Here is a 54819-nt window from a genome sequence, read left to right as displayed (position 1 = left end):
GCTGCACGACCTCGTCCGGCGCCACGAGAGCCTGCGCACCGTCTTCCCGGAGGCCGACGGCGAGGCGTACCAGCTCGTCCTGGACGCCGCCGCGGTCGACCTGCCGCTCCCGCCGGTCGAGGTCGACGCGGCCGGGCTCGAAGCGGCACTGGCGCGCGAGGGCGCCCGGGGCTTCGACCTGACCACCGAGGTGCCGATCCGCCCGTACCTGTTCCGGCTCGGCGCCGAGGAGCACGTGCTGCTCGTGGTGCTGCACCACATCGCCGCCGACGGCTGGTCGGCGGCACCGCTGGCCGCCGGGCTGGAGACGGCCTACGCCGAGCGCGTCGCCGGCCGGAGCCCGGTGGTCGACCCCGCCGCGATCCAGTACGCCGACTACGCGCTCTGGCAGCGGGAGGTCCTCGGCGACGAAGCCGATCCGCAGAGCCCGGTCGCGCGCCAGATCGCCTACTGGCGCGAGGCGCTGGCAGGACTGCCGGAGCTCGCGACGGTGCCGCCGGACCTGCCGCGCGGCGCCTCCTCCGCGCACCGGGGCGGCACGGTGCCGCTGGCGGTCCCGGCCGAACTGCACCGGGAGATCGCCGCCTTGGCGGCCGAGAACCGGGTCAGCGTCTTCATGGTCGTGCAGGCGGCGCTCGCCGTCCTGCTCGGCCGGGCGGGCGCGGGCACCGACATCCCGATCGGCAGCCCGATCGCCGGGCGGGTCGACAGCGCCCTGGACGATCTGGTCGGCTTCTTCGTCAACACCCTGGTGCTGCGCACGGACCTGTCGGGCGATCCCGACTTCCGGACCCTGCTCGGCCGCGTCCGCGCCACCGACCTGGCCGCCTACGCGCACCAGGACCTGCCGTTCGAGCGCCTGGTCGAGATCCTGAACCCGGCGCGGTCGCTGTCCCGGCACCCGCTGTTCCAGGTCGCGCTCACCTTCCAGAGCGACCGGCGCGCGCAGCCGTCACCGACCGGTCTGGAGACGGCCGGCGAGCCGGTCCGCACCACGTCGGCGAAGTTCGACCTCTCGGTCAGCGTCCGGGAGGGCCGGGACGGGTCCGGCCTGGACGGGCAGATCGAGTACGACGCCGACCTGTACGACGCGGCGACGGTCGGGCTGCTCGCGGCCCGGCTGGTGCGGGTGCTGGAGGCGGTGTGCGCCGATCCCGGTCTGCCCGTCGGGGCACTGGACCTCTTCCTCCCCGGTGAGCGCGACACCGTGCTCGGCGAGTGGAGCCGGGCACCGGTGGTGCGGCCGGCCGAGGCGACCGTCCACGGGCTCTTCGAGGCGCAGCGCCGGCGCTCCCCGGACGCCCCGGCCGTGCGCTTCGACGGCGCCACGCTGACGTACGCCGAGCTCGACGACGCCGCCAACCGCCTGGCGCACCACCTCCTGGAGACCGGCGGGGTCCGGCGCGCGGAGATCGTCGGCGTGTACGTCGACCGCGGCGCCGAGCTGATCGTCGCCCTCCTCGCGGTGCTCAAGGCCGGCTGCGCCTACACCCTGCTCGACCCGACGCACCCGGCGGAGCGGACCAGGGACGTCCTGCGGCAGTCGGCCGCCCGGGTCCTCATCGGCCCGGGCGGGCCGGCGGAGGCCCTCGCGGCGCCGGGCGTGACGGTCGTCGCGCTCGACGCCGACGCGGAGGCGATCGCCGGCCGCCCCGCCACCGCTCCCGGGCGGCCGGTCGGCGCCGACGACCTGGCCTGCGTCATGTTCACCTCCGGATCCACCGGCCGCCCCAAGGGGGTCGTCACCCCGCACCGCGCGCTGGTCGGCACGTACGTCGGCCCGGACTACACCGCGTTCGGCCCGGAGATGGTCAGCCTGCAGTGCTCGCCGGTGCCCTGGGACGCCTTCGCGCTCGAAGTCTTCTCGGCGCTGCTGTTCGGCGGGGTGTGCGTCGTGCAGCCCGGGCAGACGCCCGAGCTGTCCCGCATCGAGGAGCTGTCCGCGGCGCACGGGGTCGTCACGCTCCAGCTGTCGCCCGGCCTGTTCAACGTCATGGTCGACGAGGGGTCCCGGGCCCTGAAGTCGGTCCGGCAGGCGATGGTCGGCGGCGAGGCGCTGTCCGTCCCGCACATCGCCCGGGCGATGGCCGCGTACCCGGAGCTGGCGCTGCTGAACGGCTACGGGCCGGTCGAGAGCATGGGCTACACCACGACCCGGCGGATCACCGCGTCGGACGTGGCCCGCGCCTCCGTCCCGATCGGCCGTCCGATCGCCAACAAGCGCGTCTACCTGCTCGACGGCGCGCTGCGGCCGGTGCCGCCGGGCGTCCCGGGCGAGCTCTACGTCGCCGGGGACGGCCTGGCCCACGGGTACGTCGGCCGCGCCGCGCACACCGCCGAGCGCTTCGTCGCCGACCCGTTCGGCGCGCCGGGGGCCGGGCCCCTCCGTCCCGACGGCGGGCCGGGCGGGCCCCTCCTGCCCGACGGCGGGCAGGCCGGGCGGATGTACCGCACCGGCGACCTGGCCCGGTGGAGCGCGGGCGGCTTCCTGGAGTTCCTCGGCCGCGGCGATCAGCAGGTGAAGATCCGGGGCTTCCGGGTCGAACCCGGCGAGGTCGAGGCGGTGCTGGCCCGGCATCCGGCGCTGATCCGGGTGGTGGTGCTGGCCCGGGAGGACGTGCCGGGGGACCGGCGCCTGGTCGCCTACGTCGTCCCGGCGCCGGGCGTCGCCGCGCCGACGGCGGCCGAGCTGGGCGCGCACGTCGCGGCGGTGCTGCCGGACCACATGGTCCCCTCCGCGTTCGTGGCCGTGGCGGCGTTGCCGCTGACGCCGAACGGGAAGCTGGACCGGGCCGCCCTGCCGGTGCCCGCGCGCACCGCGGCCGCCGCCGGCCGGGCACCGCGCACCCCGGTCGAGCAGGTCCTGTGCGGGCTGTTCGCCGAGGTGCTGGAGCTGCCGGAGGTCGGCATCGACGACGGGTTCTTCGAGCTCGGCGGGCACTCGCTGCTGGCGACCCGCCTGATCGCCCGGGTGCGCGACACCCTGGGCGCCGAGCTCGCGATCCGCACGCTGTTCGAGGCCCCGACCGTCGCCGGGCTCGCCGGGCGCCTCGGCGAGCGCGACGAGCGCGACGCGTTCGAGCCGCTGCTCCCGCTGCGCACCGGCGGCGACACCGGGCGGGACCTGCCGCCGCTGTTCTGCTTCCACCCGGCCGGCGGGTTCGGCTGGTCGTACGCCGGCCTTCTGCGCCACCTGCCCGACGGCCGCCCGGTGTACGCCCTGCAGGCCAGCGGCCTGACGGGCGGGGGCGCCCTGCCCGGCAGCGTCGCGGACGTCGCGGCGCAGTGCCTGGCGGTGATCCGCTCGGTCCGGCCGGCGGGGCCGTACCACCTGCTCGGCTGGTCGTTCGGCGGCCTGGTCGCGCACGAGGTCGCGGTCCGGCTCCAGGACGCCGGCGACGAGGTCGGCTCGCTGACCCTGCTCGACTCGTTCCCCCGGCCCGGTGCCGGTCGCGCGACCGGACGGCGGGCCGGGGAACAACGCGTGCTGGCACAGCGCGACTTCCTGGCCGGGATGCTCGACCTGGCCGGCTACGACCCGGTCGTGGTCGCGGACGCCGACGAGACCCCGGAGCGCGTTGCGGAGCTGCTGTCCCGTCAGGGCGGCGTCCTCGCGGGCCTGGACGCCGAGCGGGTCCGGGCCCTGCACCGGGTCTTCGAGAACAACGCGCGCATCGCCGCGGCCCACGTCCCCGGCGGGTTCCGCGGCGACGCGCTGCTGTTCGTCGCCACCGAGGGCAAGGCCGACGGAGCCCCCGACGCCCCGGCCTGGCGCCCGCACATCACCGGCGGGATCGCCCGCCACCCCGTCGCCGCCCGGCACGACGACCTGACCAGGACCGGACCGATCGCCGAGATCGGCCGCATCCTCGCGCAGCGGTTGCGCGAGAACCCGTAGAGGAGACGAGACATGACCAACCCGTTCGAGAACCCCGACGGCAGCTACCTCGTGCTCGTCAACGACGAGGGGCAGCACTCGCTGTGGCCCGAGTTCGCCGCCGTCCCGGCCGGCTGGACGGTCGCCCACGGACCTGGGTCCCGCGAGGGGGCCCTGGCCTACGTCGAGGAGAACTGGACCGACATGCGGCCGGCGAGCCTGGTCCGCGCCATGGCCGAGGCTGCGCGGGACTGATCCCCGCCCCACCCCAGAACGGAGGAACGACGTACATGTCCCCCATCACCGGCGCCCCCGGCACCACGGTGCGGCACTACTACGAGCTGGTCGACGCCAGCGACATCGAGGGCCTGCTCGACCTGTTCGCCCCGGACGCCGTCTACCACCGCCCCGGCTACCCCCCGCTGATCGGCCGCGCCGAACTCGAGTGCTTCTACGGCGCGGACCGCGTCATCGCCGAGGGCACGCACTCGCTGCGCACCGTCGTGGTCTCCGACGACCAGGTGGCGGTGCAGGGCGAGTTCTCCGGCACCCTGAAGGACGGCAGCCGGGTGACCCTGCGGTTCGCCGACTTCTTCGCCCTGCGCGAGGACGGCCGGTTCGCCCGGCGCGACACCTTCTTCTTCAGCCCGATGGTCTGAGCGCGATGAACCCGACGCCTCTGGTGCCCGCCGCCCCCGCGGTGGCGGCGCCCGGACCGCTGCGGTGGCACCGCACCCCGCTGCCGGAGCCGGTCAGGGCCACCGGTACCGAGATCGCCGAACGCTGCGCCGAGCCGGCCTTCGGGCAGGTCTTCACCGAGCACCTCGTCTCCCTGCGCTGGTCCGAGGAGGCCGGCTGGCACGACGCACAGGTGCGGCCGTGGGGCCCGCTGGTCCTGGACCCGGCCACCGTGGGCCTGCACTACGGCCAGGTGGTCTTCGAAGGCCTGAAGGCCTTCCGGCAGGCCGACGGCACGGTCGCCGTCTTCCGCCCGGCCGAGCACGCCCGCCGGATGGCCGGCTCGGCGCGCCGCTTCGCGATGCCCGAGCCGCCCGAGGGCCTCTTCGTGCGGGCGGTGCGGGAACTGCTGGCCGTGGACGAGCGCTGGGTGCCGTCGCACCCGACGCAGAGCCTCTACCTGCGGCCGCTGATGCTGGCCACCGACGTCTCGCTCGCGCTGCGGCCCTCGCGCAGCTACGAGTTCCTCCTGATGGCGTTCGTCACCGAGGCCTTCTTCGGCGCGGCCGCGCCCTCGGTGTCGGTCTGGGTCTGCGAGCGGTACACCCGTGCCGCGCCCGGCGGCACCGGTGAGGCCAAGTGCGCGGGCAACTACGCCCCGGGCTTCCTCGCGCAGGCCGAGGCGGCCGGGCACGACTGCCAGCAGGTGGTCTGGCTGGACGCCGTCGAGCACCGGTGGGTCGAGGAGATGGGCGGCATGAACCTGTTCTTCGTCTACGGCTCCGGCCCGGAGGCCGTCCTGGTGACGCCCCCGCTGACCGGCACCCTGCTGCCCGGGGTGACCCGCGACTCGCTGCTGACGCTCGCCCGGGACACGGGCCTGGCGGTCGAGGAGCGGCGCATCACGGTCGAGCAGTGGCGGGCCGACGCCGAGAGCGGTGCCATGACCGAGACGTTCGCGTGCGGCACCGCGGCCGTCGTCACCCCGGTCGCGCGCGCCGAGTCCTCGGGCGGGGCGTGGACGATCGGCGGCGGCCGGCCCGGACCGGTGGCGGCCCGGCTGCACGCCGCGCTCGCCGATGTGCAGCGCGGCCGTGTCCCGGACCGGCACGGCTGGCTGGACCGGCTCCCGGCCCCGGTGTCCGGGCCCGGGGCCCCGGCGACGGGGGCGTCGTGATGCTTCGTCTGCCGGTCCGGCTGCCGGACCAGGGCCCGGACGCCCCGGCGCGCGAGGGCCCGGCCTCCCCGGGCGCCGCGCCGGGCCCGGCCGGCCGCGGCACCGTGGTGCTCACCGGGGTCTCCTCCGACGCGCACACCTGGAACCTGGTGTACCTGCGCCTGCTGCTGGAGGAACTGGGCTGGGAGGTGGTCGGCCTCGGTGCCACCACGCCGGACCAGGAGGTCGTCGAGGCCTGCCTGCGGCACCGGCCGGACCTGCTGGTGGTCAGCTCGGTCAACGGGCACGGGCACATCGACGGCGCCCGGCTGATCACGGCGGTGCGCCGGGTCGAGGAGCTGTCCGGGATCCCGGCCGTCATCGGCGGCAAGCTCGGCGTGGCGGGCGAGGTCGGTGCGGCCCGGGTGGCGGCGTTGCTGGCGGCCGGCTTCGGCGCGGTGTTCCAGGACGGCGCCGGCATCGCCTCGTTCACGCGGTACCTGGCCGTGCTCGCCGGCGGACGCCCGGCGGTGACCACGTGAGCGCACCGGCGGCCGGCCACCGCGTCGCGGCGCAGCCGGCCCGGGCGCCGGGGACGTTCGCGGCCTTCGTCGCGGCGGCCCACCGCCGCGGCGAGCTGGTGGTGCAACCGCGGATGGGCTTCAGCGACCCGGCGGACATGCGGCGCGGCCTGCGCGCGACCCGGGCCGCGCGGGCCACCTCGGTGGGCACGATCACCCTGGACAGCTACACCCGGGTCCGCGACTACGCCAGCGCGCGGTCCGCCCTGGCCGCCGGCACGCCGCTCAACGGCTACCCGATCGTGAGCCACCCGGCCGAGGTGACCCGCGGCGTGCTCGGCGGGCTCGCGGGGCCGGACTTCCCGGTCCAGGTCCGGCACGGCTCGGCGCAGCCCTGCGACATCGTCGAGGCGCTCACCGCCCTGGGCCTGGACGCCACCGAGGGCGGGCCGATCTCCTACTGCCTGCCGTACGGCCGGGTCCCGGTGCGCGACTCGATCCGGGAGTGGGCGCGGGCGTGCCGGCTGTTCCTGCGGCTGCGCGACACCCGTGGCACCGAGCCGCACCTGGAGAGCTTCGGCGGGTGCATGCTCGGCCAGCTGTGTCCGCCGAGCCTGCTGATCGCGATCACCGTGCTCGAGTGCGTCTTCTTCCGCGCGCAGGGCATCCGCACCGTCTCGCTGAGCTACGCGCAGCAGACGAGCCGGAGCCAGGACCGCGAGGCGCTCGGCGCACTGCGCGCCCTCGCCACCGAGTACCTGGCCGGCATGGACTGGCACATCGTCCTGTACACCTACATGGGCGTGTACCCGGTCACCCGGGAGGGCGCGCTGCGGCTGCTGTGCGACTCGGCCGAACTCGCGGTGCGCGGCGGCGTGGCCCGGCTCATCGTCAAGACCTCCGCCGAGGCCTCCCGGGTGCCGACCGTCGCGGAGAACGTCGAGGCGCTGGAACTGGCCGGGGCGGTCGCGGCGGCCTCGAGGCGGCCGCCGCCCGGTCCGGCGGACCGGCCGGCGGACAGCGGCGTCCTGGACGAGGCCAGAGCCCTGATCGAGGCGGTGCTGAACCTGCACGGCGACGTGGGCCGGGCGCTGGGAGCCGGCGTGGAGCGCGGCTTCCTCGACGTGCCGTACTGCCTGCACCCCGACAACCCCGGCCGCACCCGCAGCCGGATCGAGCCGGACGGGCGGCTGGCCTGGTCCGACACCGGGCTGCTGCCGCTGGGGACGGCGGCCCGGCGCTCGCGCTCCGGCCACCTCGGCAGCACCGAACTGCTGACCGCGCTGTCCTTCATGAGGGACCGTTACGACGCGGACGCCGACGGGAGCACCCTCGCCGGCGGTGCGACAGCCCTGCCGGGCGGACGGAGGACCGATGACGGATGCTGACCGGCCGACCCACCTCGACCGGCTCATGCCGCGGTGGGACCGGCACGAGGTCCACCGCCGGCGGCTGCCGGCGGGCCCGCAGCAGGTGTGGGACGCCCTGTGGGACCTGAGGGTGCGCGACCTGGCGGTCACGACCGCGCTGATGCGCCTGCGCGGCGGCCCGGGCGCGTGGCGCGGCGGCATCGCGCCGGACCACGGTGACGCCCGGGTCGTGGACGCCATGCCGCCGAGGCCGCTGATCGCCGCCGAGCCGGACGAGCTGGTGCTGGTCCAGGTCGCGCGCTACGCCTCGACGCGCCCCGCGCAGGCGCGGGCGGGGGAGTGGACGGCCGAGGAGTTCGCCGCGTTCGCCGAGCCCGGCTGGTCGAAGGTGGCGATGAACTTCCGCTTCGTCGCCGGGGCGGGCGGCACCGACCTGATCACCGAGACGCGCGTGCTCAGCACCGACGCCGCGACCCGGCGGACCTTCGCGGCGTACTGGCTGGCCGTCCGGGCCGGCAGCGGGCTGATCCGGCGAGACATCCTACGAGCCGTCGGAAAAGCACTAGCGTGAGACCCGCTACGCACGGTGTCGACGGCGCCACGCAGGACCGGCCCGGTCGGGACCGCCCGATGGTCCGTTCGCAAGACGTTCAGCCCGTTCAGCCCCGACACCGAAGGTGCGTTCATGAACATCGAAGCGGCCCGCCCCCCGCAGCCCGCCGGATCCGCCGGGACACCGCCGCCCTCCTGGCCCGCCTACGCGGCGTGCGGCTGGGGGCTGCTCTTCGCCGGGATCAGCTTCTACTGGGGGGTCGGCGGCCGCGCCCTCCTCGACACCGTCGGCGGGGCGATCGAGCGGCGCGCCCTGGCCGGCGACACCGCCGTCTATGTGGCGGTCTGGGTCACCGGGGTGCTGAAGCTGTTCGGCGCCGCCCTGGCACTGGCCCTGGTGCGTCCCTGGGGCCCGCGGCTGCCGCGCCGCGCGCTGCTGCTGTTCGGGTGTGCCGCCGCGATCGGGCTGACGCTCTACGGCGGGGCGCTCGACGTGACGAACGCGCTCGCGGCCGCGCACGTGGTCGAGCCGTCGACGCCGATCGAGTGGAAGGCCCTGTGGTGGCACCTCTGGGTGTGGGACCTGTCGTTCCTCGTCTGGGGGATCCTGTTCGCCCTGGCGCTGCGCCGGTTCCGGTGGATCGCCCGGTCCGCGACCGCGCCGGCGCCGGGGCTGGTCGCGGCCCCGGCGCCGGAGGGTCGGTGGTCGTCACGAGGCCGGCAGCAACCGTAACTGTGCGGCCCGCACCCCGGCCTGGAAACGCGATGTCGCATTGATGTCGCGCATGAAGTCCGCGACGTATTTCCGATAGGTCCGCACCGAGATGCCGAGTTCGCGCGCCGCCACGTCGTCCGTCTGCCCCTCACTGAGCGAGGCGAGGATGAGTCTGGTCTTCTCGCACTGACGCGGATCGTCCAGCAGTGACAGCGGCAGCATCGGTGCGGCGGATTCCCAACTGTGCAGGAACAGCGCGTGCAGCGCCGTGAGAATCGCCTGGCTGCGGATGATCATTGTTTGCCATTGATCCGGCCCGAACTGGGAGATGAGCAGGCCGGTCCGGCGGTCGGCGAGCACCATCTCCTGGAGCCGCGCCTCGGTGACCCGGGACTGGTTGCGGCCGTCGCCGGGGAGCAGCGCGCGGACCCGGTGACGGTCGTCGCCGCCGCGGACCGGGAACAGGACCCGCATCGGCGCGGTGCTCCCGGACGATGCCCGCAGCGCCTCGGCGGCCGGTCGTAACGGGCCGTGGGTCATGCGCTCCGGCGTGCCCACGCAGACGAGCTCGCGGCGCGCCTCGGAGACCAGCCGTTTGACGGTCAGGGTGGCCGCCTCGTCGCTGTCGGACAGTTCCAGCACGCTCTGTTCGCCGCCGACGCTGCGGTGTTCGGCCAGGGCGTTGTCGATCAGGTGCATGGCCTCCGACAGGGCCCGCTCGATGCCGGCGCCGCCCGGTGGCTGGGGGCCGGCGGACAGCCTGGTGGCGGCCGGCGGGCGTGGCCCGTCCTCGTCGGCCCGGTCCCGGTCCCGGGCCCGGCGTGCGGCGCGGTCGGTGACGATGGCGTTCTCCAGCATCGTCAGCGCGCCGTCGTAATCGTCGAGCAGCGCTTCAGGCCGGGAGTCGATGAGGTCCGTAAGTCTTCGCGGTCCGCCGCCGGGCTGCGGATCGTCCGAATCCTTCGCTGGTCTGCCTGCGGACGGATTCCTCATGAGCACCCCTTACTGCGCAGACTCCGTAGTACCGGCTCTGAACGGACATCAGCCCTCCAAAACTCGGATGAGCACCACACCGGGGCGAGAGCATACGGGTGCGGTTTGAACATGGCGAGTCGGTCCCCTGTCAATGCCGTTAAGAATGAGCAAGTCCCATACGAGCACTGGGCCACCATTATGATTCGTGTACGGTTCTCAAAGGTTGGCGGGAATGCCGTCCGGGGTTTTCGGTGGGCGCCGTTGTCGGCCGCCGGGGCGCATGCGCATCGAGTCGGACCGCCGCGGCGTCGCCGCCACGCGCCGGGGGCCGGCGCGGCGGGCCGGGCGGTCGGCGCGGACCACCTCGGCGGCGGGCGGCCCGCCGTCCACCGTGAGGGTCGAGGTGGACCGTCCCCGGGCCGCCGGGGCCGGGTGCCCCGACGATCTCGTAGGGGCCGACGCGGCGCGATCGGGCATCCCCAGCTCCTCCATGACTGCTCCCCCGAGCGGATTCCCGCCCGTGAGGATAGCTTCCGTCAACGCCCTTGTACATGGCGGTAGCTGACGGCCCGACAGATCCACACGACACTGCTTCCGGGGCCGGTGCGGGGTGCCCCGACGCGGCCCGGTTCCGCACCGGCCGGCCGACTTTTTCGGCCCCGACCCCGGGACCGGGCCCCCGTTCCCACGCCGGCAGGCCGCCCCGACAGGAACCTGCGAAACACCGCCACCCGGCGCCCCTCCGGGGTCACAGGAACCTGCGAGGCCCCCGGTGCGCCCGAGGGCGCCCGGCTAGCGTCCACCACGTGGACATCGAGCCGAGCACCGACCTGTCGACGCAGTCTGGCCCTGCGTCCTACGCCCCGGAGTCAGCGGACCGGATGCCGCCGAGCCCGCGCGAGCACCTCGCCTCGCCCGTCACCCGGGCCGCCCTGCGGGTGCAGAACACCCTGCTCGCCGCGGCCCGCGAGTACCTGGCCGAGCAGGGTTTCGTCGAGATGCTGCCGCCGGTGATCGGCCCGGTCACCGACCCCGGCGCGCGCGGGGCCAAGCAGGTGGACGTGGACTACTACGGCCACCGCTACAAGCTGATGACGAGCAGCATCCTCTACAAGCAGGCGGCGCTCACCGCCTTCGGCAGGATCTTCTACGTCGCCCCGAACGTCCGTCTGGAGCCGCCGGAGACCGCCGGCACCGGACGCCACCTGGCCGAGTTCCACCAGCTCGACGTGGAGATCGCCGACGGCGACCGGGCCGACGCGATGCGCACGGCGGAGGGCGTGGTCACCTTCGCGGTGGCCCGGGTGGTCCGGGACCGGAGCGAGGAACTGGCGCTGCTGGGCCGCGACCCCGACGCCTTCGCGCCGCTGCTCGACGGCCCGTTCGGGCTGATCACCCACACCGAGGCGGTCGCCACGCTGGCCGGCCTCGACCACGGACAGAACCCCGACGCCGAAATCGACTGGCCGGGCGAGAAGTTGCTGTCGGAGAAGGCCGACCGCCCGTTCTTCGTCACCGACTACCCGAAGGGTTCGCGCGGGTTCTACGACAAGGAGGACCCGCGGCGCCCCGGCGTGCTGAACAACTTCGACCTGATCCTGCCCGAGGGGTTCGGCGAGGTCTCCAGCGGCAGCGAGCGGGAGGCGGAGTACCGGCGCATCGTCGCGCGCATCCGCGAGACCGGCGAGAACCCGGCGAAGTACGAGTGGTACCTGGAACTGCTGCGCGCGGGGATCCCGGGCAGCGCCGGATTCGGCATCGGCGTCGAGCGTCTGACCCGCTACGTGTCGGGGCTGGACCACGTGTGGCAGGCGGTGGCCTTCCCGAAACTGCCGGGGGTGGTCGCACCGTGACCGGGCTCAGCGCGCCGGGGTTCCCGGAGGCGCAGGTGCGGCACCGGGCCCGGGTGGGCGCGGAGGCGGTGTTCCCGGCCCGAGGGGACTACGGGGCGACGGTGTTCGGTCGCCCCGGTGTTCCGGAGGAGGGGGCCGGCCCCTACGACGGCGACCTCGTCGACGCCGCGCGGCTGGTGCCGCCGGTGTTCATGCCGCTGCGCCTGGAGAAGCTCATCGACCTCGGGCGCGAGCCGCTGCACTCGGACGTCGACCTGCGCACCACCGTCGGCGGGTTCGGATCCGCGCTGCCGCTGTACGTCTCGGCCTTCGGCTCGACCCGCGTCGCGAGCGGCGACCTGGGCCTGGCGGCGAGCCGGCAGGCGGGGCGGCTGGGGATCCCGATGGTCATCGGGGAGAACGTCGTCCCCACGGCCGGCTACCGGGGCGCCGCCGGCCCGGGGTTGCTCGACCGCCTGCTGGCCTACCAGGAGGCGGCCGCCTCCGACGCGGTCGGCGGCGTGGTCGTGCAGCAGAGCACCGACGACGCGGACCTCGAAGTCTGGAACCTCGTCTACAGCGATCCCGGGGTCCAGCCGCTGCTCCGGACCGGGCGTCTGGGCTTCGAACTGAAGACGGGCCAGGGCGCCAAGCCGGGGCTGGGCGGCATGACGCTGCTGGGCGCCGAGGGGGCGGCCCGGGCGTCGTCGCAGTACCTGGTCGAATCCGTCTTCGGCGAGTCGGCGGGCCAGTTCCTGCGCAGCGGCAGTCCCGGCACCTTCACCGCGGAGATCCTCACCCGGCAGATCCAGCTGATGCGCAACAACTTCCCGCGGGCGAGGGTCTGGGTGAAGCTGCACCCGGGCCGGGACGTCGGCTTCGCCGCCGAGACGGCGTGGCGGGCCGGAGCGGACGCGGTGACGGTCGACGGCGCCGAGGGCGGTACCGGGTGGGCGCCGACGGCGTTCCTGCGGCAGGTCGGGCTGTCGCTGGGGGAGTGTCTCCTGGAAGCCCGGGCCGAGGGGCGGCCACTGCTGGCCTCGGGGCGGATGTGGGAGGGCGCCCGGGTCGTGAAGTCGCTGGCGCTGGGCGCCTCGGCCGCCGGGCTGGGGCGGGCCGCGTTGCTCGCGGTGGACGAGGACGCGGCGGCGGGGTTGGAACGCCTGGTCGACAGCATCGCGCTGGAGCTGCGGCTCCTGATCAGCGCGCTGGGCAAGTACCGGGTGGCGGACGTCCGCGCCGAGGACGTCCGGCTGCCGGGGGGCGTGGCGACCGCCGGCCGGCAGGGCGCGTCCGCTCCTCGCTGAGACGGGCGGACCCCCGCGGCGCGACGCCGGAGCGCCGTGCCGCGGGGGCCGTCAGGAGCCGGTCAGCAGCTGACGCTGCGCTCGCAGTCGAGGTAGCGACGGATCTGCGCCTCGATGGCGGCCGCGCGGGCGTCCGTCACGTTGGCCTCCTGGAAGTGGCCCTGGCTGCGCAGGCGCTGGGCCTGCTGGCGCAGCTTGGCGGCCTGGACCTGCAGCTCGCCGATGTTGACCGAGACGGCGCCCCGGGCGGTGGCGGCCGGGGCGGGCGCGGCCTGGGCGGGCGCGGCGGCGAGGAGCAGGCCACCTGCGAGGACGGCCGAGACGGTCAGTGCGGACATGCGACGCATGATTCCCCCATGTTCTTCGATGGTTCACCTGGCTGTCGGTCATCCGTCGAACTGATGACCGATCAGTAGCGTAGGAGATCCCTGCGAATGATCTTGCATCGCGCTCCGCATTCCGGACACTCGGCGGGTCGGTGCCCCTGCCGATCGGCGGGGGTGTCCGATGCGTGCGGGTTACGCGCGAGGTGTCGGGGATGTGCAGGGAGGTGGCGATGTGGGCCGGTGTGCGGCTCGCGGCGGGCGGGGCGGCCGGGGCGTCGGCGTGACGGCCGGGTGGGGTTGTGCGGCCGTTTGCTACTGGCCGGTAATTTGGCTGATCATCACCTCCTCTGAGGCCCCGTCAGCTCGTAGGCTCTCGGCGGCCGAACGGTTCGAGCACAGATGGAGCACGTGATGGAACGATCCCACCCCCGCCGTGGACGCCGGGCGGCGAGCGCCGTCCTCGTGGTGGCGCTCGCGCTCGGTGGGGCCGCCGTCGCGCGACCCGCCCCGGCGGCCGCTGCGTCCGCCGCGGGCTCGTCCGCCGCGGGCTCGTCCGCCTCCGCCGCGTTCGCCGCCGGCTCGTTCCGGCTGGCCGACGTCCCGGCGCAGGACGGCGTCGTCCTCAAGGCCGATGTGTTCACCCCGGCCCCCGGCACCCCGGGCGCCGACCCGCAGGGGCGCTACCCGCTAGTGGTGCAGCCGGCCAGCTGGGGGCAGAACGACCTGGAGTACGTCGCCCAGGGCCGCGCGTTCGCCGCCGCGGGGTACGTCATCGTCACCTACACCGTGCGGGGCTTCTGGGGCTCCGGCGGAGAGGTCGACGTGGCCGGACCGAAGGACGTGGCCGACATCTCCACCGTGATCGACTGGGCGCTCGCGCAGACCCCGGCCGACCCGGAGCGGATCGGCATGGTGGGGCTCTCGCTGGGCGGCGGACTCACCCTGCTCGGCGCGGCCTTCGACCCGCGGATCAAGGCCGTCGCCTCGCTGAGCGGCTGGGCCGATCTGACCGACTCGCTGTACAGCGGCCGGACCCGGCACGTCCAGGCGGCCGCGGTGCTCGCCGGGATCCAGGCCCCGACCGGTCGCCGCAGCCCCGAGTTCGCGCGGGTGCTGGACGACCTCTTCGCCGACCGCGACCTGCCCGAGGTCGTCCGCTGGGCGGACGCCCGGTCCCCGGCGCGCTACCTGGACCGGATCAACGCCAACGGCACCGCCGTCCTGCTGGCCAACGCCTGGGGCGACAGCTTCTTCAACCCCGGTCAGGTCACCGCCTTCTACCAGCGGCTGACCGGGCCCAAGCGCCTCGAACTGCGCCCGGGCGACCACGCGAGCCAGGAGTTCACCGGCCTGCTCGGCCTGTCGAACGCGGCCTGGGGCAGCGCCCGTTCGTGGCTCGACCAGTACCTCAAGGGGGCCCCGGGCGACCGGCGGCCGCCGGTCGACCTGGAGGTCCGCCCCGCCGGTACGCACGAGAGCCGCCCCGACTGGCAGTCCGTCAGTTCCCGCACCGACCGCCTGGCGCTGGGCGCCGAGACCCTCGGTGGGCCGGCCGGGACCGACTGGCGGGCGACCGTGCTGGGCAACACCGCCTCCGGCGCGAGCGGCGGCGTCGCCCTGCTGTCCGGGCTGGCCGACCAGGTGGTGCACCTGCCGCCGACCGCCGTCGTCCCGCTGCTCGACCGCTCCGCCGTCGTCGTCCGCCGGTCGGCGCCCTACCCGCAGGGCCTGTCGGTGCGCGGCGCCGCCCGGGTGCACACCACGGTGACCGCGTCCGCCGCACAGGGCACGGTCGTCGCCTACCTCTACGACGTGAACGCGCTCGGCGTCGGCCGGCTGATCTCGCACGCCCCGCAGAGCTGGTCCGGCCGGCCGCCGGGGCAGCCGTTCGCGCTGGACGTCACGCTCTTCGACACCGCCTACGACCTGCCCGCCGGCCACGGGCTCGCGCTGGTGCTCGGCACCCGGGACGCCCTGTACGGCGGTCTCACGCCGTCGGGCAGCACCGTGACCTTCGGCTCCTCGGCCGCCGACCCGTCCGAACTGGTCCTGCCGGTGCGCTGACCGGTGCGCCGACCGGCACGTTCCGGGGCCGGGCTACGGCTTGAGGTCCGCCAGCACGGCCTGCGCCGCGTTGTGGCCCGGGATGCCGCTGACGCCGCCGCCGCGGATCGCTCCCGCGCCGCACAGCAGCACGTCCGGGTGCGCCGTCGCCACGCCCCAGCGGGCGGCGGCGCCGTCCGGCTCCTCGTCGGCGAAGGGGAACGCGAGGTCCCGGTGGAAGATGTGACCGCCCGGCAGGCCGACCTCCCGTTCCAGGTCCGGCGGAGTCCTGGCCTCCACGCAGGGCCGCCCGGCGGCATCCGTCGCCAGGCAGTCGGCGATCGGCTCGGCCAGGACCTCGTCGAGCCGCGCCAGGCTCGCCGCCAGCGCGCGCTCCTTGGCGGCCGGGTCGGTGAACAGCCGGGCGGGCATGTGCAGGCCGAACAGGGTCAGGGTCTGGAGCCCCTGCCGGAGTGCCTCGGGCCCCAGGATCGACGGGTCGGTGAGGGTGTGGCAGTAGATCTCCGAGGGTGGCGCCGAGGGCATCCGGCCCGCCCGCGCCTCGGCGTAGGCCGTCTCCAACTGCCGGTAGCCCTCGGCGATGTGGAAGGTCCCGGCGAAGGCGTCCCGGGGATCCGCGGCGGCGTCCCGCAGGCGCGGCAGCCGGCGCAGCACCATGTTGACCTTCAGCTGGGCGCCCTCCGGCGCCGGCCCGGGCTCCTCGCCCAGCAGCCGGGCCAGCACCGCCGGGGCGGCGTTCACCAGGACCTTGCGGGCCACCGCGGTCGCCTCGCCGCCCTGATGACGGTAGGACACCTCGGCGTCACCGGTGCCGTCGGTGGCGACGGCGGTGACCTCGCAGCCGGTCCGGATCAGCGCACCGGCCCGCAGCGCCGCCTCGGCCAGCGCGTCCGTCACCGCGCCCATCCCGCCGACCGGGACGTCCCAGTCGCCCGTCCCGTTGCCGATCACGTGGTACAGGAAGCAGCGGTTCTGCCGGAGCGAGGGGTCGTGGGCGTGGGTGAAGGTGCCGATCAGCGCGTCCGTCAGCACCACGCCGCGGACCAGGTCGTCGGCGAAGGTCCGCTCGATCGTCTCGCCCAGGGGCCGTTCGAAGAACGACTCCCAGGCGGCGTCGTCCGCGATCCGCCGGCGCAGCTCGGCCCGTGCGGGCAGGGGCTCGGTGAGGGTGGGGAACACCCGCTCGGCGAGCCGCCCGGTCGTGGCGTAGAAGCCCTGCCAGGCCTCCCACTCCCGGTCGGCCCCGGTCAGCGCCCGGAACGACGCCCGCGTCCGGTCGGGATCGGCCGCGTCCACCAGCAGTCCGGTGGGGCGCCCGTCCCGGACGGTGGGCGTGTACGAGGCGATCCGGCGCCGCCGCAGGTCCAGCCGCAGTCCCAGGTCCCGCACGACCTTGCGCGGCAGCAGGCTCACCAGGTACGAGTAGCGCGACAGCCGGGCGTCCACGCCCGGGAACGCCCGGGCCGACACCGCCGCCCCGCCCACCTGCGGCAGCCGTTCGAGTACCAGTACCCGGAGTCCGGCCCGCGCGAGGTACGCCGCCGCCACCAGGCCGTTGTGCCCGCCACCGACGATCACGACGTCGTGCCGGGAGGACGACTCTGCGTTCACGCGGCCACGCTACGCCACGGCGCAGGGCCGGGGAACAGGTCGCGCGTCGTCCGCTTTCCGCCCGCGACCGCCGTCGCCGGCCGGACCGCCGTCGGGGCCCGCGACCGGGTGCGGTGGCGTCGCTGCGGCGGCGTCGCTACGGCGCGGGGGATCTCGGCGTGTGGTGGACGGCGTTGTTCACCGCCGGCACCGGTGGTGTCGGGTGGGCGCGCTGCCCGCGCAGCCAGACGAACAGCAGCACGCACGGCAGCAGCAGGCCGCCGAGGCCGAACACCACGAACGCCGTGAGGCTGTCGACGTGCCGGACCAGCCACGCGAAGTTCTGCCCGAAGAAGCCGACCACGAAGGAGAGCGGCAGGAACACGGTCGCGATGATCGTGAGCCGCTCCATGGTGGCGGTCTGGCGCAGGTTGATCCTGTTCTGCTCGACCGAGATCACCGCGATGTTGGCCTCCAGGACGGTGGCCAGCAGGTCGCGTTGGGCGGCGACCTCCTCGTTGACCAGCAGCAGGTGGTCGTGCACGTCGCGGAAGTACGGCAGCAGCTCGGTCGCCGACCTGCTGGGCCGCAGCCGCCGGGCGAGCACGGCGAGCAGGGGGTGGACGGCGCGGTAGAAGTCGGTGGCCTCGCGGCGCAGGAAGTAGATCCGCTCGGTCGGGGCGACGGTGCCGGAGAACACGGTGGACTCGATCTGCTCGATGTCGCGTTCGAGTTCGTTGACGACGGGTGCGTAGCTGTCGACCACCTGGTCGAAGATCGCCCACAGGGTCGAGGCGCTGCCGGTCCGCAGCAGTTCCGGGCGGCGTTCGAGCCGGCTGCGGGCACCGGCCAGCTCGCTGGCGATGCCCTGGCGGACGGTGATCACGAAGTGCTCGGCGAGGAAGACGCTGATCTCGCCGGTGTCGACCTCCTCGCGTTCGTCGTCGTAGCGAGCGGTGCGCAGGATGATCAGCTCGGTGCCGTCCTCGTACTGCTCCGCCTTCGGTCGCAGGTGGAAGGCCTGGGCGTCCTCGACGGCGAGTTCGTGCAGTCCGAAGCTCTCGCGCACCCTGGCCAGCTCCTCGGGGCCCGGTTCGAACAGCCCCAGCCAGACGAAGCCGCCCTGCGCGCAGCGCGCGGCCGCCTCCTCCAGCGGCATCGGCCCCTCGTGCTGGCGACGTCCGTCGCGGTAGTGCGCGCAGTCGACGATCATGGCCTTCCTCCTCGCGCCCGGCCGACCGCGCCGTGTGTCGCCCCACCGGCGGCGCAGCACGCCGCGATCGCCTCACACCACCAGACTGCTCCTCCGATCCGGCCGGGGCCGCCCCACGGGCCCGGGAGCGCGCCGGCCCGGGCGGTTCAGACGGTCGGGGGGAGCGGGTCTCCGAGGTAGCGGCGCCCGGCTATCTGCTCGAAGATCAGGTTGGTCCGGGTCTGGGCCACCGCCGGGTGGGTGGTGAGGTGGTCCACGACGAAGTCGCGCAGGCCCTCGGGGCCGGCGACGCCGACGTGGAGCAGGTAGTCGTCGGATCCCGCCATGTGGAACACCGCCAGGACGCCGGGCAGATCGGGGGCGGTGCCGCGGAAGCTCTCGTTCTGCTCCCGGGTGTGGGCCCGGAGCCGGACGGAGATCATCGCCTGCAGCGGCAGGCCGATCGCGGCGGGGTCGACATCGGCCCGGAACCCGCGGATGATTCCGCGCTCCTGCAGCGCGCGCACCCGGGCCAGGCAGGTGGAGGGGGCGATGCCCACCGTCTCGGCGAGCGCGTTGTTCGGCATCCGGGCGTTGTCGGCGAGGGTGCGCATGATCGCCCGGTCCACGTCGTCGACGGGCGCCCTCCGGACGTGCGGATTATTCGGCATGCCGGGCAGGATTCCAGCTGATTCCGTCGATTCGCAAGAGTTTGCGAGGTCGTGCCGAATCTTGTTCGGGAGATCTTCCGCCGGGCTCCGCGAAGTTCCATCCTGGCCGCGAGCGGCGCACGCCTCTCCGCCGTCCCCGCCCGGGACCGGCCCGCACCGACCCCGGAGTGCCGTTCCCATGAGCCCGACCGCCGCCTTCGCCGCCGCGACCGCCGAGACCGCCGGCATCACCCGCATCGCCGACATCGCCGCCGGGCTGGCCGAGCCGGCCGGGACCGCCGTCGACCCGGGGGCGGAGCTGGACGGCCGAGACTTCGAGCTCCCCGCGGGCGGCCTGGACGACGACCGCCGCCTGCGCGCCCTGGACACCGTGGACGAGTACCTGTCCAGGAAGCGCCGGCACCTGGTCGGTTACCAGGCCACCCAGGACATGCAGGGCTGCGCGCTGGACCTGGCCCGGTTCATGCCCAACAACATCAACAACCTCGGCGACCCGTTCCAGAGCGGCGGCTACAAGCCGAACACCAAGGTCGTCGAGCGCGCGGTGCTCGACTACTACGCGACCCTGTGGAACGCCGAGCGGCCGCACGACCCCGCCGACCCCGAGTCGTACTGGGGCTACATGCTGTCCATGGGCTCGACCGAGGGCAACATGTACGCGCTCTGGAACGCCCGGGACTACCTGGGCGGCAAGGCGCTGATCCAGCCGCCGACGGCCCCGTTCGACGCCCTGCGGTACGTCCGGGCCGCGCCCGACCGGCACAACCCCAACGCCCACCGCCCGGTGGCGTTCTACTCCGAGGACACCCACTACTCCTTCGCCAAGGCCGTCCGGGTGCTGGGCGTCGAGACCTTCCACACGGTCGGGCTGGAGAAGTACCGGGACGAGTGCCCGCTGGTCGACCCCGCCACGGGGCGCCGCGAGTGGCCCACCGAGGTGCCGTCCCGCCCCGGCCCCTCGGGCCGCTCCTGGGACGGCCCGGGCGAGATCGACATCGACGCCCTCGCGGTGCTGGTCGAGTTCTTCGCCGCGAACGGTCACCCGATCTTCGTCAACCTCAATCTCGGCAGCACCTTCAAGGGCGCCCACGACGACGTCCGGAAGGTCTGCGAGCGCCTGCTGCCGATCTTCGAGCGGTACGGCCTGATCCGGCGTGAGGTGGCCTACGGCACGGACCCGAGGACCGGTGAGCCGCTGGTCGACCTGCGCAGGGGTTTCTGGATCCACGTGGACGGCGCGCTCGGCGCCGGCTACGCGCCGTTCCTGCGGATGGCCTCCCAGGACCCGGCGGCCTACGGCTGGACCCCCGAAGTCGACCTGCCCGCCTTCGACTTCGGCCTCACGCTGCCCACCGCGGAGTTCGGCGACCTCGACATGGTCTCCTCGATCGCCATGAGCGGCCACAAGTGGCCCGGCGCGCCGTGGCCCTGCGGCATCTACATGACGAAGGTCAAGTACCAGATATCGCCGCCGTCCCAGCCGGAGTACATCGGTGCGCCGGACACCACCTTCGCGGGCTCCCGGAACGGCTTCTCCCCGCTGGTCCTCTGGGACCACCTGTCCCGGCACTCCTACCAGGACCAGGTGGACCGGATCCGCACCGCCCAGGAGCTGGCCGGCTACCTGGAAGGGCGGCTGCGGGACATGGAGCGCGAGACGGGCGTCGAGCTCTGGCCGGCCCGCACCCCGGGCGCCGTCACCGTGCGCTTCCGCAAGCCCGGACCCGACCTGGTGGCGAAGTGGTCGCTGTCCTCCCAGGACGTGCTGATGGTCCCGGGCGACGAGTCCACCCGCCGCAGCTACGCGCACGTCTTCGTGATGCCCTCGGTCGACCGGACGAAGCTGGACGCCCTGCTGGCCGACCTCGCCCGGGATCCCGCCCTCCGCGCCCCGGCCGGCTGACCGGCCCCGGCCGGCCCGGTGCGGCGGTGGTCCCGGGGAGTGCCGTCGGCTCAGCGGGGGAGTGCCGTGGGCTCAGCGGGTGCGGGCCCGGTCCCGGCGCGGGGCGGCCGCCGCCGGTCGGGTGCCGGGGGCCGGCGGGAACCACTCGCACGGCGCGGCCGCCGGGGAGACGGCGGCCGGGGCGAGCGGGCGCGCGGCCGGTGCGACCAGCTGGGGGTCGACGGTGAGCGCCGTGACGCCCAGCGGCTCGGCGAGGGCGCGCAGCGCGGGCTCGGCGAGGGCGATCCAGGGCTGCGCGGGGCCGAACGCGGCCGCCAGGCGCTGCTCGGTGGTGAAGGCGACGGCCGTCCGCCCGCCGAGCGGGGTGCGGAAGAAGCGGGCGGTGTGTCCCAGCGGGCCCGGCCGGACGGGGACGAGCAGTCGTCCGGCCGGGACGCGTTCAGAGGGCTCGGAGTCGTCCGAGCTGTGGCGCCGGTCCATGGTGGTCCTCCGTAGGGGCGAGATCCTCGGGCGCGCCGGACCGGCCTGGACGGCTCGGACCGGTGCCCGCACCTGACACTGTTCCCGGCGCGGAGGCGCCTCGGCCCGGCCCTGACGCTTCCTTGATCCGCACGCCCGGACTCCTGACACGGCATTGACACCTGCCACCGCCCGGGCCCGCGGTCCGGGGCCCGCCGCCCGGGGCCACCGTCAGGGCCCGCCGCCCGGGGCCCGGCCGGTGCGGCGGGACGGCCCCCCGGAGGTCAGGCGGAGCGGCGGTAGTAGGTGATGGAGACCTTGACCGCGCCGTCGTCCGGGGCGGTGGCGAGTACGCGGACGAGGGCGATGTCCCGGCCGCCCTGGGCGCGGACGCAGAAGCTGCGGTCGGTGCGCAGCAGGGTGAACGGCAGGGTGGCGGCCGGCTGGGTCTCGATGCCCTTGACGCAGTCGGGGAGGGTGAGCCGGTCGGCCGGGGCGACGTAGGCGTCGCTGTCCTCCGGGATGTAGAACTCGCCGGCGTGGCGGCCCAGGTACCAGGTGGAGGTGTCCTGGGCGGCGACCTTCCCGGTCTTGAGGTCGAACTCGTAGGAGTGGTCCGGGGAGGTGAGGGCGAGGTCGGTGTAGACGGCGGTGAACCCGGGGATCGTGGTCGGCTCCGGCGAAGCGGAGGGGGTGGAGGGGGTCGAAGGCGCAGGAGAGGTCGGGGCCACGCTGCCAGTGGCGGCGACGTTCTGGTCGTCGAGGTCGTCGAAGGCCTCGGGGTCGAGCAGCAGAAACGCGCCGGCGGCGCCGACGACCAGGGCGGCGGTGGTCAGGAGCGCGGTGCGGGCGCCGCGGCGTGCGGTGGTCGCGGCCCTGCGCCCGCGGGGGGCGGGCTGCAGCCGGGTGGGCTCCGGGGCGGGGCGGACCAGGGCGGTCGGGGCGTCGGCGGCGGCGCGGGCCGGGTCGAGGGCCGGGTCGAGGGCGGTGGCGGGCGGGGGAGGCGTGGTCGGCAGCTCGGTGTGGCGGCGGAGCTCGGCTCTGACCCGCCGGGGCAGCCAGTCGTCGGCGAGGCGGAGCTCGTCGCCGGTGGCGGGGTGGTTGCGGGCGGTCTCGATCAACCGGGCGGTGCTCGGCCGGTGTGCCGGCTCCTTGGCGAGGCAGAGCCGGACGACGTCGTGCAGTCCGGACGGCAGCCGGGAGAGGTCGGGCTCCTCGTGCACCGCCCGGTAGAGCGAGGCCGGCTCGGGGCCGTCGCCGAAGGGCGGGGTGCCGGAGCCGACGTAGGCGATCAGGGCGCCCAGGGCGAAGACGTCGGTGGCCGGGGTGGCGGGCAGCCCGAGGATCTGCTCGGGGGCCATGAAGCCCGGTGAGCCGATGCGCAGGCCGGTGCCGGTGAGCGGGCTGGCGTCGGCGGCGCGGGCGATGCCGAAGTCGATGACCCGGGGGCCGTCGGCGGCGATCAGGACGTTGCCGGGCTTGAGGTCGCGGTGGACGACACCCGCGGCGTGGATCACCTGGAGGGCCTCGGCGATGCCGGCCAGGAGCAGCAGGACGGTCCGCTCGGGCAGCGGGCCGTGCTGGTGGACGACCTGCTGGAGGGAGGGGCCGGGCACGAAGGTGGTGGCCAGCCAGGGGGCGGCGGCGTCGGTACCGGCATCGACCACCTGGGCGGTGTACAGGCCGTGGATGCGCCGGGCGCTGGCCACCTCCTGGGCGAAGCGGTGCCGGAACTCGGGATCCTCGGCGAGCTCGGGCCGGACGACCTTGAGCGCGACCGGTCGCCCGCCCGGGGTGTAGGCGAGGTAGACGCGGCCCATGCCGCCCGCGCCCAGCCGCGCGCAGAGGCGGTAGCCGCCGACCTCGCGGGGGTCGTCCGGGGACAGCGCCTGGAACGCCGTGGGCGACTGGGCGCCGAAGGGCTCTGCGGTCATGGCTGGCTCCCAGCGGATCGAGTGAGGGTGGCGGCGCGAGCCCGGTGGGAGGTCCCACGGAAGGCTCTCGGGTGCGCCGGCGTCCGGAATCGCACCGGATCATAACCCCGACTGTAGTTTCAGTCAGGACCGGGTCGGGTGGGGTCGACGGGGCGGACATCCCGGTAGGATGATCCCTCGTGGCTGACCGTCGAACCTTGATCATGGAAGCGGCCGCGCGGGTCATCGCCCGGCGCGGTGTCCGCGGGCTGCGGGTGGAGGAGCTGGCGACCGAGGCCGGCGTGTCCACCGCGCTGATCTACTACCACTTCAAGGACCGCGCGGGGATCCTCCGGGCGACGTTGGAGTTCATCAACGACCGGGCCGGGCGCTACACCACGGAGCGCGCGGCGGATGCGCCACCGCTGGACGCCCGGGGCGAGCTGGAGCAGACGCTGCTGCTGGAACTCCAGGACACCCCCGAGGTGCGGGAGAACAGCACGGCCTGGGGGGAGCTGCGGGCGAGCGCGGTGTTCGACCCGGACCTGCGGGAGGACCTGGCCCGGGCGACGCTCGTCTGGGTGCAGGAGGTCGCCGAACTGCTCGGCACGGTGCGGCCGATGAACGGGGCCGCCGCGCTGGCGAGCTCCGCCGAGCGGCTGACCGCGCTCCTGGAGGGGCTGAGCGTCCGGTGGCTCAGCGGCAGCCTGCCGGCGGAGCACGCGCGCGAGCTGCTGACCGGCGCGATCGACATCGAGCTGGAGCGGCTGCGCCGCTAGTGCATCGCGGTGCGGGTCGGCCCCGGGTCACGGCCCGGGGCCCTTTCGCGTCCCGGCCCGCGCCGTCTGCCCCACCTGCGCCCACCTGTCTCCCGATTCTTGACTGAAATTTCAGTCAATGCGACAGTGGGGCCAGGGCACCCGGTCGTGACGGTTCGGGGCGTCCGCCGCAAGGCCACCGGTCGCCCGGTGGGCAATACTTGATTCCGGAGATCCGTATGAGCGACAACCAGGGTGACGGTCGTTCCCTGTTCGGCCGACTTTTCGGAGCCCAGCCCCCGCGCGGGCCGGTCCCGGACGCCGGGCCGGCCGAGGACGCCGAGGCGGGACTCCCGCAGTGGTGGGTGGACCGCGACGACGTGCCGCACGCCCGGACCTGGATGTCCTGGCCCTCCCGCAAGTCCGTCTGGGGCCGGCAGCTGGGCGGCGTCCAGCAGGACATCGCGCTGATCGCGCGGACGATCGCCCGCTTCGAGCCGGTGCTGATGTGCGCCCCGGACGACTACAGCGTCCGGGAGGCCCGGTCCCTGTGCGGCCCCGCCGTCACCGTGACCGACGCCGTGCCCACCGACGACCTCTGGATGCGGGACACCGCCCCGGTGTTCCGGCGCGACGGCTACGGGCGGCTCGACGCCGTCGGCCTCAACTTCAACGGCTGGGGCCACAAGCAGACCCACCGGGACGACGCCGAGGTCGCGCGCGGCATCGCCGGCATGCTCCGACTTCCCTTCTCCCGCGCGGAGTTCGTCGGCGAGGGCGGGTCGGTCGAGACGGACGGCGACGGCACCGTGATGGCGACCGAGAGCAGCCTGGTCAACAAGAACCGCAACCGCGGCCTGAGCCGGGACGAGATCGAGGACGCCGTCCTGGAGGTGTACGGCGCGGACCGGATGATCTGGGTCCCCGGGATCAAGGGCAAGGACATCACCGACGACCACATCGACGTCACCTCCCGGTTCGTCCGGCCCGGCGTCGTCATGGTGCAGCTGCCCCCGGCGGACCGCGACGACGTCTGGGCCCGGGACGCCCGCGAGCAGTTCGACATCCTCTCCCGGGCCACCGACGCCAGGGGCCGCCGGCTGCGGGTGATCCGGGTGGACGGCCCCGACACCGTCCGCTCGCGCGACGCGAAGTTCGTCGACTCCTACCTCAACTTCCACGTCGTCAACGGCGGTGTGATCGCCGCGCAGTTCGGCGACACGGCCAAGGACGAGGCCGCCCGGCGCACGCTCGCGGAGGCCTTTCCCGGGCGCGAGGTCGTCCAGCTCGACGTCGACCGCCTGATGGCCGGGGGCGGTGGCATCCACTGCTCCACCATGCAGGAACCGCTGCCCTAGGGCCTGTCTTCGAACTCCCGCCTGCGGTGCGACGCCGGGGCACGCACCTCGCCGCGTTGTCGTCAGTCGCCAATGCTACGCAGTGGCTCCATCCTCCGCCTTGCGATGCACGCACCCCAACGCCGCACCGCCCGCCCTCCGGGCGGACGACGGGAGTTCGAAGACAGGCCCTAGATCCTGCCTTCGAACTCCCGCCCGCGCGTCGACCCCGTCCGCGCGGTCCACCACCCTCATCCAGTCGGAGCGTCCCGTGTCCAACCCGCCCCCGTCGTCCGCCCTTTCCCGAATTGCCCCGTCCCGCCGGACGATGCTGCGCGCCGCGGCCGGCGCCGGCCTGCTGGCCCTCGGCGCCGCGGCCTGCGCCCCGTCGGACGACGCGGACCGGCCGGATCCGTCGGGCTCCGCCGAGCCGCCGGCCCCGGACACCTCCGCCCCGCCCGCCGCGGGCGGGCCGGCGGCGACGCCCGGGCGCCGCTTCGGCGCGGAGTGGGAGGGCCACGCCCGCACCTTCATGTCCTGGCCGGCGTCCACCGGTATCTGGGCCGACCAACTCCCCGACGTCCGTGCGGACATCGCGCGACTGGCCCGCGCCGTCGGCGGCTACGAGCCGGTGGTGATGTTCGCCCGCCCCGCGCAGGTCGACGCGGCGCAGAACGCCTGCGGCAAGGACGTCGAGGTCGTCCCGCTGCCCGTCGACGACCTGTGGGCCCGGGACACCGTGCCGGTGTTCGTCGAGGACGGCGGCACGGTGAAGGGCGTCGACTTCAACTTCAGCGGCTGGGGCAACAAGCAGAAGGAGCACGGGAACGACACGGCACTGGCCGCCGCCGTCCTCGGCAAGTACGGGATGGAACGGGTCCGCACGCCGGTGGTCGCGGAGGGCGGCTCCTTCGAGACCGACGGACAGGGCACGCTGCTGGTCACCGAGAGCTCGGTGGTCAACCAGCGTCGCAACCCGGGCAAGAGCCGGGACGAGATCGAGGCCGAGCTCAAGAAGGCCCTCGGCGTGACGAAGGTGATCTGGTTCGCCGGCGTGCGCGACCAGGACATCACCGACGCGCACGTGGACTGCCTGGTGCGGTTCGCGGCCCCGGGGGTCGTCCTGCTGGACCAGCCGTTCCCCGGTGCGCCCGCCGACGTCTGGTCCCGCTCCGCCGCCCAGGCGCGCGAGGTGCTCAAGGGCGCCACCGACGCCCACGGCAAGCCGCTGCGGGTGATCGACCTGCCGCAGCCCGACCCGGACCGGATCACCGGGCGGGGCGACGCGTTCGTCTCCTCGTACATCAACTTCTACGTCGCCAACGCGTCGCTGTTCCTGCCGCGCTTCGGCGACGCCAAGGCCGACGACCGGGCCCAGCAGATCCTGCGCGACCACTTCCCCGGCCGCGAGATCGTGCCGGTGAAGATCGACAACATCGCCTCCGGCGGCGGTGGGATCCACTGCTCCACCCACGACCAGCCCGGCAAGCCGGAGGCCGGCTGACAGCCGACCGGCCCGGTCGCACCGGACGGCTCACCGCCGCGCTCCGCGCCCGCCGCCGGGGCGGTGAGCTCCGGCCCCGAGCCCCGAGCCCCGAGCCCCGAGCCCCGAAGCCCCGAGTCGGCGGGCTCGGGGCTTCGGCGTGCCGGTGCGGCGGGGAGGGCGCGGCCGGAGCCGCCGCGCCCCGCCGCGGCCACTGACCGGGCGGTCAAGCTCAGCGGTGCGCCGCGCGGCAGTCGGCCATCTCCGCGTCGACGGCCTCGCCGAGCAGCCTGCGGGCGTGGTCGAGCGGCAGCGATCCGCTCAGCCAGCGGATGCTGAGCCCCTCCAGCAGGGCCGTGAGGCGCTCGGCGGACGCGGCGTGGGCCGGTGCGGTGCCGGCGGGGTGGGCGCGGCCGAGCAGTTCGGCGATCTCGTGCACCCAGGTGTGGGTGGCCCTGGCGAGATCCTCGCGCAGGCCGGACTCGAACACCGCGCTCGCCCTCAACTCGCCCCAGGCGGTGCTGTTCTCGCGCACCTCGGCGGAGTTCTGGAGTTCCAGCAGCAGGGCCTGCTCCAGCTCCGCCCGAGGGTCCTTCGCGGCGTTCTCGTGGTCGGGCTCCGCGGTGTAGCGGTCGGCCCGCTCGCCGATGAACTCCAGGGTCTCGCGGAGGATCCCGGCGCGGTCGGTGAAGTGGTAGTAGATCAGCGCGGTCGAGACGCCGGCCTCGGCCGCCAGTTCCCCCACCCGCAGCCCGCGTACGCCGCGCCGCGCGATCACGCGGGTGGCGGCTCTGACGATCTCTGTTCGACGGTCTGACACGGGTGCCCACTCTACTCGTACGAACCCGTTTCCGGACCCGCATCCTGATCATTTCTTCAGGATGCGGCCTCGCAGGGCGTTTCCCGGCCCCGCCCGGGGCGTCGGCCGGGATACCGATTCGGTGCGTCCGCGCACGGAGCGGGCTTTTCGGGCCCACCGCGGGCCGGGCGCAGAAGCTTTGCTCCGAGATGTTGACTGAACTTTCAGTTCAGTCCAGGATGTGGTCACCCCTCACCCTCCCGATCCCTCCAGGGAGCCCCATGAACACCCCCACCCCCACCCGGCGCAGCCTGCTCAGGTTCGGCGCGGCGGCGCTCCCCCTGGCGGCCCTCGGCACGGCGCTCCCGGCGAGCGCCCGCGCCGCCACCGCGGCCCCGGCCGGACCGGTGCTGCGGATGCCGGCGGAGACCGACCGGCACACCCGGACCTTCATGGCCTGGCCCGCGCTGTTCTCGGTCTGGCAGAACCAGCTGTCCGCCGTCCGCCGGAACATCGCCGACCTCGCCCACGAGATCTCCCGCTTCGAGCCGGTGGCGGTGCTGGCCCGCCCAGGACAGGCCGCCGAGGCGCGGTACCAGTGCGGCTACGGCGCCTACCACCCGATCGAGATCCTGGAGATCGCCAACGACGACCTCTGGATCCGCGACTTCGGGCCGACCTTCGTCGTCGCCCCCGGGGCGATCGCCGGCGTCGACACCAACTTCAACGGCTGGGGCAAGGCCGGCACGGCCTACTACCAGCCGTTCGCCCAGGACGCCGCGGCCGCCGCGACGCTCCTCGCCGAGTACGGCATCGACCGGATCCGGGCCCCGTTCGTCGGCGAGGGCGGCTCGCTGGAGACCGACGGCGAGGGCACCCTGCTGGCCACCGTCAGCTCGCTGGTCAACCCCAACCGCAACCCGGGCATGGACCGGGCGCAGGTCGAGCGGGCGCTGAAGTCGACGCTGGGGATCGACAAGGTCGTCTGGGTCCCGGGCCTGGCCGGGCAGGACATCACCGACTGCCACATCGACTGCCTGGCCCGCTTCACCGCCCCCGGCCAGGTCCTCCTGGACCAGCCCGGCCCGGGCACCGACCCCCGATGGGTGGCCGTCTACGAGGAGGCCAAGCGGGTGCTGCGCAGCGCCACCGACGCCCGGGGCCGGCGTCTTCAGGTCACCGAACTCCCCGGGCCGGACCGCACCCTGATCCGCGGCCGCGGCAAGGACTTCCTGTCCAGCTACACCAACTACTACACCGTCAACGGTGCGGTGATCGCCCCGCAGTTCGGCGACGGCTACGCCGACGGCGTCGCCTACGCGATCCTCCAGGCCCGGTACCCCGACCGCAGGATCGTCCAGGTCGACATCGACGCCATCGCGAGCGGCGGTGGCGGCATCCACTGCTCCACGCAGTCCCAGCCGGCCGTGCCCGACACCCGCTGAGGCACCCGGGCCCGCTCCCGCCCGGGGCGCCACCCGTGCCCCGGGCGGGGGCCTCCACTCCACTGACCGAACGTTCGAGCAGAGAAGAGTTCCATCGTGAGTTTCCGCATGCCCGCCGAGTGGACCGAGCACGAGGGCTGCCTGATGGCCTGGCCCACCAGGGCCGAGCTCTGGGGCGAGACCCTGGACGAGGCCAGGCGGGAGTACGCCGAGGTCGCCCGGGCGATCTCCGAGTTCGAGCCGGTGACGATGGTCGCCTGTCCCGGGCAGGGCGAGGAGGCGCGGGCCCTGTGCGGGGAGGGCGTCGAGGTGGTGGAACTGCCCATCGACGACTCCTGGTTCCGCGACTCGGGGCCGATCTTCGTGCTGGGCCCCGAGGGCGAGCGCGCCGGCGTGGACTTCCGCTTCAACGCCTGGGGGCAGAAGCACCACCCGTTCGACACCGATGACCGGATCGCCGCCCTGCTGCTGGAGCGGCTGGGCGTCGAGCGGATCGACTCCCGGATGATCCTGGAGGGCGGGGCCGTCACCGTCGACGGCGAGGGCACCCTGATCACCACCGAGCAGTGCCTGCTCCACCCCAACCGCAACCCGGGCCTGAGCAAGGCGGAGATCGAGGCCGAGCTGGTGGCCAAGCTCGGTGTCAGCACGGTCATCTGGCTGCCCCACGGCGGTCTGCTGGACACCGAGACCGACGGCCACGTCGACGGCGTCTGCGCGTTCGTGGCCCCCGGCAAGGTGGTCGTCCAGCTCCCGAGCGACCCCGGCCACCCCGACTACCACCGGATGCGCGAGAACCGGGCCGTCCTGGAGGCCGCCGTCGACGCCCGGGGCCGCACGCTGGAGATCGTCGACCTGCCGCAGAGCGCCTTCGTCGACGTCGACGGCAAGGAGACCGAGGTCGGGTACCTCAACTTCTACATCGCCAACGGCGGCGTCGTCGTCCCGGTCGCGGGCGTGCCCCAGGACGAGGACGCCCTCGCCGTGATCGCCGCCGCCCTGCCCGGCCGCAAGGTCGTGGGGGTGCGCTCGCGGGTCATCGCCTACGGCGGCGGCGGTGTCCACTGCATCACCCAGCAGGTGCCGGCGGCCCGCCCGGCCGGGTGAGCCGGACCTCCACTCCCCGGTGACCGGACCGCGGGCCCGCACCCCACCCGCGCGCGGGCCCGCGGTCCGGCACCCTCGCCACCCCCGTCACGACCCCCCGTCACGACCCCCCCGTCACGCACGGAAGAGAGCCACCCTCATGCCAGACCCCCAGGACCGGCCCGGAACCCGCAGATCCGCGCGCCGCCGGCCCGCCCTCGCGGCCGCGGCCCTGGCCGCCGCCACGCTCGCCACCTTCTCGCTCACCACCGCCTGCTCCGGCCCGCCGAAGGACGGCGGAACCGCCGGCGCGACGGCCTACCGGCTGTCCGCCGGCACCCCGCCCGCCCAGGGCGACCTGGACTCCTTCACCTGGGCCGTCTACGCCGAACCGCCCACGCTGGACTACATCTCCGCCTTCGACTACCCGCAGAACACCGTGCTCTCCAACGTGTGCGAGAGCCTGATGCGGTGGACGCCGCAGCTGACCCTGGCCCCGGGGCTGGCGGAGAAGGCCACCAGTCCCGACCCGACCACCTGGGTCTACGACCTGCGCCCGAACGTGCACTTCCACGACGGCGGCGTGCTGACCGCCGACGACGTGGTGTACAGCCTCGGCCGGCAGATGAACCCCGACAACGCGGCCGCCTGGGCCCAGCAGTTCCAGAACGTCGGCAGCATCACCAAGACCGGACCGCTCCAGGTCACCGTCAAACTCACCCAGCCCGACTCGCAGTTCAACCAGTACATGGCCACCGCCGCGGGCGTGGTCGCCTCGAAGGCGGGGATCGAGGCGGCGGGCAAGGACTACGGCACCGCCGGCAGTCTCGCGTGCACCGGGCCGTTCCAGCTCGGCGCCTGGACCAAGGGCCAGTCGATCGAGCTCCGGCGCTTCGACGACTACTGGGGGACCAGGGCGAAGTCGGCCAAGGCCGTCTTCCGCTTCCTCACCGACCCCTCGGCCCGCGTCAACGCCCTGCTCAGCGGCGAGGCCGACGGCGGCTACCTGATCCCCACCGAGAGCTACGAGCGGCTGCGCACCGGCGGCACGGGCACGCTCTACTTCGGCGAGGGCCTCAGCACCGTCAACGTCAACGTCACCAACATGCAGGGCGTGCTCGGCGACGTCCGGGTCCGCAAGGCGCTCTCGCTCGCCCTCGACCGCTCGGGCTTCGTCCGCACCGGCCTCGGCGGGGCCGGCAGCGTCACCGGCTCGCTCACCACCCGCGCCGCCTGGGCGGCCGCCCCCGAGCACCTGCGCAGCGAGGCGTTCGAGGGGCTGACCCCGACCACGCCCGACCTCGACCAGGCCAAGGCGCTGATCAAGGAGGCCGGCGCCACCGGGAAGACCCTCACCGTCGCCACCAGCTCGATCGGCCAGGACGTCTCGCTGCTCGCGACCGCCGTCCAGGCCGCGGGCGCGAAGATCGGCCTCGACGTCCGGCTGAAGACCATCGCCCCCAACGCCTTCACCGCCCTGTTCACCGACCCGAAGGCGCGCGAGGGGATCGACCTGTTCCCGGAGACGTACTACGACTCCATCACCGACCCGCTCGACCTGCTGGCCAACTTCCGGACCGGCGCCTACCAGAACTTCGCCTCCTACAGCGACCCCGGTTACGACGACCTGGTCCAGAAGGCCGCGGCCGCCACCGACCCCACCGAGCGGTTCACCCTGGAGGCCCAGCTCCAGAAGACCGCCTCCGAGCAGCTGCTCTGGATCCCCGTCGCCGAGTGGCCCACCGCGGTGTTCCTCAACAAGAGGATCACGGGCGCGCCCACCACCATCTCCTACCTGTACTACCCGTGGGCGGCCGATGTGGGGGCGGCCCGGTGAGTTTCCTGAGATTCGCCGCCCGGCGGCTGGCCGAGATGGCCGCCACCCTGGCCGGCGCCTCGTTCGTGATCTTCGGGGCGATGTACCTCGCGCCGGGCAGCCCGGCGAGCTTCCTGCTCGCGGGCCGCTCGGCCTCCCCGGAGGCCCTGCAGGCGGTCAACGCCCAGTACCACCTGGACGACCCGTTCCTCCTGCAGTACCTGCGCTGGGCCGGCCAGATCCTGCACGGCGACTTCGGCCGCTCGATCACCTACCGCACCGACGTCTCCCGGCTGCTCGCCGACCGGCTGCCGGCCACCCTGCTGCTGGTCGTGATGGCCCTGGTCCTCGTCCTCGTGCTCGGCCTGCTGCTCGGCTGGATCGGCGCCGTCCGCGGCGGCGGCGCCGACTCGACCATCCTCGTCACCACCACCGTCGCCGTCGGCACCCCGTCCTTCGTCGCCGCCGTGCTGCTGCAGGGCCTGTTCGCGGTCAAGCTGGGCTGGTTCCCCACCGGCGGCACCGGCGACGGCTTCGGCCCGATGGTCTGGCACCTCACCCTGCCCGCCCTCGCCCTCGCGCTCTACCTGATCGGCATGCTCGCCCGGGTCACCCGCGCCGCGATGCTCGAAGTCCTCGACCAGGAGCACGTGACCGTCGCCCGCAGCCGGGGCGTCACCGAGCACCACGTGATCCGCCGGCACGTCTTCCGCAACGCCCTGGGCACCGTCCTGACCACCGGCGGGCTCATCGTCTCCACGCTGCTGGTCTGCACCGTCCTGGTGGAGACGGCGTTCAGCGTCGGCGGCATCGGCCAGCTCCTCGAACTGTCCACCACCACCAAGGACTTCCCCACCGTGCAGGCCATCTCGCTGATCATGGTCGGGCTGTTCATGGCGGTGAACCTGGTCGTCGACCTGCTGCACCCGCTGGTCGACCCCCGGGTCACCCTCGGAGCGAGAAAGGCCACCGGATGACCGCCACCCTGCTGCGCCGGCCCGGCCTCGGCCGGCTGCGCGCCGCCCGCGCACCGCTGTACCTGCTCTGTCTCGGCTTCGTCGCCCTGGTCGTGCTGGCCGCCGTCCTCGCACCGTGGCTCGCCCCCGACGACCCGAACGCCGTCGACCTCGGCAACGCCCTCGCCGGCCCCTCCGCCGACCACCTGCTCGGCGTCGACGCCTCCGGGCGGGACACCCTCTCCCGCCTGGTCACCGGCGCCCGGACCTCCCTGCTCGGGCCGCTCGGCGTGGTCGCCTTCTCCACCGTGGCCGGCGTGGCCGTCGGCACCGCCGCCGCCTGGCGGGGCGGCTGGCTGGACTCGGTGCTCTCCCGCAGCACCGAACTGGTCTTCGCCTTCCCCGGGATGCTGCTGGCGATCCTGATCGTCTCCGTCTACGGCGAAGGGCTGCTCGCCCCGGTCATCGCCCTCGCCATCGCCTACCTGCCCTACGTCAGCCGCCTCACCCGCTCCCTCGTCCTCGCCGAACGGGCCCGCCCCTACGTCGAGGCGTACCAGGTCCAGGGCCACTCCGGCCCGCAGATCTGCCTGCGCCACGTCATCCCCGGCATCGCCCCGGTCGTCCTGGCGCAGTCCACCATCAACTTCGGCTACGCCCTGATCGACCTGGCCGGCCTCTCCTTCCTCGGGCTCGGCGTCCCCGCGCTCACCCCCGACTGGGGCCGGATGGTCTTCGACGGCCAGTCCGCCGTCCAGCACGGCTACCCGCTGTCGGCGATCCTGCCCTGCGCCGCGATCGTGCTGACGGTCGTCGCCTTCAACGTCGTCGGCGAACGCCGGGCCGACCAGGTCGCCAGGAGGGACCGATGACCACCCTCGACATCCAGGCCTACCACCTGCGCCTGCCGAACACCGCGCGGCCCGTGCTCGCCGGCGTCGACCTCACCGTCGACGCGCGCGAGACGGTCGCCCTGGTCGGGGAGTCCGGCTCCGGGAAGAGCCTCACCTCCCGCAGCGTCCTCGGGCTGCTCCCGGCCGGAGCCGCCACCGAGGGCTCCGTGCGGGTGGGCGGCGAGGACGTCCTCACCATGACCCCCGAGCAGGTGCGCCGGCTGCGCACCGGCACCGCCGCGATGATCTTCCAGGACCCGCGGGCCGCCATCAACCCGTTGCGCCGCCTCGGCGACTTCCTCACCGAGAGCGTGCGGCTCAGCGGCCGGCTCACCGCCGAGGCCGCGACCGAACGGGCCACCGAGATGCTGGACGCGGTCGGCCTCCCCGCGTCGGTCCTGGACCGCTACCCGGGACAGGTGTCCGGCGGCATGCTCCAACGGGTCATGATCGCGGCCGCCCTGATGGGCGACCCCGCGCTGCTCCTGGCCGACGAGCCCACCACCGCCCTGGACGTCACCTCCCAGGCCGAGGTGGTCGCGCTCCTGGGCGACCTGCGGGAGCGCTTCGGCACCGGCCTGCTCTTCGTCACCCACGACCTCGGCCTGGCCGCCGCCATCAGCGACCGCGTCTACGTGATGTACGCCGGCCGGATCGTCGAGACCGGCCCGGCCGAGGCCCTGTTCGAGCGGCCGCGCCACCCCTACACGACCGCGCTGCTCGCCTCGACGCCGCGGCTGGACGGGCCCCGGGGCAGGCTCGCCGCCATCGAGGGCCGACCGCCGAGCCTGCGCGACGAGCTGACGGGGTGCCCCTTCGCACCGCGCTGCCCGCTCGCGACGCAGCTGTGCACCGAGCAGGTGCCCGCGCTGCTGCCGGTCGGGGCCGAGCCGGCCCGCCGCACCGCCTGCCACCACAGCGACCTGACGGGGGAGGGGAACGCCGATGCGTAGCCCGGACCTGGGGGCCGCGGCCCGCTCGGGAGGAGTGCCACCGATGCGCAGGACCGTTCTGGAGGCGGTCGGCCTGCACCGCGCCTACGGTGGCGTGCAGGCCGTCGACAACGTCTCCTTCACCCTGGCCGAGGGCGGCTCGCTGGGCATCGTCGGCGAGTCCGGCTCCGGCAAGACGACCACCGCCCGGATCGTCGTCGGGCTGGAACGGGCGGACTCCGGCCGGGTCCTGGTCCACCGCCGGGACCGCACCGAGCACCGCCGCGGCCGGGCCCACCGGCTCGCGCGGGCCCGCGAGGTCCAGATGGTCTTCCAGGACCCGTACCTGTCCCTGGACCCGCGCACCACCGTCGGCGCCGTGCTGCGGGAGACCCTGCGGCTGCACTTCCCCGAGGGGGACCACCCCGGCCGGATCGCCGAACTCCTGGAGCAGGTCGGCCTCGGCGAGCGGGAGGCCGGCGCCCTGCCCCGGCAGCTCTCCGGCGGCCAGCGCCAGCGCGTCGCGATCGCCCGGGCGCTGGCGGTCGAGCCGGCGGTCCTGGTCCTCGACGAGGCGGTGGCCGCGCTCGACGTCTCCGTCCAGGCCCAGATCCTCAACCTGCTCGCTGACATCCGCGAGGAGACCGGCATCGGCTACCTGTTCATCACCCACGACCTCGGCGTCGTCCGGTCGGTCACCGACGACGTCATCGTGATGCGGCACGGGAAGGTCGTCGAGTCCGGCCCGACCGCCGAGGTCCTGGCCCGGCCCCGGCACCCCTACACCCGGCTGCTGCTGGACTCCGTGCCCAGGCCGGGCTGGGACCCGCGGTCCATCGCCGCCGCCCGCCGCGCCCTGTAGCGGCGGGCCCCGTACCCGGGGCCGGACCGTCGACGCCCCCACGGCGGCGGTCCGGACCCGTTCCGGTTTCACCGGCTCCGCTTCACCGGCTCCTCTCCTCCCGCCCGTCTCCTCTCCTCCCGCCCGTCTCCGTCCGCCCGCCCGGATTCGCCCGATCGGCGGCGCGCGGGCTCACCGGTGCGCCCCTCGGCCGCTTCTACTGTCTGATATCACCCAGTTTGGGGCGTATCCGCAAGAACGAGGGGACCTGCCGTGAGAGAACCCTTCCCGTCCCGCCGGGCCGTGCTGCGCTCGGGGGCCGCTGCCGCCGCACTCGTGCTGCTGGAGGGCTGCAGCTCCGATGCGGCGCCCTCCGACGGGACCGAGCCGTCCTCGGCGAGCGCGAGCACGAGCGCGAGCGCGGCCGCGAGCCCGGCCGCCACCTCGTACGCCATGCCGGCCGAGTCGCACCCCCACACCAGGACGTTCATGGCCTGGCCCGCCCTCGAAGAGGTGTGGGGCGACCAACTGCCCGCCGTGCGCCAGGACATCGCGAACGTGGCGCAGGCCGTGGCCCGCTTCGAGCCGGTGGTGCTGATGGCCCGCCCGGACCAGAGCGCCCGGGCCCGCGAGCAGTGCGGCGACAGCGTGGAGGTGATCGACCTCCCGGTGGACGACCTGTGGGCCCGCGACACCGGTCCGACCTTCGTCACCGGCCCGGGCGGACTCGCCGGCGTCGACCTCAACTTCAACGGCTGGGGGAACAAGCAGGCCCACACCGAGGACAGCCAGGTCGCCCGCAACCTCCTCGACCGCTACGGCATCCGGCGCATCCAGGCGCCGATCACCGGCGAGGGCGGCGGGATCGAGGTCGACGGCGAGGGCACCCTGATGGCCACCGAGAGCTCCTGGGTCAACGAGAACCGCAACCCGGGGAAGAGCCGCGACCAGATCGAGGCCGCCTTCAAGGAGCTGTTCGGCGTCCGGAAGGTCATCTGGTTCGCCGGCGTGGCCGGGCAGGACATCACCGACTGCCACATCGACGCCCTGGCCCGGTTCGCCGAACCCGGCGTGGTGGTGATCCACCGCCCCGGACCGGACACCCCGCCGGACATCTGGTCCCAGGCCTCCGACCAGGCACTGGAGGTGCTCCGCGGGGCCACCGACGCCATGGGCCGCCCGCTGCGGATCGTGGACCTCACCGAGCCCGACCTCAGCGGCGTACCGGACCCCGGAAAGGACTTCCTGGCCACCTACCTCAACTACTACGTGGTCAACGGGGCGGTCATCATGCCCCGCTTCGGCGACAAGGCGTCCGACGACCGCGCGGCGGGCATCCTGGCCGACCTCCACCCCGGGCGCGAGATCGTACCGGTGAGCATCAACGCCATCGCCGCCGGCGGCGGCGGCATTCACTGCTCCACCCAGCAGCAGCCGGTCCCGTGACACCGAGGCGCGCCCGGAAGCCCCACCCGGTACGGCCGGGCGGGGCGGGTGGGTTTTCGGGGCCCAGGTAAACCGGGTGCGGACGTCCGGGGCGCAGTCGGGGCAGGCGCCGCGGATCCGTCCGGGGAGTGGGTCAGCTCAGCAGTGTCCGGAATCGCGCGTTCTCATCCTCGGCGTACGGGCCGAACCGGGCCGTGGCGTCATCGCAGACCACACGGACGAATGCGGCTTTGCCGGCCCGGGGGGCGTGCTCCCACTCGGGGAAGCCGCTTAGCCAGGCGTGGGCGTCCCGAGGCTCCCATCCGTACCCCATGAGCCGGACTGCCGTCTGTGCGGCGTCCACCCACGCGGGGCCGACAGCAGGCATGGCCCAATCGACCAGGTATCCGTGCTGAGACGTGATCAGGAGATTGTGCGGGTTGGTGTCGGTGTGCAACAGCGATGAGCCTTTGAGTGCTTCGGAGTCCCCAGGGCGAAGCACCTGGCGGTACCGTTCGGCCAGCGATGGGACGAGTCCGCCGACAGGTACGTGGCAGGAACGAGCGCGCTTGAGCGTGTCGGCAACGATCGCCGCGTCCCGTGACCGGGGTGTGAGGTCGGCATGTCGGCCGTGCACGTAGTCAAAGGCGATCAGGTGCCACTCATCGGCGACGGCCTCCCAGAGCATCGCCGGGCTCACCCTGCCAACCGAGGCGTTGATGTCAGCTTCCATGCGCTGCGCTTGCCGGCTGTCGGAGTCGGCGACGAGTGCGCCTTTCAAGAACAGCCTCGTGGTCGTCGTCGAGAGGATCAGTGCTGTTCGGCAGGTGATCCCCTCGGCTACCGTTTCGGCAGAGACCACCTTTCCACTGTGCCTCTCGACCACCGCCCTCACCGTTTCGGGGAGTTCGTCCCAGCTGACGTGAGGTTCCATACGTCGATCCCTTCGGCGAATGGGGAGGAGCCCGGACGGACCTCCTCCCCAGACTCGCATGATCAGCCCTGCGTGGCACCGCACTTGACGCAGCGCATCTTGGCACTCCACATCTGGTACTGGTGGTCTCCGCCGGCCGGGCAGCTGCCGTTCCCCAGGATGTGCGCCGTGATCTTCTGTCGCATGGCCGTACTTCCCTTCATCTGATTGATGAGCCCTTCAGGGGCCCCGCCGACCGTTCGAGCTGTCCAAGGTCTACCGGTCGAGGGGCGTCGTGGGGCGGCGGCCTCCGGTCGCCGCCGCCGGTGGTTGCGTCGCCACCAAGATCCAGCAGTCACCCGGGACGGTGGAACCTCACCTGAAGGACACTTCAGAACGTCCCTCACGCGGTACAACGTCCCTACAAGAGTCCGGGCCCTGCGGGGAGACAGGCGACATGTCGAACGAGAGACTGAAGGCCGTCATGGTGTCAGGGGGTTGGACGTACGCCGCCCTGGCCGAGCGAGTCGGAGTGGACACGAAGTCAGTCGAGCGATGGGCCAATCAGAGCCGAACGCCCCGGATCGGGACCGCCCGAGTGGCTGCCGACGCGCTTGGAGAGGATTTGTTCGCACTGTGGCCGAGCCTGCGGCAGCCACGTGCCGTGCGAGCCACAAGCCCCGAGCTGGTGGCCCTGTACGAACAGCGGGCCGACCTGCCGGTATCCGTGTTCGTGGACCTGATCGGGCAGGCCGCAGCACGCATCGATGTGCTCGTCTACGCCGCAGTGTTCCTTCATGAGGCCTACCCCCGGCTCAACGACCTGCTTCGAGGGCGTGCCGCCCAGGGCTGTGTGGTCCGGATCGCGCTCGGCGACCCGGACAGCGGGAACGTGAGACAGCGTGGGGACGAGGAGAGGTTCGGGCACGGCATCGAGTCCCGGTGCAGGCTTGCCCTCATGCACTACCGGCCATTGCTCGGCACGCCCGGGGTCGAAATCCGGACCCACGGGACCACGCTCTACAACAGCCTCTACCGGGCAGATGACCAGGTGCTGGTGAACGCGCATGTGTGGGGGGTCAACGCCTTTGGAGCCCCGGTCTGGCACCTGCGACGCACCGGCGCGGGCACGCTGTTCGACACCTGTGCTGCGAGCTTCGATGCAGTATGGAACGCCGCCCTGCCGGTCGAGGAGAGTTGACCACGTGGCACGAACCGAGTTCTACGACGATCCCGACGCGCCGGAGCCGAACCGGCTGGTCGTGGCGGCGTCGGCAGTGGTGACCGACGACGAAGGGCGCATTCTGGTTCAACGGCGCACCGACAACGGCTTGTACGCGTTGCCGGGCGGTGCGATGGATCTCGGTGAGTCGCTGCCCGGAACGGCCGTTCGGGAGGTCCGTGAGGAGACCGGGCTCGCCGTCGAGATCACCGGGCTGGTCGGCACCTACACCGACCCCCGCCATGTGATCGCCTACTCGGACGGCGAGGTGCGTCAACAGTTCAACGTCTGCTTCACCGCCCGGATCACGGGCGGCAGGCTCCGGATCTCCGACGAGTCGACCGATCTCCGGTTCGTGGCTCCGGACGACATCGGAGACCTGCCGATGCACCACACGCAGCAGCTCCGGATCCGGCACTTCCTCGAGCGCCGGGCGACTCCCCACCTGGGGTGACCGCCCGGACGAGGAAGGATTCCTGACCGTCCTTCAGGGGCGGGCGGGGGTAGGAGCGCGGCGAATCTCCGCGGACCCGCAGCTCGGGGGCCGGCGCCGCCGCCGCCGGGGCCGTCCTGATGCCGCCGGCGCTACGCGGCGCCGGCGGCGAGGCCGAGGACGAGCGCCCGCATCACCGGCGCGGAGTCGATCTGCGCGCCGAGGGTCTGGAACGCGGCGAGCCCGTCCGTCCCGGCCGCCGCCGCCTCGCCCAGCGGACGGGGGTCGAACCCGCCGCCGCGCTCGTCCGCCAGGACCTGGAACAGCGCGACGAAGCACTCCCGCCAGCGCCGGTACTCCGCCTCCAGGCTCTCCCGCACCCGCTCGTCGCCGGCGGCGAACCAGTGCAGGGCGGAGTGCAGCCGTGACAGGTCGCCGCCCTCCGGCTGCGACAGCATCGTGACGACCCGCTCGGCCCGTTCGGCGAACGTCCCCGGACCGGCGACCGCCTCCTCCAGGGGGGTGATCCACTCCGGCCTGATGCTCTCCACCACGGCGACGATCAGGTCGGTGCGGTTCTGGAAGTGGTAGTGGCACATGCCGTGGGTCACCCCGCCGAGGGCCGCCACGTTGCGGGTGGTGAAGGGCACCGAGCCGTCCCCGGCGAGCAGTTCGCGGGCGGCGGCGAGCAGCCGCGCCCGGGTCTGCTCGCCCTTCGCCGAGGCGCGCGGGCGCTTCGTACCGGTGCCGGTGCCGGTGCCGGTTCCGGTGCCTGCGCCACTGCCGCTCCCGGTGCCGGGATTCCCGGTCGGCGGGTCGACGGGGCGAGGGTCCTCAGCGCGCGTAGCCATCCGGAAACTCTAGCGAGACCGCGCCGGTGACGACGTGCCGGTGCGGACGAGGCGGACCGGATGAAGCGGACCGGACGAAGCGGACCGGACGAGCCTTGCGCAAAGTATTGACCGAGCGCTTGGTCAGTTTTACCGTCATGGCCATCACGTGGAAAGGCCACGGAGAGTCAGATGAGGAGGCCGAGAGATGCACGGTCACAGTGACCCGCACGTCTCGTCCGGCAGAGGGCCGGCTGCGCTGGGGCGAAGGAACTTCCTGGTCGCGGCCGGGCTCGTCACGGCGGGCACCGCCTGGGCGGCGAACGGCGGCGCCGCCGCGGCGGCCCCGGCCGGCCGCGCCGACAAGGCCACGGCCGCCGGCACCTTCGCCGTCCCGATCGACACCGTCGCCCACACCCGGACCTGGATGGCCTGGCCGGACGACCCCACCATCTGGACCGGCCGGCGCGGCGGCCGCCGGGGCGGCACCACGCCCTCGCTCGCCCAGATCCAGGCCAACATCGCGCTGGTCGTCAACACCATCGCCAAGTACGAGCCGGTCCACCTGTGCGCCAACCCCGCCGCCGCGGCGGCCGCCCGGCGGGCCTGCCCGGGGGCCAACGTCACGGTGATCACCACCATCCCGGTCAACGACTGCTGGATGCGCGACTCCGGCCCGGTCTTCCGCACCAACGGGCTGGGCGGCCTGGACGCCGTCGGCCTCAACTTCAACGGCTGGGGCGGCAACCAGACCTCCACCAACGACGGCAAGGTCGCCGCCCGGGTCGCCGCCTACGTCGGGGTGCCGTTCACCGCGGCGGGCCTGGTCGGCGAGGGCGGCGCCATCGAGACCGACGGCGCGGGCACCCTGATGGCCACCCGGAGCAGCATCCTCGTCTCCAACCGCAACCCGGGCATGTCGCAGACCCAGGCCGAGAACGCGATGAAGGCCGCGTACGGCGCCAGCCGGGTCATCTGGTTCGCCGGGGTCGCCGGCCAGGACATCACCGGGGACCACGTCGACGCGACCTCGCGCTTCCTGGCCCCGGGCCAGGGCCTGGTCCAGCAGCCGAACGCCACCGACGACCCGTCGGACGTCTGGACCAAGGACGAGATCAACCAGTACAACGTGCTGTCCTCGGCGACCGACGCCCGCGGTGTCCGCATCCAGGCCACCAAGCTCGGCGGCCCCGACTACTACACGATCCGGCAGAGCGACCCGGCGTTCGTCGGCTCCTACGCCAACTACTACGTCTGCAACGGCGCGGTGATCGCCGCCCAGTTCGGGGACTCCCGGGCCGACGCCGCCGCGAAGGCGAAGCTCAAGTCGCTCTTCCCCGGCCGCGTCGTCGAGCAGCTGAACATCGACTACATCGGGCTCGGCGGCGGCGGCATCCACTGCGTCACCCAGCCGCAGCCGGTTGCCTAGCGGCGCCTGCCCACCCGCCCCGGCTCGGCGCCCGTGCGCGCCGAGCCGGGGCGCGGTACCCGTCGTCACCGGCTGCCCCGGCCGGAGCTACCGGGTCGCCGGGTGCTCCGGCAGCGCCGCGCCGAGGGCCGGCGCAGGCGCGGAAGGGGCCCCCGGGGAGGCGCCGCCGGGACGGTCCTCCGGTCGGGGCCGGATCCGGCCGCCGAGCGCCCGTGCGGCGGCCGCCGCGACGAGCGCGGTGGCGCCGCCCAGCAGCATGACGGCGGTGGGCGAAGCGTGGTCCACCACCGCGCCGCCCGCCAGCGAGCCGATCGAGATGGTGGCCTGGAACGACGAGGTGAAGACCACCCCGGCCGCCTCCGGGGCGTGCGGCGCCGCGGCGAGGAACCAGGTCAGGGAGCAGACCGGGACGGCGCCGTACGCCACGCCCCAGAGCACCAGCACGGCTGCGGCGCCCGGACCGGAGGTGCCCAGGAGCGGCAGCAGCAGGGTCGCGGCGGCGAGCAGGGCGGCCGCCGCGGCGAGCGCCGGGCCGGGTGCCCGCGCCGCCCGGTCGCCGGCGAGGACGTTGCCGAGCAGGCCGGCGGCGCCGAAGGCGAGCAGGAGCGCGGTGACCTGACCCGGACCGACCCGTGTGACATCCGCCAGGAAGGGGGTGACGTAGGTGTAGCTGCCGAAGTGGGCCAGGACGACCAGGAAGGTCACCGCGAGGCCGGTGCGGGTGCCCCGGCCCCCGAGCAGCCCGCGCAGCGTGCCGGCACCGGTGCCGGCGCCGGCCTGCGGGGGGAGCGGCGGCAGCGAGACGAGGAGCGCCGCCAGCGCCAGCACGGTCAGCGCGGCCATCGCGACGAAGGCCGCGCGCCAGCCGGCGACGGAGCCGAGCAGGACGCCGGCCGGTACGCCGAGGACGGAGCCGAGCGGAACGGCGGAGAAGATCACGGTGTTCGCCCGGGCCCGGCGCGCCTGCGGGACGAGGCGCGGAGCGAGCCCCGAGCCGATCGACCAGAAGGCCCCGATGACCAGGCCGAGCGCGACCCGGGCCGTGAGCAGGGCCCAGTAGGCGGGGGCGAACGCGTTGAGCAGGTCGGCGAGCGCCAGGAGCACCAGCAGGGCGCAGAGCATGGTGCGCCGGTCGGCCCGCCTGGTCGCCACCGTGACCGCGGGCGCGGCCACCGCGGCCACGAGGCCGGGCAGCGTCATCATCAGCCCGGCCGTGCCGTCGGAGATCCGGAAGGAGGCGCCGATCGGGGTGAGCAGGCCGATCGGCAGGATCTCGGTGGTGACCAGGGAGAAGACGCCGGTGGTCACCGCGACCACGGCGGGCCAGCCGCCGGCCCGGGGCCGGGGCGGGGCGTCGCCGGGTGGGCGGGCGGCGGGGCGGGCGGTGTCGGGCATGCCGGTGGTCCTGTTCGTGGGCGCTGGGTTCAGGTCGAAGTCCACCAGCCCGGGCGGGTGTTGGTCCGGCGTGAATCGGACCTGGACGTTCGGGCCCGCCGATGTCCGTCGCTCCGCGCTCTGGACGAATACCTCTCACTGAGAGCTAAAATGAGGGTATGACTGCGGATGCCACGGACCCGTCGGACACCGCGCTGGGTGACGAGTTCTCCACCCTCCTCGTCGGGATCCAGCGCCTGGTACGGCGACGGCTGCGCGAGGGGCTGACCGAGCCGCGGCTGCGCGGCGCGCAGGTGGAACTGCTGCGCCTGGTCGCGGACTCCCCGGGGCTGCGGGTCTCGGACGCGGCCGAGGAGCTCTGCCTGGCCGGCAACTCGGTCTCCACCCTGGTCAACCAGCTGGTCGCACTGGGCCTGCTGCGCCGCGAGGTGGATCCGGCCGACCGCCGGGCCGCCCTGCTGTACACCACCGGGGAGGCCGTCGAGCGGCTCGCGGCCTGGCGGGCCCGGCGCACGGCCCTGGTCGGCGAGGTGGTGGCGGGGCTGTCCGCCGGGGACCGGGCGGCGCTGGCCGCCGCGCTGCCCGCGCTGCAGGGCGTCGCGGCGGGCCTGCGCGGCCGGCCGGGGGAGTCCGCCGGGCCCGCCGCGGAGCGGGCGGCGACGGGCCGGAGGGCGGAGCGATGACACCGGGGAAGGAGGACGCGGTGGTCTGCCGGGGCCTGGAGTACACCTTCCACCGCGGCCGGGGAAAGGGCGGTCCCAAGGCCGTCGACGGGGTCGACCTGACGGTGCGCTCCGGTGAGGTGTTCGGCCTGCTCGGCCCCAACGGGGCGGGCAGGACCACCACGATCCGGGCGATCACCACCCTGCTCCCGACGGTCTCCGGCATGGTCCGGGTCTTCGGCCACGACGCGGCCGGGCAGCGCACGGACGTCCGCCGGCTGCTGGGCTACGTGCCGCAGCAGCTCTCCGCCGACGCCGGGCTGACCGGGCGGGAGAACGTCGCCCTGTTCGCCCGGGTCTTCGACGTGCCGAGGTCCGAGCGGTCCGAGCGGGTCGCCCAGGCGCTGACCGCCGTCGACCTCACCGAGGCCGCCGACCGGATGGTCGGCACCTACTCCGGCGGCATGGTGCGCCGGCTGGAACTCGCCCAGGCCTTGGTCAGCGCCCCCCGGCTGCTCGTCCTGGACGAGCCCACCATCGGCCTGGACCCGATCGCCCGCGCCGGCGTCTGGGAGCGCGTCGACGCCATCCGCCGGGCCACCGGCATGACCGTGCTGGTGACCACCCACTACATGGACGAGGCCGACCGGCACTGCGACCGGATCGCCCCTCGGAAAGGCGACGCGCAGAAGCCGATCAGCCCTTGAGTCGACGGCGTCCCGCTGCCCGGGCGGGCGGCGGGACGCCGGCGCAGCACCTGTCGAGGCTTCCCCCTCCGGCGGTCAGGACCGGCTGATGTCGAACTCCAGTGGCCTGTCGGCGTCGGAGACCCGGAGCTGGCCGGTGATCCGGGTGACGCGGGTCCCGGTTGCGCAGGCGATGTCGGTGCTGTTGCCGGTGCCGCCGAACATCGCGAAGTAGACGATTCCTCGACCGAGGCTGTTGACGCCCAGCGAGAAGTTGGCGATCGCGTAGGTGTCATTGCTGCCGGTGACGAGTTCCGTCTTCACCAGTGCGCTGTCGTGGGTCTGGGGCGTGATGCTGAACTGCCGGCTCGTGGCGCCGTCCGTGGCGGTGCCGGTGAAGGCGGCATCTGTGCTGGCATGGCCCGTGTAGTCGCTGATGGCACCGCCGCAGGTGTCGGCGGTCGCCGCCACGGACGGGGTCGCGGTGGAGACCAGGGTGCCCGTACACGCAGCGGCACAGACCAGGGCGGTGACCGAGGCCTTGGTGAGACGGTTCATCGAAACTCCTTGAAGTGGCGGAGGATCCGATTACCCTCCGCATGCGAATCGTCGCGCTGCTCCTGGGGGCGATGCTCGTCGGTGGCGGCCGATCATACGAATCGAGTCATCACATGGGGTCGTTCTGGTGACCACCACGTTGGCCTCGACGAACTCGGCGCCGGCGGCGGCCCTGGACTCCGGTCGAGGGCAGCGGAGGATCACTGTCCGGGAGAGGGGCGGGGCTCCTGCGTCCGGAAGACGCAGACGAGTCCGGGCCCGATGGCCGTCGAAGGGTTTCTTCACTCACTCAAGGGCGGCGCACAGCGCCGACCTGCAAAAACAGCCACCGCGGAAACGGCGCCGCGGCGCCGCGGAAGGCCATCCCGCGTGCCCTCGCGAAGATCAACGCTGAGCTGTGCCGCGTTCAGGTCACTCGCCGCCGCCCTGGCCTCAAGCCGCGCGGCTTCGTAGTCCACGCCCGGGCTGCTGGGCCGGCTCGCGCGGTAGCGGGTCAGATCCGTTCGGCCGACCACTGGGGGTCACGGCCGGTGAGCGCCAGCAACCGGTCCTGGGTGTCGGCTCCCGGCGCCGCGGTGCGCGGCGGGTCGAACTGCCCGGTGCCGGCCAGGTCGCGGTACCCCTGGAACTCCGCGAACGCGTACCGTGCGGCGCCCTGCGGCAGCCGGCCGCTCTCACCGAGCGCCCGGGCCAGGTCCCAGCCGTGCACGACGGTCTCGGCGGTCAACTCACGGGCGAAACCGCCGAGATCGCGGACCCCGTACGGCAGGTGCACCAGGAGGTCGGGGGCGCCCGGCTGGTCCAGCGCGCGTACGGCGGTGTTCACGGCCATGGTCCAGACGCCGACGGGGTTGCGGCCCAGCACGTCGCCCGCGAAGCGGTGGCCGATCTGCTCCGGGGTGTAGCCGGCCACCGCCTGGCAGACCCAGAGGTGCTGCGCGGCAAGATGGTTGACCAGCGCGCGCACGTCCCACGCGCGGCAGGGCGTGGGTGCCGACCACTGGTCCTCGGAAGCGGCTCGTACCAGCCGGGACACCTCCGCCCCGGCGGCCGCGTAGCAGCGGCGTACCTCGGCGTGGAACCCGGAGGGGTGGGGACATTCCATCGCCGGGCCTCCCTTTCCTGCCCTGGTCCCTCCCAGTAAACCGCTACAGGGCGTGACAAGCCAGGGTTCAGTCGGGCCAGCACGGACGGTGAGGCCGCACGGACAGAGGGATGCCGCCGGGTGCTGTCTGCACAGCGGCGGCCACCTACTGCCTTGCAGTGGTGACACTCCGTGTGAGACGGCGATCGGTCGGCGGTGCACGACGTAGGCCCAGGAGGCATGGACAGTCACGCGGTACGACCCTCCACCGAACTTGTTTCAGCACTTGGGTCCGGGCAAACCGAGTGAAGGCCGAGGACGGCTTTATGTGGCCTCCTGCGTGTCCTCCGGCTGCATCGTCGTCAGGTTTCGTCGACTTACCGCAGTGTCGGGGTGGTCGGGTCCGAGGACGCGCTCGCGGTCGGCGAGGAGCTGTGTCTCCATGTCGATGGCTTCGTCGGTGTGGCCGGCATTCCGGTAGGAGATGGCGAGGCTGCCTCGGGTGGTGAGGGTATTGGGGTGGTCGGGACCCAGGACGCGTTCCTGGTCGGCGATGAGTTGTTGGAGGAGGGTGATGGCTTCGTCGGTTCGGTCGGCCTGGTCGTAGGAGAGGGCGAGGTTGTGTCGGGTGGTGAGGGTGTCGGGGTCGTCGGGTCCGAGGATGCGCTCGCGGTCGGCGAGGAGTTGTGTCTCCATGTCGATGGCTTCGTCGGTGCGGCCGGCCTGCCAGTGAGAGATGGCGAGGTTGCCCCGGGTGGTGAGGGTATTGGGGTGGTCGGGACCCAGGACGCGCTCGCGGTCGGCGAGGACGTGTTGGAAGAGGGTGATGGCTTCGTCGTGGCGGTTGGCCTGTCGGTAGGAGAGGGCGAGGTTGACGCGGGCGTTGAGGGTGTCTGGGTGGTTGGGTCCGAGGATGCGCTGTTGATCGGCGAGTAGTTGTGTCTCCATGTCGATGGCTTCGTCGGTGCGGCCTGCCTGTCGGTAGGAGATGGCGAGGTTGCCTCGGGTGGTGAGGGTGTCTGGGTGGTCGGGTCCGAGGATGCTTTCGCGGTCGGCAAGGAGCTGTTCGAACGCTGGGATGGCTTTGTCGTCGCGCCCTGCCTGTCGGTAGGAGATGGCGAGGCTGCCCAGGGTGGCGAGGGTGTCTGGGTGGTCGGGTCCGAGGATGCGCTGTTGATCGGCGAGTAGTTGTGTCTCCATGTCGATGGCTTCGTCGGTGCGGCCGGCCTGTCGGTAGGAGAGAGCGAGACTGCTGCGGGTATCGAGGGTGTTGGGGTGGTCGGGTCCGAGGATGTGCTCGCGGTCGGCGAGTAGTTGTGTCTCCATGTCGATGGCTTCGTCGGTGCGGCCGGCCTGTCGGTAGGAGATGGCGAGGTTGCCCCGGGTGGTGAGGGTGCTGGGGTGGTCGGGTCCGAGGATGCGTTCGCGGTCGGCGAGTAGTTGTGTCTCCATGTCGATGGCTTCGTCGGTGCGGCCGGCCTGCCAGTGAGCGATGGCGAGGTTGCCCCGGGTGGTGAGGGTGCTGGGGTGGTCGGGTCCGAGGATCCGTTCCTGAGCGGTGAGCATCCGTTCAAACATCGGGATGGCTTCGTCGGTGCGGTCGGCCTGTTCGTAGGAGAGGGCGAGGCCGCCTCGAGTATCGAGGGTGTTGGGGTGGTCGGGTCCGAGGACGCGTTCCTGGTCGGCGAGCAGTCGTTCGAGGAGGGTGATGGCTTCGTCGGTGCGGTCGGTGTGTCGGTAGGTGAGGGCGAGGTTGCCTCGGGTGGTGAGGGTGTTGGGGTGGTCGGGGCCGAGGACGCGTTCCTGGTCGGGGAGGAGCTGTTCGAGGAGGGTGATGGCTTCGTCGGTGCGGTCGGCCTGCTCGTAGGAGAGGGCGAGGTTGCCTCGGGTGGTGAGGGTGTTGGGGTGGTCGGGGCCGAGGACGCGCTCGCGGTCGGCGAGTAGTCGTTCGAACAAGGTGATGGCTTCGTCGGTGCGGTCGGCGTGTCGGTAGGTGAGGGCGAGGTTGCCTCGGGTGGTGAGGGTGTTGGGGTGGTCGGGTCCGAGGACGCGTTCCTGGTCGGCGAGCAGTCGTTCGAGCAAGGGGATGGCTTCGTCGGTGCGGCCGGCGTGCCAGTGAGCGATAGCGAGGTTGCCCCGGGTGGTGAGGGTGCTGGGGTGGTCGGGTCCGAGGACGCGCTCGCGGTCGGCGAGAACGTGTTGGAGGAGGGTGATGGCTTCGTCGGTGCGGTCGGCGTGTCGGTAGGAGAGGGCGAGGCTGCTGCGGGTGCTGAGGGTGTCGGGGTGGTCGGGTCCGAGGACGCGCTCGCGGTCGGCGAGCAGTCGTTCAAACAAGGTGATGGCTTCGTCGGTGCGGTCGGCCTGCTCGTAGTTGAAGGCGAGGCTGCTGAGGGTGTCGAGGGTGTCGGGGTGGTCGGGTCCGAGGACGCGTTCCTGGTCGGGGAGGAGCTGTTCGAGGAGGGTGATGGCTTCGTCGGTGCGGTCGGCCTGTCCGTAGTTGAAGGCGAGGCTGCTGAGGGTGTCGAGGGTGCTGGGGTGGTCGGGTCCGAGGACGCGTTCCTGGTCGGGGAGGAGCTGTTCGAGGAGGGTGATGGCTTCGTCGGTGCGGTCGGCCTGCTCGTAGGAGAGGGCGAGGTCGTGGCGGGTGTCGAGGGCGTCGGGATGGTCCGGGCCCAGGACGCGCTCCTGGTCGGCGAGGACCTGGTGGAGCTGAGCGATGGTCTCCTCGGTGCCATCGGGCTCCCGGTGGTCGGAGATCTCCCCGGTGAGCGTGGTGGCGGTGGTGACAGGATCCGCGAAGTCGCCGGCAGGTTGCACCTGCTCCACTCCGGGGCCCGACACCTCGGACGACCTCGTGTAGGCGAAGGGCTCCCGGACGGTTGCGACGGTCGTGTCGCTGTCGGGCGAGTGCAGCACGGCCGCGATGCCGTGCGGGGCCCAGGGATGGGTTTCGACGTGCCGGGAGAGCGCACGGAGGGTGTGCCACGCCGCCTCCTGGGTGAGGTCCTGATGCAGGCGGCGCAGCGCATCGGGGTGGAACGCGAAGAGCCGCTGACGGGCCTGCTGATCGGGTCGGGTGGTGAGCAGGCCGGAGGTGAGGAGCTCCGCGAGGTCGGGCAGTCCTGCCTCCGGCACGGCCTGCTCCCGGACGGCGTGCAGGACTGTCAGGGGGAAGGCCTCCAGCGCCGAGGCGTGTACGGCGAGGCGCACGGCCGCTGCCGGCGCCGTTCGGACGAAGACGTCGGCCCGCTTGGCGAGGTCGGCGGGGGTGCTCGGCCGCCGTCCGGGCTTGTCGGAGGTGGCGGGTGCACGGCCTGTTGCGGGTACCAGGACCGCTTCGCACCCGGCGGGGTCGGTGCGCATCAGGGCGTTGGCCCAGGTGCCGAGGGACTGGGGTTGGGCGGTCACCACCGGAACCGCCTGCCACGGGGCGGCGCCGTCGAAGGTCGTGAGCCCCTGCGGCCGGTGGACTCGCAGCTGGGCGCCGGGGGCGGCGGGCCGGGGCGCCGTCGTGCGGACGGGCTGGAGGTTGAGTGCGGAGCGCCGCCAGAGGCGGCGCGGCAGGGGGTTGAGGAGCGCGATCGGGGCCGTCCTCCCCCAGGTGTGGAGGAGTTTCCACGGGCCCGCGGTGTGCCAGGGGGGTGCCGCACAGTCCGAGACGACCAGCACGAGCCGCCGACCGGGTTGTCCGCTGTGCTGGGTGAGCCGGTCGGGACGAACGAGTCGGTGGTGGTGGTCGCGGACCTGGGCGGTGCCCTCGTGCCAGTCCAGTCTCCAGATGTGTACGGCCCGGAAGCCCCTGGAGGTGCGCATGAGCTTGGCCAGGGCCCGTACGGTCTCCTCCCAGATGGCCATGCTGGGAGAACCGTCGACGATGAGGACGGCCTCCAGCCACGCCTCGGGGGTGGGGACGAGTTTCGGCAGCATCAGCCCGGTCTGGGCGTAGCGGTCGACCGTTGCTTCGACGTCGAGGTGTCGGCGGGCTCCGTGGCGCCAGCGACGGCGGAAGGGGCGGAGGGCACCGCCCAGTTTCAGCGCTTGGGGGAGCGCGCTCGCATGACCCAGGGACAGCGGTGTGCCGCGGGTGAGGACCTCACCGATCGGGTCCTCGACCGAGACCGCCGCGAGGCCTCGTTCCTCCGGGGCGGTCGCCTTCGACGGGGCTTTTCGGTCGTTGGTCCCTTCGACGGTTCTCGGTGCGTCCGGTCGGGCCGCGGCCGTCGGGTCGGTGGCGCCGGCCCCGGCGGCGGCCAGGAGCAGCGCGTCGGCCAGGTCGCGGGCGGTCATGCCGTGTCTCGCCAGGATGGCCAGGGCGGAGGCGAGCCGGTCAGTCACGGCCCAGTTCCTGTAGGAGGAGCGCCTGCAGTTCGGTGCGCTGGCTGCCGGTGGGCACGCCGTCGTGGGCGAGGAGTGCCGCGGCGTTCAGTAGCTGGTCGACCGCCAGGTGCTCGCCGGCTTCGAGACGGTGGGCGAAGTCGGTGACGAGGGCGAGGGTCTCGGTCTCGTCGATCCGGGCGAGGTGGGCACGCACGATGCTGACCAGTGACTCCTGGGTGAGGCGCGGCATGTTGTAGCGGATGCAGCGTCGTAGGAACGCCGAGGGGAAGTCACGTTCGCCGTTGCTGGTCATGACGATGAACGGGAACTGGGAGCAGTGGACCCTGCCTCCGTCGATGAGGTGGGTCTCCTGGTCGGCCCAGAGTCGTACCTTGACCTTCTTGCGGTGGTAGCGGGTGAGTTCGGGGATCTCGAACTCACCGCGTTCGAGTACTTCCAGCAGGTCGCTCGGGAGGTCGAGGTCGCTCTTGTCGATCTCGTCGATGAGCAGGGCCCGCGGGCGGCCTGTGGGGGTGTCGACGAGGGCCGTGCCCAGTTGTCCGAGCTGGAGGAACTGGCCGATGTCGTCGCCGCGGTGGCGCTCCGCGCGGCGGGCGAGTGCTCCGGTCCGGGGTCCGGTGGCGGTCCGCAGGCTCTGCGCGTGGATGCGGCCCAGGGCGTCGTAGCGGTACAGGGCCTCGGCGAGGGTGCTGCGTGAGGTGATGTGCCAGCGCAGGACGCTGCCCAGTCCGGCTTCGTGGGCGACCTGTTCGATGACGGTCGACTTTCCCGATCCGGCGGGGCCCGTCACCAGGAGGGGCCTGCGCAGGTACAGGGCGGCGTTGACGGCGTCGACCATGCCCGGCGGGGGCTGGTACTGGGCGTGCTGGGAGGTGCGGGGGAACTCGCGCCAGGGGGGCGGCGTTCCGAGGGGCGGGCTGCCTGCCACGCCGTCGCCCCGGTAGTACGGCGTCCATGTCATGAGGTCTCCTCGGGCACGGTTACTTCTCGGTCTTCGAACTGTCGACAGAAGGCCAGCCACCCGTGGTCGTGCCAGACGGCCCGTACCTCGGCCAGTTCGTCGGCGGCCTCGCACGCGGCGGGGTCCAGCTGCCGCCGGTAGGCGTCGGTGAGCCCGCCGGGCAGGGCTTGCCAGTGCTTGGCCACCACGTGTTGCAGCCGGGCGTCGTCGAGGGTCGTGCCTTCGCGGGGCCACAGCAGGATCGGCGCGTAGGGCAGAAGCGCCTCCAGCGCGGGCGCGAAGTCGGGCGGCCTCCGGGAGACGCCGAGCGCGCCGTCCACCGTCCAGGTCGCCAGTTTGTGGTGCAGCGCTTCCACGTTCTCAAGATCGTCGTTGTCCACCCAACGCAGCGCGCTCGTGTCACCGCAGGCCTCCACCTGGTGGATCACCTTCTGGCTGGCGTCGTTGATCGCCCAGGGATCGTCCAGGTCGTCGGCGTTGGAGTAGAGGGCTCCGCTCCAACGCATGGTGACCCGCTGGCCGACGCCCAGCAGGCGCCTGCCGGCCAGCGTCTCCTCGGGGTGCCAACAGGCCAGCAACTGGCCCGAGGCGGCCACGTCCACGAACTCCAGAGGGCGCTCGTCGGCGGACAGCTGCGATCGCGCCCAGCTCAGCGCCCGCGCGATGGCCGCTCCGACGCCCCGCGCGTCCTGCGACGGACATTCGAAGACCTCGCTGCCCACCGTCTCGCCGCCCCGGACCAGCCAGCCCTGGATCTCCACCGGCCAATTGCCCCAGGGGTCGTCCAGGCCAAGCACCAGCCGGACGCCGGCCGCTTTGTCGGCCTTGGCCAGGGCGTCCAGCGAGGTCCTGACCTCGGCGACGGCGCCTCGCTCCTGCGCCCAGAGCAGGAGGGGGCCCGTCAGGTCCTGGTCGCCCAGGTGCGCCAGAGCGGCCATCAGACCCGCCAACGCCTGGAACGGCGGGGCGTGTTCGGGTTGCGCCCGCAGCACGGCATGTTCGAGCAGATCACGCAGCAGGGGCGCGGCCAGGAGGTCAGGGGGGTACCGAAGAAGGCGCCCCACCCCGCGGAGGCGTTCCTCGGACAGGAGGGAGTGCAGGTTGTCGTTGAGGAACGCGTGGGTCCGGGCGCACTCCAGGAGGCCCTCGGTGACCCGTAACAGGCGTGCCCGGGCCGCGCGCTCAAGCATTCCGGTGGCCTCGCACGCTGCCACCGACTCCTTGAACAGTGTCAGTTCGTGGCGGTTCCACAGCGAGGGCGGTGCGGGAGCGCCAGTCAGGGACTGGAGCCCTTCGGCCAGCTGGGACCGGCCGAGCGGTCCGACGGTTCCCGCCGCCGCGTCGAGGGCGTGTCTGGCGTTGCGGAAGAGCCACAGGCCGTCGGCGGCGTACGCATCGTGGTTGTGAACGCTGCTTCCGATGGTCTGGCCGTCGACGCGGGAGTTCAGGTGGCTCACGAGCGTCTCGTCGACGCCGATGACACTTCCCGTCGCGGTCAGTCCTTCCTTGGCCGTCCGGGCCAAGGCGGTGGAGAAGGTCAGGGACCAGGCGCGCTGGTGGGCGGTGGACGCCGAGAGGACGGCCACCCGGGTCACGCCGGCGCGAGGTCCGTCGATCAGCGAGTCGACGGCCGGGATGCCGCCCGCGGCGTCGCAGGTGTCGATGAGTGCGATGACCCCGTCCAGGCCCTGCATGTTGGCGACCGCGGTGAGGGTGGAGCGCACGTCGAGCGCGGACGTCGGATCCGTTCTGACCGAGCCGCCCACCATGTAGTGCAGGTGGGGGCTGGAGAACCCGTGGCCCAGGAGAGCCACGACGAGCACGCCACCGTCCCGCGCGGCATGGCGGCCCGCTGCCACGATGGCATCCTGGACCCGGGCCGGAGTGAGGTCGGCTCCCATGACCAGGGAGGCCGGTTCGCCGGCACGCTCGTGGCAGGCGCCCAGCAGGGGGTCGACGAGGACCCCGTGCAACTCACGCGCCGCGGGCTCCAGTTCGGGAAGCGGACCTTCCTGCGGGCAGTGCGCGGCGACGACCACGACGTGGCGGCGGCCGGGGACGTGATGATCCGTCACCGCTGCAGCGCCTCCATCACTGGGCCGGCCACCGCCTTCTGTCGCAGGTACTTCGTCGCCGTGTGGACCCACAGCCCGTTCGACTCCACACGAGACGTGTCCGGAGCGACTCCCTGCTGGTTCGGCGTCATCCACTTCTCGATCCGCGGGCGCGACACGATGATGTCATCGCGGTCCCAGAAGTTCAGCCATCGGGCAACGCCCAGGGGAGTGTGGGGAGGTCGGGGGACCAGTCGCTGCAGGACCACCGCACCCGTGGCGAGCGGCGACCCGATGGTCACCCAGAGGGCGACCGGGCCGGTGTACTGGTGCAGGGCCTCATAGGCGACAACGCTGCCCAGCGAGTGGGAGACCACGACGAGCGGGCGCGTCTCGTCCAGTCCGCCCAGCACCCTCTCCCGCACGAGGGCGTCCAGTGTTCGTCCGGAGGAGTCGGCCTCACCCCGCCCGAGGTACCGTCCCACCTGTGCCAGCGCCATGAGCAGAGCGCGACCACTGGCCCACTGGGCTCCCGCGCGGACGCCCGGGATCTGCATCAGCGTCGTCGCGACCTGTATCAGGAGCCGGAACGGCTCTCCCAGGCCCTGGGCATGAGCGACTCCGCTCGACGCCGCGCCGAGTTGGAAACGCGCGTCCTTGATGATCCGGACGGTGCGTTCCTCGCCGACCTGGCCGGCGGCCTGCCGGTCGAGCTCATCGATCAGTTCCCACAACAGCGCCGTCACGAAGTCGGCCTCGGCCTCCGAAGGCTGCTCGCCGTCAGCCCCTTGAGCGCCTGCCGCCACGAACAGGTCGCTGTAGTCGGCGAATCGGCTGTCCACCAGCGAGCCGTCCAGCAGGCCCGGCACGGCATCCGCGTGGCCGGCCTCCTTGGCTCCCTCGGCCAGGGCGGTTCGCCAGGCCAGATGCTCCTGCTGCTCGTCACGAGGCCCACCGATACCGTGCACGAACACCAGCTGCGGCCTAGCCGACTTCACCATGAGGGCCCCACGCTCCCGCTCCGGCTCACTCGCCGGACATCCGTCTGTGCCAGTACATACGGACCCTAGCCCGTCGTGCTGCCGCCGGTCCGCGGAAGCCCGGAACAACTGTCGGGATCCTGCCCGGAGGCGGCTTCGGGACCGGAACGGTCCTGGATGGGTCCGGGAATGCCGCGACGCCGCTGTACCGGACCGGATGGGTGATCGGGTCGGGTGCAGCGGCGTTGTCGTGGTGCGGCCCTGGGTGGTGCGGCCCTGGGTGGGGTGGGGTGTTGTGGGGCGGGGTGTTACTTGGTGAGGCCGGCCTTGACGGAGCAGACGGGCCAGGCGCCGGGGCCCTGGGCGGCGAGGACCTTTTCGCCGATGGTGATCTGCTGGGCC

The 54819-nt window shown here is 73.3% G+C and carries 45 protein-coding genes and 2 pseudogenes; 28 read left to right on the top strand and 19 right to left on the bottom strand.

Features of this window, described 5'->3' with window-relative positions; all coding sequences use genetic code 11:
• The 8 genes from ACWDRR_RS36660 to ACWDRR_RS36625 all read left to right on the top strand — a co-directional run.
• A partial coding sequence (locus ACWDRR_RS36660) for a non-ribosomal peptide synthetase (protein ID WP_449776600.1) occupies window positions 1-3898 on the top strand: 3898 nt, incomplete at its 5' end.
• A gap of 12 nt (window positions 3899-3910) precedes the next feature.
• Window positions 3911-4132 carry an MbtH family protein gene (locus ACWDRR_RS36655; RefSeq protein ID WP_449776599.1) on the top strand — a complete coding sequence of 74 codons (222 nt, stop codon included), beginning with the start codon at window positions 3911-3913 and terminating at the stop codon, window positions 4130-4132.
• A gap of 35 nt (window positions 4133-4167) precedes the next feature.
• On the top strand, window positions 4168-4536 hold the full coding sequence (locus ACWDRR_RS36650; protein ID WP_449776598.1) for a nuclear transport factor 2 family protein: 369 nt from the start codon (window positions 4168-4170) through the stop codon (window positions 4534-4536).
• Window positions 4537-4541: 5 nt separating this feature from the next.
• On the top strand, window positions 4542-5732 hold the full coding sequence (locus tag ACWDRR_RS36645; RefSeq protein ID WP_449776597.1) for a branched-chain amino acid aminotransferase: 1191 nt from the start codon (window positions 4542-4544) through the stop codon (window positions 5730-5732).
• Complete coding sequence (locus ACWDRR_RS36640; protein ID WP_449776603.1) at window positions 5732-6253, top strand: cobalamin B12-binding domain-containing protein; 522 nt, start codon at window positions 5732-5734, stop codon at window positions 6251-6253. The genes ACWDRR_RS36645 and ACWDRR_RS36640 overlap by 1 nt, the downstream gene beginning before the upstream one ends.
• Complete coding sequence (locus tag ACWDRR_RS36635) at window positions 6250-7620, top strand: methylaspartate mutase (protein ID WP_449776596.1); 1371 nt, start codon at window positions 6250-6252, stop codon at window positions 7618-7620. Before ACWDRR_RS36640 ends, ACWDRR_RS36635 begins: the two co-directional genes overlap by 4 nt.
• Window positions 7607-8173 carry a hypothetical protein gene (locus ACWDRR_RS36630; protein WP_449776595.1) on the top strand — a complete coding sequence of 189 codons (567 nt, stop codon included), beginning with the start codon at window positions 7607-7609 and terminating at the stop codon, window positions 8171-8173. Before ACWDRR_RS36635 ends, ACWDRR_RS36630 begins: the two co-directional genes overlap by 14 nt.
• 114 nt (window positions 8174-8287) lie before the next feature.
• Window positions 8288-8887 carry a DUF3995 domain-containing protein gene (locus tag ACWDRR_RS36625; protein ID WP_449776594.1) on the top strand — a complete coding sequence of 200 codons (600 nt, stop codon included), beginning with the start codon at window positions 8288-8290 and terminating at the stop codon, window positions 8885-8887.
• On the opposite strand, the gene ACWDRR_RS36620 is transcribed toward ACWDRR_RS36625, so the two are convergent.
• Window positions 8864-9862: a hypothetical protein gene (locus ACWDRR_RS36620; RefSeq protein WP_449776593.1), complete on the bottom strand. Its 999-nt coding sequence runs from the start codon at window positions 9860-9862 to the stop codon at window positions 8864-8866. The two genes, ACWDRR_RS36625 and ACWDRR_RS36620, sit on opposite strands and share 24 nt — an antisense overlap.
• 788 nt (window positions 9863-10650) lie before the next feature.
• Between ACWDRR_RS36620 and ACWDRR_RS36615 the strand changes: the two genes are divergently transcribed.
• Window positions 10651-11697 (top strand): asparagine synthetase A, encoded by a 1047-nt coding sequence (locus ACWDRR_RS36615; RefSeq protein ID WP_449776592.1) that lies wholly within the window; start codon window positions 10651-10653, stop codon window positions 11695-11697.
• On the top strand, window positions 11694-12983 hold the full coding sequence (locus tag ACWDRR_RS36610; protein ID WP_449776591.1) for a glutamate synthase-related protein: 1290 nt from the start codon (window positions 11694-11696) through the stop codon (window positions 12981-12983). The genes ACWDRR_RS36615 and ACWDRR_RS36610 overlap by 4 nt, the downstream gene beginning before the upstream one ends.
• A 62-nt stretch (window positions 12984-13045) precedes the next feature.
• Here ACWDRR_RS36610 and ACWDRR_RS36605 read toward each other — a convergent pair whose 3' ends face one another.
• Window positions 13046-13321, bottom strand: coding sequence for a hypothetical protein (locus ACWDRR_RS36605; RefSeq protein ID WP_449776590.1), 276 nt, complete (start codon window positions 13319-13321; stop codon window positions 13046-13048).
• Window positions 13322-13720: 399 nt separating this feature from the next.
• Here ACWDRR_RS36605 and ACWDRR_RS36600 point away from each other — a divergent pair, with 399 nt between their 5' ends.
• A complete protein-coding gene (locus ACWDRR_RS36600; RefSeq protein ID WP_449776589.1) occupies window positions 13721-15373 on the top strand; it encodes a CocE/NonD family hydrolase in 1653 nt (550 codons plus the stop codon).
• A 33-nt stretch (window positions 15374-15406) separates the two neighbouring features.
• On the opposite strand, the gene ACWDRR_RS36595 is transcribed toward ACWDRR_RS36600, so the two are convergent.
• The 3 genes from ACWDRR_RS36595 to ACWDRR_RS36585 form a co-directional block, all read right to left on the bottom strand.
• A complete protein-coding gene (locus ACWDRR_RS36595; protein WP_449776588.1) occupies window positions 15407-16984 on the bottom strand; it encodes a phytoene desaturase family protein in 1578 nt (525 codons plus the stop codon).
• 136 nt (window positions 16985-17120) lie between these two features.
• Entirely contained in the window at window positions 17121-18176 is a 1056-nt protein-coding gene (locus ACWDRR_RS36590; protein WP_449776587.1) for a magnesium and cobalt transport protein CorA, read from the bottom strand.
• Between the two features lie 146 nt (window positions 18177-18322).
• Window positions 18323-18826, bottom strand: a complete 504-nt coding sequence (locus ACWDRR_RS36585; protein WP_449776586.1) for an Lrp/AsnC family transcriptional regulator — start codon at window positions 18824-18826, stop codon at window positions 18323-18325.
• Between the two features lie 178 nt (window positions 18827-19004).
• On the opposite strand from ACWDRR_RS36585, the gene ACWDRR_RS36580 reads away from it, so the two are divergent.
• On the top strand, window positions 19005-20729 hold the full coding sequence (locus ACWDRR_RS36580) for a pyridoxal-dependent decarboxylase (protein WP_449776585.1): 1725 nt from the start codon (window positions 19005-19007) through the stop codon (window positions 20727-20729).
• Window positions 20730-20801: 72 nt separating this feature from the next.
• Here the strand turns inward: ACWDRR_RS36580 and ACWDRR_RS36575 are convergent, their stop codons facing one another.
• Window positions 20802-21209 carry an SAV_915 family protein gene (locus ACWDRR_RS36575; RefSeq protein WP_449776584.1) on the bottom strand — a complete coding sequence of 136 codons (408 nt, stop codon included), beginning with the start codon at window positions 21207-21209 and terminating at the stop codon, window positions 20802-20804.
• A gap of 263 nt (window positions 21210-21472) precedes the next feature.
• Window positions 21473-23122 carry a serine/threonine-protein kinase gene (locus ACWDRR_RS36570; RefSeq protein ID WP_449776583.1) on the bottom strand — a complete coding sequence of 550 codons (1650 nt, stop codon included), beginning with the start codon at window positions 23120-23122 and terminating at the stop codon, window positions 21473-21475.
• Window positions 23123-23325: 203 nt separating this feature from the next.
• Here ACWDRR_RS36570 and ACWDRR_RS36565 point away from each other — a divergent pair, with 203 nt between their 5' ends.
• The 3 genes from ACWDRR_RS36565 to ACWDRR_RS36555 all read left to right on the top strand — a co-directional run bounded on the left by ACWDRR_RS36565 (window position 23326) and on the right by ACWDRR_RS36555 (window position 26700).
• Window positions 23326-23880 carry a TetR/AcrR family transcriptional regulator gene (locus ACWDRR_RS36565; RefSeq protein ID WP_449776602.1) on the top strand — a complete coding sequence of 185 codons (555 nt, stop codon included), beginning with the start codon at window positions 23326-23328 and terminating at the stop codon, window positions 23878-23880.
• A gap of 218 nt (window positions 23881-24098) precedes the next feature.
• A complete protein-coding gene (locus ACWDRR_RS36560; RefSeq protein WP_449776582.1) occupies window positions 24099-25217 on the top strand; it encodes an agmatine deiminase family protein in 1119 nt (372 codons plus the stop codon).
• Between the two features lie 307 nt (window positions 25218-25524).
• Window positions 25525-26700 (top strand): agmatine deiminase family protein, encoded by a 1176-nt coding sequence (locus tag ACWDRR_RS36555; protein ID WP_449776601.1) that lies wholly within the window; start codon window positions 25525-25527, stop codon window positions 26698-26700.
• A gap of 211 nt (window positions 26701-26911) precedes the next feature.
• Here the strand turns inward: ACWDRR_RS36555 and ACWDRR_RS36550 are convergent, their stop codons facing one another.
• Window positions 26912-27499, bottom strand: a complete 588-nt coding sequence (locus ACWDRR_RS36550) for a TetR/AcrR family transcriptional regulator (protein ID WP_449776581.1) — start codon at window positions 27497-27499, stop codon at window positions 26912-26914.
• A 260-nt stretch (window positions 27500-27759) separates the two neighbouring features.
• On the opposite strand from ACWDRR_RS36550, the gene ACWDRR_RS36545 reads away from it, so the two are divergent.
• The 8 genes from ACWDRR_RS36545 (at window position 27760) to ACWDRR_RS36510 (ending at window position 36893) form a co-directional block, all read left to right on the top strand.
• The gene (locus tag ACWDRR_RS36545) at window positions 27760-28923 is read left to right on the top strand and encodes an agmatine deiminase family protein (protein ID WP_449776580.1); all 1164 of its coding nucleotides are present in this window, start codon (window positions 27760-27762) and stop codon (window positions 28921-28923) included.
• A gap of 96 nt (window positions 28924-29019) precedes the next feature.
• Window positions 29020-30030 carry an agmatine deiminase family protein gene (locus ACWDRR_RS36540; RefSeq protein ID WP_449776579.1) on the top strand — a complete coding sequence of 337 codons (1011 nt, stop codon included), beginning with the start codon at window positions 29020-29022 and terminating at the stop codon, window positions 30028-30030.
• A gap of 139 nt (window positions 30031-30169) precedes the next feature.
• Window positions 30170-31846, top strand: coding sequence for an ABC transporter substrate-binding protein (locus ACWDRR_RS36535; RefSeq protein WP_449776578.1), 1677 nt, complete (start codon window positions 30170-30172; stop codon window positions 31844-31846).
• Window positions 31843-32802, top strand: a complete 960-nt coding sequence (locus tag ACWDRR_RS36530) for an ABC transporter permease (protein WP_449776577.1) — start codon at window positions 31843-31845, stop codon at window positions 32800-32802. Before ACWDRR_RS36535 ends, ACWDRR_RS36530 begins: the two co-directional genes overlap by 4 nt.
• On the top strand, window positions 32799-33653 hold the full coding sequence (locus ACWDRR_RS36525; protein WP_449776576.1) for an ABC transporter permease: 855 nt from the start codon (window positions 32799-32801) through the stop codon (window positions 33651-33653). Before ACWDRR_RS36530 ends, ACWDRR_RS36525 begins: the two co-directional genes overlap by 4 nt.
• Entirely contained in the window at window positions 33650-34627 is a 978-nt protein-coding gene (locus ACWDRR_RS36520) for an ABC transporter ATP-binding protein (RefSeq protein WP_449776575.1), read from the top strand. Before ACWDRR_RS36525 ends, ACWDRR_RS36520 begins: the two co-directional genes overlap by 4 nt.
• A 43-nt stretch (window positions 34628-34670) precedes the next feature.
• Complete coding sequence (locus ACWDRR_RS36515; protein WP_449776574.1) at window positions 34671-35468, top strand: ABC transporter ATP-binding protein; 798 nt, start codon at window positions 34671-34673, stop codon at window positions 35466-35468.
• A 252-nt stretch (window positions 35469-35720) separates the two neighbouring features.
• The gene (locus ACWDRR_RS36510; protein ID WP_449776573.1) at window positions 35721-36893 is read left to right on the top strand and encodes an agmatine deiminase family protein; all 1173 of its coding nucleotides are present in this window, start codon (window positions 35721-35723) and stop codon (window positions 36891-36893) included.
• Window positions 36894-37026: 133 nt separating this feature from the next.
• Here ACWDRR_RS36510 and ACWDRR_RS36505 read toward each other — a convergent pair whose 3' ends face one another.
• On the bottom strand, window positions 37027-37806 hold the full coding sequence (locus ACWDRR_RS36505; protein ID WP_449776572.1) for a phosphotransferase family protein: 780 nt from the start codon (window positions 37804-37806) through the stop codon (window positions 37027-37029).
• Window positions 37807-37868: 62 nt separating this feature from the next.
• Window positions 37869-37991 carry a hypothetical protein gene (locus tag ACWDRR_RS36500; RefSeq protein ID WP_286185328.1) on the bottom strand — a complete coding sequence of 41 codons (123 nt, stop codon included), beginning with the start codon at window positions 37989-37991 and terminating at the stop codon, window positions 37869-37871.
• A 251-nt stretch (window positions 37992-38242) separates the two neighbouring features.
• On the opposite strand from ACWDRR_RS36500, the gene ACWDRR_RS36495 reads away from it, so the two are divergent.
• Together ACWDRR_RS36495 and ACWDRR_RS36490 are read left to right on the top strand one after the other, a co-directional pair.
• Window positions 38243-38986: a helix-turn-helix domain-containing protein gene (locus tag ACWDRR_RS36495; RefSeq protein WP_449776571.1), complete on the top strand. Its 744-nt coding sequence runs from the start codon at window positions 38243-38245 to the stop codon at window positions 38984-38986.
• Between the two features lie 4 nt (window positions 38987-38990).
• A complete protein-coding gene (locus tag ACWDRR_RS36490; protein ID WP_449776570.1) occupies window positions 38991-39461 on the top strand; it encodes an NUDIX domain-containing protein in 471 nt (156 codons plus the stop codon).
• A 131-nt stretch (window positions 39462-39592) separates the two neighbouring features.
• Here the strand turns inward: ACWDRR_RS36490 and ACWDRR_RS36485 are convergent, their stop codons facing one another.
• A complete protein-coding gene (locus ACWDRR_RS36485; protein WP_449776569.1) occupies window positions 39593-40291 on the bottom strand; it encodes a TetR/AcrR family transcriptional regulator in 699 nt (232 codons plus the stop codon).
• Between the two features lie 187 nt (window positions 40292-40478).
• Between ACWDRR_RS36485 and ACWDRR_RS36480 the strand changes: the two genes are divergently transcribed.
• Window positions 40479-41699: an agmatine deiminase family protein gene (locus tag ACWDRR_RS36480; RefSeq protein WP_449776568.1), complete on the top strand. Its 1221-nt coding sequence runs from the start codon at window positions 40479-40481 to the stop codon at window positions 41697-41699.
• 87 nt (window positions 41700-41786) lie between these two features.
• Here ACWDRR_RS36480 and ACWDRR_RS36475 read toward each other — a convergent pair whose 3' ends face one another.
• Window positions 41787-43094 carry an MFS transporter gene (locus tag ACWDRR_RS36475; RefSeq protein ID WP_449776567.1) on the bottom strand — a complete coding sequence of 436 codons (1308 nt, stop codon included), beginning with the start codon at window positions 43092-43094 and terminating at the stop codon, window positions 41787-41789.
• A gap of 158 nt (window positions 43095-43252) precedes the next feature.
• Between ACWDRR_RS36475 and ACWDRR_RS36470 the strand changes: the two genes are divergently transcribed.
• Both ACWDRR_RS36470 and ACWDRR_RS36465 read left to right on the top strand, forming a co-directional pair.
• A complete protein-coding gene (locus ACWDRR_RS36470) occupies window positions 43253-43777 on the top strand; it encodes a MarR family winged helix-turn-helix transcriptional regulator (RefSeq protein ID WP_449776566.1) in 525 nt (174 codons plus the stop codon).
• Window positions 43774-44424, top strand: a pseudogene (locus ACWDRR_RS36465) (ATP-binding cassette domain-containing protein); the annotation flags it as partial. The gene ACWDRR_RS36470 and the pseudogene ACWDRR_RS36465, both read left to right, overlap by 4 nt.
• Window positions 44425-44538: 114 nt before the next feature.
• On the opposite strand, the gene ACWDRR_RS36460 reads toward ACWDRR_RS36465, so the two are convergent.
• The 7 genes and pseudogenes from ACWDRR_RS36460 to ACWDRR_RS36430 form a co-directional block, all read right to left on the bottom strand.
• Window positions 44539-45000, bottom strand: coding sequence for a hypothetical protein (locus ACWDRR_RS36460; protein WP_449776565.1), 462 nt, complete (start codon window positions 44998-45000; stop codon window positions 44539-44541).
• A 493-nt stretch (window positions 45001-45493) separates the two neighbouring features.
• Window positions 45494-46105: a TIGR03086 family metal-binding protein gene (locus ACWDRR_RS36455; protein ID WP_449776564.1), complete on the bottom strand. Its 612-nt coding sequence runs from the start codon at window positions 46103-46105 to the stop codon at window positions 45494-45496.
• Between the two features lie 303 nt (window positions 46106-46408).
• A complete protein-coding gene (locus tag ACWDRR_RS36450) occupies window positions 46409-50419 on the bottom strand; it encodes a tetratricopeptide repeat protein (protein WP_449776563.1) in 4011 nt (1336 codons plus the stop codon).
• Window positions 50412-51383 (bottom strand): AAA family ATPase, encoded by a 972-nt coding sequence (locus tag ACWDRR_RS36445; protein WP_449776562.1) that lies wholly within the window; start codon window positions 51381-51383, stop codon window positions 50412-50414. Before ACWDRR_RS36445 ends, ACWDRR_RS36450 begins: the two co-directional genes overlap by 8 nt.
• Window positions 51380-53458, bottom strand: coding sequence for a vWA-MoxR associated conflict system protein (locus ACWDRR_RS36440; RefSeq protein WP_449776561.1), 2079 nt, complete (start codon window positions 53456-53458; stop codon window positions 51380-51382). Before ACWDRR_RS36440 ends, ACWDRR_RS36445 begins: the two co-directional genes overlap by 4 nt.
• Window positions 53455-54411: an alpha/beta fold hydrolase gene (locus ACWDRR_RS36435; RefSeq protein WP_449776560.1), complete on the bottom strand. Its 957-nt coding sequence runs from the start codon at window positions 54409-54411 to the stop codon at window positions 53455-53457. Before ACWDRR_RS36435 ends, ACWDRR_RS36440 begins: the two co-directional genes overlap by 4 nt.
• Window positions 54412-54728: 317 nt before the next feature.
• A pseudogene (locus ACWDRR_RS36430) lies at window positions 54729-54819 on the bottom strand (transglycosylase family protein); the annotation flags it as partial.

This window comes from Kitasatospora sp. NPDC003701 (assembly GCF_053587085.1).
The sequence above is the reverse complement of the archived record's forward strand: the minus strand, read 5'-3'. Positions and strand labels throughout refer to the sequence as shown.

Coding starts and splice junctions, on each gene's coding strand:
- ACWDRR_RS36500 (WP_286185328.1), bottom strand. CDS start 37,991: ATGCGACAGAAGATCACGGCGCACATCCTGGGGAACGGCAGCTGCCCG.
- ACWDRR_RS36560 (WP_449776582.1), top strand. CDS start 24,099: ATGAGCGACAACCAGGGTGACGGTCGTTCCCTGTTCGGCCGACTTTTC.
- ACWDRR_RS36485 (WP_449776569.1), bottom strand. CDS start 40,291: ATGGCTACGCGCGCTGAGGACCCTCGCCCCGTCGACCCGCCGACCGGG.
- ACWDRR_RS36475 (WP_449776567.1), bottom strand. CDS start 43,094: ATGCCCGACACCGCCCGCCCCGCCGCCCGCCCACCCGGCGACGCCCCG.
- ACWDRR_RS36600 (WP_449776589.1), top strand. CDS start 13,721: ATGGAACGATCCCACCCCCGCCGTGGACGCCGGGCGGCGAGCGCCGTC.
- ACWDRR_RS36570 (WP_449776583.1), bottom strand. CDS start 23,122: ATGACCGCAGAGCCCTTCGGCGCCCAGTCGCCCACGGCGTTCCAGGCG.
- ACWDRR_RS36520 (WP_449776575.1), top strand. CDS start 33,650: ATGACCACCCTCGACATCCAGGCCTACCACCTGCGCCTGCCGAACACC.
- ACWDRR_RS36470 (WP_449776566.1), top strand. CDS start 43,253: ATGACTGCGGATGCCACGGACCCGTCGGACACCGCGCTGGGTGACGAG.
- ACWDRR_RS36495 (WP_449776571.1), top strand. CDS start 38,243: ATGTCGAACGAGAGACTGAAGGCCGTCATGGTGTCAGGGGGTTGGACG.
- ACWDRR_RS36580 (WP_449776585.1), top strand. CDS start 19,005: ATGAGCCCGACCGCCGCCTTCGCCGCCGCGACCGCCGAGACCGCCGGC.
- ACWDRR_RS36640 (WP_449776603.1), top strand. CDS start 5,732: ATGCTTCGTCTGCCGGTCCGGCTGCCGGACCAGGGCCCGGACGCCCCG.
- ACWDRR_RS36625 (WP_449776594.1), top strand. CDS start 8,288: ATGAACATCGAAGCGGCCCGCCCCCCGCAGCCCGCCGGATCCGCCGGG.
- ACWDRR_RS36480 (WP_449776568.1), top strand. CDS start 40,479: ATGCACGGTCACAGTGACCCGCACGTCTCGTCCGGCAGAGGGCCGGCT.
- ACWDRR_RS36555 (WP_449776601.1), top strand. CDS start 25,525: ATGCTGCGCGCCGCGGCCGGCGCCGGCCTGCTGGCCCTCGGCGCCGCG.
- ACWDRR_RS36620 (WP_449776593.1), bottom strand. CDS start 9,862: ATGAGGAATCCGTCCGCAGGCAGACCAGCGAAGGATTCGGACGATCCG.
- ACWDRR_RS36605 (WP_449776590.1), bottom strand. CDS start 13,321: ATGTCCGCACTGACCGTCTCGGCCGTCCTCGCAGGTGGCCTGCTCCTC.
- ACWDRR_RS36460 (WP_449776565.1), bottom strand. CDS start 45,000: ATGAACCGTCTCACCAAGGCCTCGGTCACCGCCCTGGTCTGTGCCGCT.
- ACWDRR_RS36590 (WP_449776587.1), bottom strand. CDS start 18,176: ATGATCGTCGACTGCGCGCACTACCGCGACGGACGTCGCCAGCACGAG.
- ACWDRR_RS36645 (WP_449776597.1), top strand. CDS start 4,542: ATGAACCCGACGCCTCTGGTGCCCGCCGCCCCCGCGGTGGCGGCGCCC.
- ACWDRR_RS36525 (WP_449776576.1), top strand. CDS start 32,799: ATGACCGCCACCCTGCTGCGCCGGCCCGGCCTCGGCCGGCTGCGCGCC.
- ACWDRR_RS36565 (WP_449776602.1), top strand. CDS start 23,326: ATGGAAGCGGCCGCGCGGGTCATCGCCCGGCGCGGTGTCCGCGGGCTG.
- ACWDRR_RS36515 (WP_449776574.1), top strand. CDS start 34,671: ATGCGCAGGACCGTTCTGGAGGCGGTCGGCCTGCACCGCGCCTACGGT.
- ACWDRR_RS36505 (WP_449776572.1), bottom strand. CDS start 37,806: ATGGAACCTCACGTCAGCTGGGACGAACTCCCCGAAACGGTGAGGGCG.
- ACWDRR_RS36455 (WP_449776564.1), bottom strand. CDS start 46,105: ATGGAATGTCCCCACCCCTCCGGGTTCCACGCCGAGGTACGCCGCTGC.
- ACWDRR_RS36535 (WP_449776578.1), top strand. CDS start 30,170: ATGCCAGACCCCCAGGACCGGCCCGGAACCCGCAGATCCGCGCGCCGC.
- ACWDRR_RS36650 (WP_449776598.1), top strand. CDS start 4,168: ATGTCCCCCATCACCGGCGCCCCCGGCACCACGGTGCGGCACTACTAC.
- ACWDRR_RS36445 (WP_449776562.1), bottom strand. CDS start 51,383: ATGACATGGACGCCGTACTACCGGGGCGACGGCGTGGCAGGCAGCCCG.
- ACWDRR_RS36585 (WP_449776586.1), bottom strand. CDS start 18,826: ATGCCGAATAATCCGCACGTCCGGAGGGCGCCCGTCGACGACGTGGAC.
- ACWDRR_RS36545 (WP_449776580.1), top strand. CDS start 27,760: ATGAACACCCCCACCCCCACCCGGCGCAGCCTGCTCAGGTTCGGCGCG.
- ACWDRR_RS36575 (WP_449776584.1), bottom strand. CDS start 21,209: ATGGACCGGCGCCACAGCTCGGACGACTCCGAGCCCTCTGAACGCGTC.
- ACWDRR_RS36630 (WP_449776595.1), top strand. CDS start 7,607: ATGACGGATGCTGACCGGCCGACCCACCTCGACCGGCTCATGCCGCGG.
- ACWDRR_RS36655 (WP_449776599.1), top strand. CDS start 3,911: ATGACCAACCCGTTCGAGAACCCCGACGGCAGCTACCTCGTGCTCGTC.